Genomic DNA, 57671 nt, shown 5'->3' with positions numbered 1-57671 from the left:
GCTGTTCCCCCAGTCTTCTTTTCAGCCAGAACTTACCTCCGCCGATCGGAACATGATTTTTTCGATAAAAGTTCATCGAAAACTGTGCATCTTTATGGGCGATGACGTAATCCGTTGCCAGAGCTAAACTTAAACCAATGCCGAAACACGAACCATGAATGGCCGAAACGATGAATTTCGGCATTAGGTAAAGTTGTTTGATCACTTTTTCAAGCTGATCAAATAAGTTACGTTTGCTGTCCCTTTCCCCCTTTAAAATGGATAATGTGCCTCCGGAACAAAATCCTTTTCCTGACCCGGAAAGAATGATGATGTTTTGATTTTCCTTTTCAAGTTCTTCGACGCGTTCTACCAGTTCATCAATCATGTCATCAGTCAGTGAATTAGTGCAGTTAGGGTAATTGAGCAAAACATGAATGAAACCCTTTTCCTTGTTTACTTCAATATGTCCCATATTCCTCTCCCCCATCAATTGATCAAGACCATTCTTAATCTAACCTGCTGAAACATAACGAAACTCCGGTGCTCAGACCCCTCGGATCAAATTGTCCCCCCTGGTAATCTTCCGGAGTTGCCCAGAAGCCCCCGGGCCTAAAGAGGCGCAGCAGGTTTTCTGCATTATTGAATACATTTCTCGACAAAATTTTGAACTCCTGCCTCTAAAATAAAAAAACTACCGTGATGGCAGTTTTTTTATCATGGGTATGCTGTTTCAAATTATTAACACTTGCTTGCTCAATCAGGGGCCAATCATCATTCTCTGTACAATTCTTCTAACGGCTTCGTAATAATCTGACTAATATCATTGATTAACGTGTTCACCCGCTGTTCCTGCTCCATTAATTTGGAAATTGCCGGGTGCTGCTGAACGAGCTCCACCATTTTTTGGGCTTTTTCTACTTCTTCCTCTGTAATTTGTTGCCCCTGCATCTGTTTTTGTTGTAAATCCAGCTGGGTTTCACGGAAATCATCAAACATGCGTCTAGCTGATTCATCATTCATGACTGCATGATAAGCCTGTTTCAGTCCCTGATATTCATCACTTTCCCTTAACCCTTTTTCCAAATCATGGGCGTAATCGTAAACATTTGCCACAAAGAAAACCTCCTGTACATTTATCCTATTCCCTTCCCACTTTATCAAACATTCATTCACTTGTATAGGCAATCAGCTGATCAGGATGACCACCATCCCCTGAACGAAACCAATAATTCCGCCGATTAGGGCACCTAAATAGGTAATCATTTTAAACTCTCTTCGGGAGATATCCAGAACCATTTGTTCCAGACGAGCCATATCAAAATGTTCCACTTCATTCTGAACAATATCATGGATATGAAGGTTTTTCATAATCTGATCCATCTTATTCGTTATATATGCAACAAACATAGAAATCATATCCGGAATCACCTGATTTTCCAGAATTCCCTGATAAGGTTTGACCACTTGGCGGATTGGAGTATGCAGCCATGTTTTGTACGGAATCTCGTTCACTATTCCTTTCATAATCCGTCGGGATGCATCGGTGATATCAATCCATTCTGCAGTGTCTTTCACTTTTCGGTTTAACAGTTTATCCCATTCCGTTTTGAGAAGACGGCAGACCAGGTTTTGGGCTTTTTCAGACCGCAAATAACCGGAAATAGCCGGCTGAATTTTCTCGGAAAGCCCCTCCTTCCCGAGAAAAGAAGATACCATATTCCCTAAAAAACCCTGACTTGCTAAAAACTCTTCAGCAACTGCACCAATGGCTTCTCTACCTTCATAACTTTTCAGATAAACATCCAGTTGGTGCAATAGATGATGGCTGATCTGCGGTATCATGTTTTCAACTTTATTACTTATTTCTGTCGGAAGTACATCACCCAGTTTTTGTTCCTGAATCACGCGAAAAATGTTTTGCCATTTTCTTTCGAGATAAATCAGACTTTTGTTCTTCAATTTTTCTTCATCAAGGCCCACTTGAAATCGATGGAAAACATCCTGTAAAGTCACACTGGACTGAAGTATTCTGTTCATCTCCCGGACTGTCCAGGATTCCAGCTGTTTCCGAAATGGATGATTTTGAATTTTTCTTTTTACTCCTTCCGGCGTAAGCAGATGATTGACCACTGTCCTTCCTAATTGGCGTGCAAGTTCTTTTTGCCTTTTTGGAATAAGCCCTGGTGTGAATGGCAGGCGAAAACGCCCGATATAGATGACGCGATGCGGGCGAAACAGCATTTTAATCGCCAGTGAATTGGTTAATCCTCCAATAATCGCTCCTATGATCATCATGAAAAACATTAACCCTATTTTCTCCATCGACCTCTACCTTCCTTGTTCCATATGTTTTCCCTGTATTATCATTTCGTTTGACTGCATGATTTTATGTTCGATAAGTCGTATTTAGTATACAACAATCTTACTGTTGAACAAATATCTCCAATTTTACATCATTTCCCTGGCGTAATATGGCGCAACCCCTTTTGAATGGTTCAGATCAAAGAGTGATAACCTAAAGATATATCATGCAAAAAAGGAGGTTAACGATGAGCGACAAAAAAGGACATGAAGAGATGAAGGATTCCAGAGATCAGGCTGAAATTGATGTGGAGCGTATGATCAGTGAAGGGCTTGCGGGAGGAACCGTTAAGCCATCAAACAACCGTGTGCAGATCGAAGAAGCCCGCGACCTGCCAGATCAAGATGAGCCGTTTCCATCTGGAGAAGAAACAAGAAAAGAAAAGTAAACATGCTTCCAAATTATCGGAAAGCTGTCGTTGTTCTTAAAAGACCCAGTCCCCGTGCACCAGTTGACATAGACATAACGGATTAACTGGCATCATTTAGGCGAAAACAAAGGTTTTCCCCATCACGATTTCTGTTTCAGTCAGCATGCCGTACGGTTGAACATCACAAAAAAACATAGCGTCCAGCCGATATCCGTAGATATGGGGACACTTACCCTCACGCTATTCCATAGTGCCCGGGGCTGGACGCTTAATCTGAAAGCCGTGTTTGTCGCTTCTGTTTCAGCCAGACAAAAACACCCTTGCCTTCATTGAGCAAAGGTGATAAACACAATTCTATCTGCTTTTTATAATCATCTGAACCGCTTCTTGAATTAACTCTTCTGCAGAATCCCCTGCTTTATCCTCATTTCGGATACAGGTTTCCAAATTCTTGGCAACGATATATCCGATAGAACGATCGATAGCTGATCGAACAGCGGACAATTGTGTGATCACATCTTTGCATCCCTTTTCTTCTTCCATCATTTTTAAAACGCCCCGAATTTGTCCTTCAATCCGCTTCAGGCGATTTTTGATTTCCGGTGTGTATTGATTCATTTCAAATTCCATCATTTTCACCCCTTCCTGATTATATAAAAACCTTTCCAGAATGACAGTACCCCCATAAGTATATTATACTCCAACTAATGTCTTAAAAAAAGTCGCAGGATGCTATTTTTTGTCATATCTTGTTATAATAGTACATATCAATAAACATTGGGGGTGACCTGGATAATGGTTGTACAAGAACTTAAACATATGTATCCGGACTTAAAAATCCTTTCTTCAAAAGAACAGGTGGATTACGAACAATTCGCCTGGTACAGAACCAACGATGGTGTCATTTTTGGTATACCGAAAGAAGAGCTGTCGGCAAACGAAGAAAGACTGCTGGATGCACTTTTAACCCGTTATGAGATTCAGCGGCCCTTCTTATCTGATCGAGAGAGAGACTGGCATGATTTTATTCATTATGGCCAGCTGCCCCCTTTTGACCATATATTACGATATCGTTTTATATTTTTTCAAATCAAAAAAAATATGGAGCATCATTTTTTCAATGAAGCAGTTCTTGCGTTATTTCCCCAACCAATGCCTGTATTATGGATGTCGGATCATGAAGGAGTCATCATTGAAGAAGTGACAGAGGATTCCCAGGAAATCGCTCGTGTATCAGATGTGATCAACACCTTTATGAGTGATACATATACAGATGTCCGCTTTTATGTCAGTGAGTTTTTTTACGAAATTCAGCATGCTCCTGAATATTTTAAATGGGCAGGACGGGTAGCAGAAAAAGCATTTCGTTCTTCGCAGGAAGCTGTCATTCATTACGTCGATGGGTTTCTCTATCTATTTCTCGATTCCCTGACCAAAGAGGATTGCCGTCAAATGGTAGCTTCTCTATTTGACCATATTAAAGACGACCCCGAACTTTTGCACACCGTTAAGGTCTTTTTAGCATCCAGCTCCAATGCGACCCTTGCTTCGAAAAAACTGTATATGCACCGGAACAGCCTGCAATATCGCATTGAAAAGTTTATTGACAAAACCGGAATTGATATTAAACGTTTTCACGGTGCCCTGGTCACTTATTTAGTCTTGCTGCTTCAAGAGTATTGCAAAGATTAGCACGTGTATTTTATGCACAAAGAACAATAAAAACTTTGTGCATTTATTCCATTTACCTCATTTTATCCGTCCGTTACACTTATAACAAGAATAAAACGCTTACATAGGAGGAAAAATTGATGGCTGAATTGCGTCTTGAGAATATTTATAAAGTGTATGATAAAGATGTGACTGCTGTAAAAGATTTTAACCTGCATATTAAAGATAAAGAGTTTATTGTATTTGTCGGTCCTTCCGGTTGCGGAAAATCCACGACATTAAGGATGATAGCAGGCCTTGAGGAAATCACAAAAGGGGATTTATACATTGACGATCAACGCATGAATGATGTTCCTCCAAAAGACAGGGATATTGCGATGGTTTTCCAGAATTACGCTCTCTACCCCCATATGAATGTCTATGACAACATGGCATTTGGCCTAAAACTTCGTAAGTTTGACAAGGCAGAAATTGACAGACGGGTAAAAGAAGCAGCTAAAATATTAGGTCTTGAAGGATACCTGGACCGCAAGCCAAAGGCCCTTTCCGGAGGTCAGCGCCAGCGTGTCGCACTGGGCCGTGCCATTGTACGGGATGCCAAAGTATTTTTGATGGATGAACCGTTATCTAACCTGGATGCCAAACTCCGTGTACAAATGCGTGCTGAGATCCAGAAGCTTCACCAGCGTCTGAAAACCACAACCATCTATGTCACCCACGATCAGACTGAAGCCATGACCATGGCTACCCGTCTTGTGGTTATGAAAGATGGGATCATCCAGCAAGTTGGTGCGCCAAAAGAGGTGTATGACAAACCGAATAATGTGTTTGTAGGCGGATTTATTGGATCTCCGGCTATGAACTTCCTGAATGGTGTATTGCGTGATGGACATATTGAGATCGGGCAGATCAAAATCAACATTCCAGAAGGAAAAATGAAAACATTGCGGGAAAATGGCTATGTCAACAAAGAAGTCATTCTTGGCATTCGCCCGGAAGACATTCATGATGAACCTGTTTTTCTGGAGTCCAGTGAAGGATCAAAGATCACCGCTAAAATCGAAGTTGCTGAGCTGATGGGATCTGAATCATTCCTGTACTCCACCCTGGAAGGACAGGAATTCATAGCCCGTGTAGACTCCCGATCAGATGTTCAAGGCGGCCAGACGATAGAATTAGCCTTTGATATGAATAAATGCCATTTCTTCGACAAAGACACCGAAGAAAGAATTCAATAAATCCTCCCCTGTGAACCTGTTTGAGGTCATCTCCCCCATTGCCTCAAACAGGTTTTTTTAAAGTTTAGGGGTATGATGATGGTGTCCCGTTTCATAATGTTCTCCTACATATACATCCCCTCCATTATACCGGGTGCCTCTCCTCCTCCAATGAGCGAAATTCCCCTTTCGCCTGTATCGCCAGATCTTATACGTATAAAGGAAAAGAATTCGATTCCCCCATTTCCTCAAAATACGACCTGAGTCTTATATAAAAATATATCTCCGGTTCATTACCTTTACCCCCAGGAACAACTATGATGGAGTCAGAAAGGAGGTCAAGAAAATGAAAAATCTACTTACACTTCTTGTCGTCATTGTCCTGATTCTGGTCACCCTGGCATCAATTGGTCCCATGATTGGTCTGGCTTTAAGCCTGGTATTGATTTATTACGCCACCAGGGAATTTATTAAAACAAGTTCCTTCGGGATGAAAATTTTCTGGGCCATTTTAGGATTCATCGGTCTTGCGATTGCGGCTTCAAACATCCCTGCCCTGGCCGGAATAGCCGCCATTTACATTCTTTACCGAATCTATACAAGCTGGAAAAAGGAAAAGAAAGAGGCCGATGATGCATTTGTCAATTTTGAAAAAGAATGGAATAACTTATAAATCAATTCGAAAGGGGTTTTTCATATGAGTTCTTTGTTGCAAAGAGTAAAAGATACCATTTTAGCCGATTTTCATGAAATACTTGACCAAAAGGAAAAGGAAAATCCAATTGCCCATCTCAATCAATACATCCGGAATTGCGAGAATGAGGCAAAAAAAATTGCCAAACTGGTAGACCGGCACCGGATGTTAAAAAATGAATTTTACCGGGACTGGAAACATGCCGAGCATATGGCCAAAAAACGAAAAGAACAGAGTGACATCGCCAGACAGGCAGAAGAATTTACGCTCCACGAACTTGCAGAAAAAGAACAGCGCCAATATGAAGAACGGGTTGCCCACTTAAAAACAGCTTATGAAAACACAATGAAACAGCTTCAAGAATTAGAAGAGAAATACCATGACATGAAATTAAAATTAAAAGACATACACACCCGCCGACTGGAATTGATGGGGAAAGAAAATGCTGTCAGAATTAAAAATAAAATATCCAGGATTCTGGATGATTCCTACGGTGGAGACACTGACCTCCGTTTTAAAGATATGGAACAGTATATTGAAAATCTAGACGCACACATTTCCAATGCCTATGACCGAAACACACTGGATCAGCGTATTGAACAACTGAAAGCAAACATCAAACAGTAAAAACATACAACAAATGAAAAGAAATAGTGGTAAAATAAGAAAAAACAGCCCGGGGAACCATCCTCCTCCGTACACTGCCCAGGGACTTCATGCGGCAGCAGTGCCTGACTGGTAACGGGATCCTCGGGCGGGACATGTAAGAAGCAACTCTTATCCCAGAGACCACTGAATCCTTCTCGATCGTTTGAAAGTTGGAAGGTTTTAGGGGTTCCTGGTTTCAAAAAAATTTCACAACCGTTAAGGTTGTTGCAGTTTCAAAATTTTACGGTACAACATGTTTGACAGAAACATGTAAAAAATCCGGAACATCTCCCTATTCCTTGTGGGGAGATGTTCTGGATTGCCTGTCTTCCTGTTTTAGGAGGTACAACATGATTAAATGGTTAACAGAACATGCTCAGATCATTGTCGTCATTTTAGGAATAAGCCTTGCCTTTGAAATTCTTTTGAATACCGATTTAATTGTCATGGCTTTGATGGCGGGGTTTTTCCTTTATTATGGCTTAAAAAAGAGAGGGGGAACGACAGGGACAATCCTGTTCATCATAGGGGTGTTTATGTCCTTTGCCACTCTCCTTCACTCTTTTACCCTTCGCATTTTTGCATTTATATTAGTGATCGCTTTCTTCGTCAATTATTCAAGCAGAGATAAAGAAAACGCTGGAGACAGTCAGGGCACCGTTGAAACGGCCGATGAAGCAAAGCAGACAAACGTTCAGACCGCCAGGTTCCAGAACCGAATATTCGGAAATCAGACCTATGACCAGGAAATATTTGATATGGAAGATATAAATATTCAATATGGGTTTGGAGATACCACAATAGACCTGAGTCTTACCATTATTCCACCGGGTGAAACGATTATCATGCTCAGAGGAATAGCAGGGAATATAAAGATATATCTCCCATTTGAAGCGCAATTTTCCATTCACCATTCAGTGGTGGCAGGAAATGTTCATATTCTGGGTGAAGAAAAATCCTGTTTGAATGAAAGCATCCTATATCAGACACCTCATTACGATAATGCCGGAAGAAAAGTAAAAATTCTTACCTCTGCCATTATCGGAAATTTAGAGGTGAGAAACGTATGAGCATAAAGCGTTATTTTATGATTATAATGATCGTATTTACCCTGACACTGATCAGTTTCATGCTGATCACCGTATCATTTTTGTTCGACGAGTTTTCATGGCGCATTCTTTATCAGCAAAAAATTCTTTCCATCCCATCAGGTATCTTTTTAATGATCGTCTCCCTGCTCCTTGCCGTAATAACTGGAGCATTTATGGGTATTACGCTTGTCCAGCAGCTCGAAAAAATCCATTTTACCATCAAAAAAATGGTCAGTGGTCTTCCTGCAGATGATAACGAACAGACCATCATAACCTTTCAAGAGCTGCAGCGAATGAACATTCAGTTAAAGCAACTTCGTAAAACAATCAAGCGACAGGCAGAAAAGGCCCAGCAAATGACTAATCTTAGTCGGGAACAGGAAGAAAAAATTCAGAAGGCAACCCTGATAAAGGAACGAAACCGCCTGGCACGGGAGCTTCATGATTCTGTCAGCCAGCAGCTTTTTGCGGCTTCGATGATGCTTTCAGCCGTAAATGAAAACAAAACCTATTCAGCGGAACAGGCCAGACAGCTACAATTGATCGAAGAAATGGTTGTTCAGGCCCAATCAGAAATGCGTGGTCTATTGCTCCAGCTGCGTCCTGTCCAGCTAAAAGGAATGAAGCTGGTTGAAGGAGTCGAAAATCTTCTGGCAGAACTCTCAGCAAAACAGCCTTTAAATATTTTTTGGAAGATTGATGATATTTCATTAAAAAAAGGGGTGGAACATCACTTATTTCGAATTATTCAGGAATCGATATCAAATACACTCAGACATGCAAGGGCTTCCAGTCTTGAAGTATATCTTCTGAAAAAAGATGGACTTGTTTTTTTAAAAATCATTGATGATGGTGTAGGGTTTCAAATGAATGAAGAAAGATTCGGTTCTTATGGGTTAAAAAGTATAAAAGAACGGGTTGACGAAATTGGCGGTCATCTTAAAATCATCAGTTTTCCAAACAGAGGAACAAGTATTGAAGTGAAAGTTCCAATTCTAGACGAAGGAGTTTGAAGTTCATGATTAGAGTGTTGCTTGTTGATGATCACGAAATGGTTCGTATTGGAGTTGCCGCCTACTTATCCAGTCAAAAAGATATAACCATAGTCGGTGAAGCTGATGATGGCGAAACCGGTGTGGAGAAAGCCCTGTCTCTGAAGCCGGACATTATTCTGATGGATCTTGTCATGAAAGATATGGACGGAATAGAGGCAACGAGACAAATTCTGAAAAAATGGCCCGCTGCCAAAATCATTATAGTCACCAGTTTCCTGGATGATGACAAAGTCTATCCGGCACTGGAAGCCGGTGCGGTAAGTTATCTTTTAAAGACATCAAGGGCAAAGGACATTGCAAAAGCGATCCGGTCAACATATGATGGTCAATCAGTTCTAGAACCCCGCGTAGCATCAAAAATGATGAACAAAATGAGACAGGGAGCAAAACCCCATGAACAGTTAACCACAAGGGAAAAAGAAGTTCTTCTCCTGATTGCAAAGGGAAAAACAAATCAGGAAATTGCGGATGAATTATTTATATCATTAAAGACGGTAAAGGTTCATGTAAGCAATATATTAAGCAAGCTTGAGGTGGAAGACCGGACCAACGCAGCCATTTATGCCTATCAGAATGGAATCATTAAAAAGTCAAAGGACTGAACAGTCATCAATCTTTTTTACCATTTTCCTTTCCGCTCCTGAATCGCAATCTGGATGTCATAGTCACACTGCGGGCAGTGAAACAAGTGTATGCATAAATGACGCCTGGCTGAATCGGCCACACCATCCAACCATTTCATACCTTCATCTTCCATGTACGGACTGTAATCATCAAAAAAATCAATGACCCTTCCCTGATCAGACATTTGCCCCTGACATGAAGGACAAGTTTTTTCAATTGTTTTCATCCCATTACAAAGCGGACAAAGGTACATGACATTTTCCTCCTGAAAATTTTTCCTTATATTAGGCAACTATGTAATTAAAAGGAGGAATCACAAAGATTCCTCCTGAGAAGCCATCACGTATTTTATTGTTACTGTCTAGGCTGCTGTTGTGGCTGACCACTCATTTGCTGCTGTGCCATAGACACAAGACGTTTAGTGATTTCACCACCAACAGAACCATTCGCTCTTGAAGTTGTTTCAGCACCAAGCTGAACGCCAAATTCCTGTGCAATTTCGTACTTCATTTGATCAATTGCCTGTTCTACACCAGGTACTAGCAATTGATTCGTGTTACGTTCTGCCATGTCATATCACCTCCTGTGTAAGCATAGTTTGAGCAGGAGGAAGGAAAGATATAAGATATTTTATATGGTAATTTCAAGAACCGAAGACAATCCTTGACCGCTATATTAGCCTGAACTAGAGGATTTAGATCAAAAAAGGCAAAGCTGAATAAATGCTTTGCCTTTTTTGATCCGTTACTTTTTAGCATTCGGTTTTGTCATTTCTTCAGGTTTGATATATTCCTCAAACTGTTCCTCTGTCAAAAGCCCTGTTTCAAGCGCGGCTTCTTTTAAGGTTATATTTTTCTCATAAGCATATTTGGCGATTTTTGCTGCATTCTCATAGCCAATATGCGGGTTCAATGCGGTAACAAGCATTAATGAATCATTTAAGTATTCGCTGATCTTGTCTTCATTTGGTTCAATACCTACTGCACAGCGATCATTGAAAGAAATCATGCTGTCTGCTAAAAGCTGACAGGACTGCAGGAAATTATAGGCAATGACCGGTTTAAATACATTTAGTTCAAAATTACCCTGGCTCGCAGCAAATCCAATCGTCGCATCATTTCCCATGACCTGGGCGGCCACCATTGTCACAGCTTCACTTTGTGTAGGATTGACTTTTCCAGGCATAATGGAGCTTCCCGGTTCATTAGCCGGGATGGTGATTTCTCCAATGCCGCAGCGCGGACCGCTTGCCAGCCAGCGCACGTCATTGGCAATTTTCATCAGGTCAGCAGCAAGAGCTTTTAAAGCCCCATGGACATGAACCAATTCATCATGACTGGTCAACGCATGAAATTTGTTTGGTGCGGAAATAAATGCTTTACCTGTATACTCGTTAATCTTTTCCACAACTTTTTCAGAAAAGTCAGGGTGGGCATTGAGGCCTGTACCGACTGCTGTTCCTCCAATGGCTAGTTCACGAACGTAATTCAAACTTTCCTTGATCATGGACTCCGTTTTTTCCAGCATGCGATGCCAGCCGCTGATTTCCTGGCCGAGGGTCAGCGGTGTTGCGTCCTGAAGATGGGTACGACCAATTTTGACAATGTTATCATACTCATCTGATTTATCTTTTAATGTCCGCTTTAACATCTGCAAAGACGGAAGTACATGATCTTCCACTTTTAGCAGCGATGCAATATGCATGGCTGTTGGAAACGTATCATTGGAACTCTGTGATTTGTTGACATCATCATTCGGATGCAGACGTACAGAGCTTCCCTTTTCCTCCAGATATTGATTTCCCACAAAGGCGATGACCTCGTTCACATTCATGTTGGACTGGGTTCCGCTTCCTGTTTGCCATACAACAAGAGGAAAATGCTCGTCCAGTTTACCTTCAGTAATTTGATCGGCCGCATATGCAATCGCTTCTGCCTTCTCTTCTTCAAGAAGTCCCAATTCCTGATTGGCTTTTGCTGCACTTTTTTTCAAAATAGCAAATGCTTTCACGATTTCTTTTGGCATTTTTTCATTACCAATTGGAAAATTTTGTTTACTCCGCTGAGTCTGTGCCCCCCAGTACTTATCCGCTGGAACTTTCATTTCTCCTAAAGTATCTTTTTCCATACGATAATCCATCTGAATTCCTCCCTTTCCTATCTCAGCAACCTAGCATAAAATATTCCCTTTTTACAATATCAAATATTTTTTTAAATGCCTACTAAAACAGCAAAAAAATGAGTAAGCATTAGCATTTTAATTCGTGATTGAACCGCGTTATTCTTTGGGCGATCTCATCCCTTACCTGGGTGGTTGTGCTCCGGGTTTGGCTGGTTGCGCTTTGGGTTTGGGCGGTTGTGCCCCGATCTAGGCGATTGTGGCCGGATCTTGAGCGGTTAAGTTTCGGTTTGGGCAGTTGACCCAGTGGATTTGTATATGATTTGCCAATTTCCAGCGGAAAACACAACTTTCTGACTATTTACATTTTTCTGATTTTCAGTTATAGTAGGATTATCCCGACAGCACATCATTTTTAGAGGTATGCAACTCTGTCATTCCTCTATCGCTTGACCAAAGGTGTTTGTGAGAAAAGTGGAAGACAAAGGAGCCCTGATTATTGGGCTCTTTTGTTTTTGCGGAAATAAATCCCCCTTTATAACGAATCATTCCAAAGAAGGCATGCTTTGTCCTATTCAATGTTCATCATCTTGTCTTGATTTTGACAAAAAACGTTTACATAGTGCTATGCTGTGTACAGCTCAAATTATTTATAATTTATAATGAGAAGATACAAGCCTGTAAAAAGGGGGTAAAAGACGATGCCAAATATTTGGACACACATTTTATTCTGTGAAGAAATAATGGATGTCATGGACAATAAAGAGGAATACCTGCGGATGGATGGATATTTAAAATTAGGTTCCCAGGGGCCTGATCCATTTTTTTATCATAACTTCTGGCCATGGAAAAAGGATGATCGAGTCAATCAAATAGGTAGCTCCATTCATACAGAGCACTGCGGTCCATTTTTAATGGATATGATTGAGTCCGGGTCCCGGCTATCTTCAAAAGGAAAAGCCTATATTCTTGGATTTGTCACCCATCATATTTTGGACCGGAACACCCATCCTTACATTCATTATCGCGCAGGCTATGAAGGAAACAAACATCAGGAACTGGAAGTCATTATTGACACCCTTATGATGGAACGGAATCGAAACATGAACACGTGGAAGGTACCGGCTTATAAAGAAATAAATGTCGGACGTTTTCTGGACAGGGAGATCGAACAATTGCTGTACCGGCACATTCAAACTTATTTCCCTGAAAAAACAGCTGCATTGCCCGATGACTTTATCCAGCAATCCTATCGGGATATGAGGATGGCGCTCAAAATATTGTTTGATCCCTACCGCTGGAAAAATGTATTGCTGTCATCTACGATTTCTTCCTTTTCCCATCAGCCCGTCCGCAAAAACAAAGATTACTTAAATGAAGGGCATCATACGTGGCACCATCCCGCTACAAATGAACCGGATACTAGAAGTTTCCTTGATCTTTATGAACAGTCTAAAAATGAAGGAATGAAAATCATTTCTGCCATAATTGACCACTGGAAACATCCCGATCAGCGCAGCATTCAGTCCATTGAATCCATGGTTGATAACATTTCATATGATACAGGGAAGCCCCTTGTACAGAAACTAAAAAATATTTATAGCAGCCCTATTGTATAGAATTTGCTTCTTTTTCTCCTTTCTCAATATTTACAAATTGAAGAAGGACCATACCTGCGATAAAGAAAAAGATCAATGAAAAGATTCCCAGTCGGCTTGAACCTGATAATTGCCCCACAAGAGCAAATATAAACGGGCCAAATATGGCAGAAAATTTAGATGAAATACCGTAAAAACCATAAAATTCTGCGTGCCTGTTTCGCGGAATCATACGTCCGTAAATCGAGCGGCTTAACGCCTGCGCTCCTCCCTGAACAGCTCCCACACATAAAGCAAGGAAATAAAAATGGAGTGCAGTTGACATGAAATAACCTAGAATAACAATCCCTGTATAGATGATGAGAGTGGCTGTGAGCAGACGTTTCGCATGAATTTTTCCTGACAGCCAGCCGAACAGAAAGGTACATGGAATTCCGACAAACTGGGTGATGAGCAGTGCAGCAATTAAATCATTGGATCCTATTCCTATTTCACTTCCATAAATCGTTGCCATTTTGATAATGGTGGAAATTCCGTCATTATACATCCAGAACGCCAGCAGAAAAATGAGCAGCTGTTTGTACTGCCCCAGGGATCTAAACGTGTTGCCCACCCGTTTGAACCCTATTTGAATATAAGATTCATTCCTATTTACCTGAATATTCTTTTCCTCTTTCATTTTTAGAAACAGCGGTAGAGAAAAGATAAACCACCAGAGTCCAACTGTAACAAAAGCGGTTCGGGTAGCTGATGTCTCATCTGGAAAGCCAAACCAGTCGTATTTGACAATCATCAGAAGGTTAACGGCCAACAATATTCCCCCGCCGATATAACCGAAAGCAAACCCGTATGCCGATACACGGTCCATCTCTTTTCTGTCAGCGATTTCCGGCAAAAAGGCATCATAAAATACATTTCCTCCTGAAAAGCCAATCGTACCGATGATCATTAGCAAGGAAACAAATATGTAATCCCCTTCTCCTACAAAAGCAAGGAGTATACTTGCTGTCATTCCCATATACGCAAAAAAACGCAAAAACTTTTTCTTGGACGAGGAATAATCACTAATTGCTCCCAGCACTGGTGCGAGGATAGCAACAATGAGGACAGCAATGGACTGAGAATACCCCCAGTAACTGGTTGCCAGATGACTGTCCAAACCTTTTGCGGCCACTTCGGAATAGTAAATCGGAAGTACAGCAGCCATAATCGTGGTGGCAAAGGCAGAGTTTCCCCAGTCATACAAAACCCAGCTTCTCACGAGTTTCTTGTCCACTCATAACCCTTCCTTCTCCTTTTATTAATTAGAGCATACCAGAAAATTTAGAACAATGGGGCTATTTTACACAAATTTTATGAATGTTTATTTTTTTATCAAATGATCCGTTGTAACATCCTTCACGTTATAAGCTTTACTGTCCTGCACTGATTCAGAAAAATCATGTGAAAAAGACCTTTTGTCTGTCAACTAGAATTTCGACGTTTGCTCACTTTAGCCATGGCAAAAAGTAAAAAGAAGAGGTTTCTGAATGTCATCATTCAGAAACCTCTTCTTCCGGGAGTAAACCAAAAAATTCCTCCATAGTAACTTGATTGTTATACATTTCCGTCGCCAATTCTTTTCCTGTAAAGCGCAGATGCCAGGGTTCATAAGCATATCCGGTGATTTCACTCTTTCCTTCTGGATACCGGATGATAAACCCGAACTCATGGGCATGATCATTTAACCATTTTCCTTCAGGCGTCTCCCCAAAGCTCTGGATCAGGTGGAAGGATACCGTAGCTGAAGAAACATCCATTGCCAGGCCAGTCTGGTGTTCGCTATGACCGGGACGGGCTGAAAATTGATTGGCATGTTCCTCTCCATTAGCATTTACGTTATTGTTATAGATGATCTGCTGCCGTTCAAAGGAGCGAAAACCGCTGACGGCCACAAGATGCAAACCTTCTTTTTCCGCTGCCTGAAACAGCTGCTCCAGTGCACGTGCTGCTGGTTCCCGAAGCTGTTTCTTTTCATTCCATCCGTCAAATGAAAATGGCACATCAGGTACAACCAGGTCATCGGGCTTATAATTTTCCGGCAGTTTCCGCTGCTTATTGACGACTACTTCAACCGACTCCGGATCGGTTACAGTGATGATTCCGTCTCCATCGGATTCATCTTCACCTATTTCATTTCCTGTTTCATCTTTCGACACTTCATTTGCCTCATCTTCAGGGTAAAATGTTTGGACAGGCTTTCGTTTCTTTTCAAGATCCATGATGTTTTGTGGGATTGAACTTGCTGTCACATCCAGCTGCGTACTTCCCTGGCAGGCACCCAATACAGACAGAAGAACAAGCCCCCCAGCTGCCAATAAATTTTTCCGCATCTTTGAAGTCCCTTTCTGTTGAGTATGCTACTACCACTATATCACGGTATTCTTTAACTTATCAAAAAATTTTACTTGCGATTCTGTCTGAACTTGGACGCTTCTTTGCCGCTATTGACCAGTTCATTTACCACTTGTTTTGTTTTTTGAATGGATTGTATCAGCTGTTCATGTTTTTGATAATGATCCGATACAATTTTCTGCATCTGTTCCATTGTTGCGGACATCTCCTCAATCAAGGCAGCGAGATCATTCACCGCTTGATCTATTCCCTCTGCTGAATCCTGAATCACCTTAGATTCCACGCCGAATTTCTGGAACTCCTGAACAAACAACTGAATTTTTCTTTCAATATCATGAAAATAGCTCATCGCTCTGTTGGTGATCGTCAGCGTTTCTCTCAATTCCGTTTCACTTTTATTGACATAGCCTTCTGTATCACTGGCGCTTGTCTCAATATCACGTAAATTTTCACTGATTCGGCTGGCCGCTTGATTGGTCATCTCTGCCAATTTCCTGACCTCTTCTGCAACAACGGCAAAACCGGCTCCTGCTTCCCCGGCACGTGCAGCCTCAATGCTTGCGTTTAAGGCCAGCAGATTTGTCTGTTCCGCAATATCCTGTATCTGATTGGTAAAGCCCGTTGATTCACTGATTTTTACTGTCAAAGTGGTTATTTGATCCTTTATCGTTTGAAAAGAATGCTGAAATCCCTTCATTTTTTTCAACACGGCTTGAATCGCTTGTTCCCCTTCACTTGTGGCTGTCTTCGTTTCCCGGCTTGATTCTGTTAAAGCCTCCAGTGAGCCGATCATATTTTTGACCCGTTCACTCGCGTCACTGGTTAGAGCAGTTATTTTCGTAATGGATTGCACCTGTGATTCTGCAGCACTTCCCACTTCATTAAAGGATTCACTCATCTCCTGCATGATGTTCGACTGAATATGGATATGCTTGCTGAATTTGTTAATGGATTCATCTACAATTTTTGCTGTTTGATTCATTTTTTTGTTCTGATTTTCTTGAATGCTGTGTAAATGTGCTGTCTCCTTTAATGTTTCCTGTACATCCGTAAACAACTTGCGTGACATCCTTACCTGAATGATTAGCACAGCATAGACAAGCACAAAAAATACCATGGTCATAACTACAGACCGTGAATCAAATCCGGCATGTTGCCCTTTTTCTATGACAAAATATGCCAGGATGCCTATGCCTAATACACCTCCTGTTGTTAATACAGCGAATGATAAAGAAATGGCAGCTACTCCGAGAAGAAAAAAGGCAAATAAAATATTGGTAAAATAGTCTGAACTGTGAATAATGACGATGGCAACAACCGCCATGCCTGTAACCGCTATGTATGGAATCCAGTGGGGGTTGAAACGTTTAACATACAGAAGTGTGTTGATCCCCAGGAATAGAGACCCCAACCCGCCGAGAGAAACCATATTAATCAAGGGAGCACCTACCACTAACTCTGCACCGAGACCCAGAACGATACCAAACAGCAAAATTTTTAGTAACATCAGATTTTGTCTTTGCAACAGTTCACCTTGAGTGTCCATAAACGTTCCCCCCGAACGAAAAATGTAATTTTTTTAATATTTCGCCAATTCATGCCAGAATTCCTCTAAAAAAAGAAAAAGGCTGATTCGGTTACAGTCGAATCAGCCTTTTAAACAATATATTCCAATCTTCACTATAGGATCAGTTGTGTGGTTATTCCCATGTATATGGTGCATAATACTCTCCATACTTTTTGAAATCATCCAGATTCTCTTCATCTATTGCGTGATTGATTTTGTCTTCCAGATACGATTTATTCCAGTTAAAAGTAAGCTCATCTAAAAACAGCCTGGCTGCCAGCTTAATTTCAAAAGGGATTTCCTTGCGTGCTTTAAATGGGCCATTTCCCTTGTGATCATAGCGAACGAGCTGATAGTAAGTTTTTTGTTTTTTCACGGAACTTACCCCCTTGTTCCCCTTTTTCCCATTATCTTAAAAATTCGTGATTATTGCAACAATTTTCTGAAATTTAACCTTTAGTAATTTATACCCCAATTCCTAAAATCCAAACATCTTTCTAATCATTTCAAAATAATTTGCCGAAACAAGAAAGCGGGCTGATCGTTAAAAAGATCAACCCGCTTTCAAAAATATGGGAGAGAGAAATATATGTGAAAACTCCATTCAGGAGTTAGAAACGTATATGTTTAGTTTCCTGGATTCCCGTTTTTCCCTTTACGTTCATCCTTATTTTTCCCTTTTCCCTTTCCATGATTCACTTCATGTTTCTTTTCTTTTTTGTGTTCTTTATGTTCGTTTATGTTTTCCTTAATCTTATTCCCTTTACCTGTATGATCCTCTTTCAGTCTGTCAGGAAGAACGGTTAAATCTTGAACTTCCAGCTGAACGTTTTCTTCCACTTCTGTTTCTACATTCAGACTATCGTTATTTTCTTCTGGTGGTTCCTGTTCAGATGGTTCCTGAGACTCTTCCTTCTCTTCTTCCAGATTTTCTTCTTCATTTACTTGATCTTCATTTAGTTTTTCGGCAATTTCTTTAATCATCCCTACTTGATGTTCAAGCGCTTCTAAATCTCCATACTCTTCTTCTAATGCCTGAATTTTTTCTTCAAGCTCATCCAGATTGCCATATTTCGCTTCAAATTTCATCAGTGCTTTTTCAATATTTCTTTGTAAAGCAGCTCTGGCATTGGGGTTTTTAACTTTTTCCATGTTGCGATGCAAAGCAATAATATTTTGCCCAATTTTAACTTCTAATAATAATGTTAATTCTTCACTGTTTTCATCGGTTTGATCATCTGCCGATTCCTCTTCTGTCTCGTCTGCTTCTTCCGAGTCTCTTTCTTCAGATTCTTCTTGGTCTTCAGTAGACTCGTCGTTTTCGGCTATTTCATCGGCTTTTTGGACCATAAGAGTTACTTTCGTCAATAGTTCAGTTGCTTCCTCTTCCTTACCTTCTTCAAGCAGTTCTTCAGCTTTTCCAACCAGAACTTCACTTAGCTCCATCAGTGATTCAGCTTTTTCATAGTCATTCAGCGCAAGAGCCATTTTTAACTGTTCATTCATCACCTTCATGTAAAAAAGCAAGCTGTTTTCTATTGATAACGTTTCTTCTCCCTGGTCATTTTCTGAAGTTTGATCTTCTCCATTTTCTGTACCATCGTTACGGTTTTCCGTTTCAGAATTTTTTTCCGTTTCGGCCTCAATTTTTACATGATCATCTGTTAAGTCCAACTCTGCTTCCGTTTCCATCTCCACTGTTGGGGTTTCATGATCTTCTGCAAATGCTAATACTGGTGGAGCAGCCACACTGAAAGCCAATGCTGTTGCAGAAAGGATTTTTAATCGTTTTTTCTGTTTCAACCTTCTCACCTCTCGTCTGTTTCGTTCGTTATACTTTACGAGAAGGTGTTCGATCTTTTTGGGGGCTTTTAAAAATTAGCCGAAAAAGACTATACAGGAGTTGCAAATAGGTCTGATTGATCATGCTTTTACCTGGGAAATGAAATTTCTTTTTCAAATCCCCTCCTCCCGTACGTATCGGATAATGACATTGGGCGATTCTCACCTACTATGGACAATCGCATTACAACTCCGGGAGGGTTACCCTCTTCTGTGAATCATTTCCCGACTTCGGTCTGTCTCCCAAAAAAAGAGGTCCCCTTTTTATAGGGCACCTCTTGAAATAGATCTGACTTATTGCAGACTTTCTCATTTAGTTTGAAATGATTTTTTTCGTAATTTCCACTGTCCGCCTGGCCTGATGTTTGACTGCGGCTTCTACATCTTCAACCATATTTCCTTCCTGATCTACTGTTACACTGGTACCATATGGATTGCCTCCACCTGCAAATATGGATGGATCAGAGTATCCGGGTGCAGCAATGATCGCTCCCCAGTGGAACATAGTGGTGTAGAGCGATAAAATGGTCTGTTCCTGACCACCGTGGGAATTCTGTGCAGATGACATGGCACTGACTACTTTATTGACTAATTTTCCTTTCGCCCATAGCCCTCCGGTTGTATCTAAAAATTGTTTGACCTGTGAAGGTACATTTCCAAAACGGGTAGGAACACTAAAAATGATTCCATCCGCCCATTCAAGATCCTCTGGACTGGCAACAGGGACGTCTTTTGTTGCTTCTAAATGATTCTTCCACGCTTCATTTTGTGCAATTGCTGATTCTGGCGCTGTTTCGGCTACTCTAAGCAGTTTTACTTCTGCCCCTGCTCCTTCAGCCCCTTCAGCTGCCCATTTTGCCATTTGATAATTCGTTCCTGTAGAACTGTAATAAATAACTGCCAATTTAACCTGGCTCATTTCCATTCTCCTTTCTTTTTTATAAACAGGTTTTACCTTTATGGACACTGCTTATACTATAAGCAGCACATGATTATCATAAACTAAATTAAAGATATTTTAAAACAAAATGCTTGAATTCGAGATTTATATGGATGATGATCCCCATTTTATCCTGGTGAAAAAAGTTTTGCTCCCGGCAATGAATATGAAACAAGCAATCTTTTTTTCTCTAGACTCAAAAAGATTTTGTCTGGTACGCTAAATGGGCAATCATTTGTACGGAGGACATATCATGAATCATAACGATCGGCTGAAGCAGGGTGAAAAAGGAGCCTATCTCAGCATTTCTGCCTATCTCCTGCTATCCCTATCCAAAATTATCATTGCTCAGATCGGAAACTCTGAAGCTTTAAAAGCGGATGGATTAAATAACATAACGGATGTAATGGCTTCTATAGCAGTTCTCATTGGATTGAAAATTTCGAGAAAACCTCCCGACCAGGATCATCATTATGGTCATTCGCGGGCTGAATCCATTGCTTCGCTTGTGGCTGCGTTTATTATGATTACCGTTGGACTTGATGTCATATGGAATACAATGACCAAGCTGGCGCAGGGGGAATCAGCCACTCCGGATATGATAACCGCTTACACAGCTCTAATTAGCGCAGCGATCATGTTTGGGGTGTATCGATATAATATATATCTTTCTAGAAAAATTGAGAGCAGTTCTCTTCATGCACAGGCTCAGGATAATCTTTCCGATACCCTGGTCAGCCTTGGCGCTTTCACCGGAATTCTAGGGGCACAGTTTGGATTAAAATGGCTCGATCCCCTTGCCGGTGTAGTTGTTGGAGTCATTATCTGCAAAACAGCGATCGATGTTTTTCGAGACGCCGCCCACACGTTAACGGACGGTTTTGATGAAGAAGAACTTCATGAAATAAAAAAAAGCATCAGCCGTGTTCCAGGAGTAAGCAGCACGAATGATATCAAAGCCCGAAAACATGGAAATCAAATTTTAATGGAAGTGACCATTGAAGTCAATCCAAACCTGAATGTTGAAGAGAGTCACAAGATTACGGAGAAAGTGGAAGAACATCTGGAACGGCATTACGGCGTAACGCACGCGCATATTCACATTGAACCCCATAGTGAAAAGAAGTGACATACTCCACCACCTACGTTCACGCATAGAGGGGGACTTCTCGGGTAATCCTATTAAACCCACCATGCGCACAGGTCCGGTTATATTCAAAAAACGGTTTTCAGGGGAGGAGCCGTTTCGTTCATAACTGAATGGATCCTCCCCTGAATGATTTTCCAGAGAAACCATTGCCATACACATAGACCTTCACAGCTTAAGGAGGATGTGATGTTAATGAAATTCGTTTAATAAATCGTCTATGTGATCCCATCCGTAGGCTGTTTCTTCATAGGTTCCAGAACCGATTGTAATGTGATCTGCATCAACCGGCTGCGCACCAAAATATTCGTAAAATTTACTGGAGGGGTTGCTGGTTAGCACCCATACAAGAACGGACTGATAGCCGTTCTCTTTTAAGGTGATGGCAAAGGTGTTCAGAAGCATTCCCCCTAATCCTTTTCCCTGATGTTCCTGTAAAATGTAGATCGCATAAATTTCCCCGTCATAAGGAAACTTTTTCGAACGTTCCTTTCCTCCACTAATAAAGCCGACAATCTCACCATCTTCTGTTTCAGCAACATAGATAAACCGGGATATCGTGCGGGATTTCAGTATTCCTTCCCATTGTGCCTTTCTCCGTTCATAGGAAATGACCTGCTTTAGATCTTCATGCTTAATAATGTTTCCATATGTAGTGAGCCAGCTTTTCACATGTACGCTGGCAATCGCCCCTGCATCCTCCAGTTTTGCTTCGCGAACTCGATACATCATCATACCCCCTTGAAAACAGTCAGGCTGCTGTACATGTTAAATTACAGCAGCCTGTTTTTTTACAGACACTGAAAAGTCAATACCTGACGGGCATCGAATCCCGTATATGTCCAGCGTCTGATTCGGCTATTCCACCGATAACCGGCTACCGAGTATCTCCCGATAAAGATCGGGTAAAACCAGAATCTTCTCCCATTTACCAGTTGCACAAACGTTAAACGGTATAAACACCCGTAAAAAGAACCGGGATCAACAGCCTGCACGGACAGATCTCCAGCTGCTTCCGGGAACTGAACAGGTGGTGGCGGCAAGTTTTCAAGAAACGAGTCTGGTCCCTGTGGAGGGGCTGTTCCCGGAAATCCCCCTGGAACAGACGGTGGAGGTATCTGCTGAAACATATCAGATATATCAAAAAACATCGGGTTATAGGAATTCGGGGTTAACTGTCTATTGGTCATCATCATTCTCCTTCTGGCAAAATAACTTCATTATAAAATATGCAAAGATTGGATAAAGGTGATGAATAGACCTATTGCTCTAGAAAAAATGGAAGATTTCATATGTGTTAAGTAGATAGACAGCTCCTATGGCCCCCAGTACAGCAAAAATAACATTGACCCCTAAAAGAGATATGATTACAGCGACGGCTCCCCCGAATAGGCCTATCCAGGGCTTTCCGGGAATGACATCCATAATCTTCGGAAAAATCAATGCCCCTAAAGCAGCATAGGGAATCGCATTTAACCAGCGGTTCATCCAGTCAGGAAACTGGATTTTATTCACGATAAATGCAGGGATCAGTCTCGGTACCATAGTGACTAACGACATCCCGATAATGATCGCTAAAATCATGCTGCACCTTCCTCTCTGAGCAAAAATATCCCGAAAAAGGAAGCGATGACGGTTGCAAACACAACGGACCATCCTTCACTTACCCCATTGAGAATAAATACATAATTGATCAACATGCTAATGATGGCAATAACCCCGATACGCCATTCCTTTTTTACGGATGGGACAAGAAGGCCAATAAACATGGCATATAATGCAATGCCCATACTTAGACTGAGGCGGTCTGGTATAATCTCTCCAAGCACCCCGCCTAAAAAGGAGCCGCCGACCCAGGAAAAGTACGATACAAGGATTAATGAACCATAAAACAAAGCCCCATGTGGCATTTTTGCTTCCTTCGGATGAAGAGAAGAGACGGTAAACGTTTCATCGGTCAGTCCGAGGGATAATGCCAGTTTGGGTTTTAATGCAAGGGGTTTCAGTCGGTTCATAAAGGAGAGACTCATCACAAAATGACGAAAATTCAATACAAAGGTAGCAACCACAATTTCCAGCAGTGCTGACCCTCCCATAATCATTTGGGCACCCATAAACTGGCTTGCCCCCGCAAATACGAGAACACTCATCATCGTCAGTTCAAAAATAGACAGTCCCGCCTGAGATGCAAGCACCCCATATGTAATGGCAATGGGAAGATAGCCTAGAAAAATAGGAAAGCCGGCAATCGCACCGGCGCGTATCATGTGAATACGTGATGATGTAGTATTATACTGCTGTTCAGCTGTTTTAACTTCCATGGCATCCTCTATCCCTTCCCAGTTTTATGAAATTTCATAATATTATATATGAATTTCCAATACAAGAAAAGCCATTTGAACTGGAAAATTTGATTTTTCTTTTCCATCTTTCACAAAAAAACATCTGCCGGCTTTGCCCCTGCAGATGCTATTTTCCCAGTAAAGGATCTGTTCCATTATATGGGGGATACTTCCCCGGATGCAATAGCGATGCTAATTTATTCAAACCCTGCAGCACCCTTGGAGAAGGGCGGCAATATAATGACTCCTCTAATACAAAAATTTGATTTCGTCGAACCGCTTTCATATCCCCCCACCCTGGACGTTTGATTACAAGTTCCGGCCGCATTTTTTCGGTTTTGACTCCAACCCATACCATACAGATATAATCCGGATCCCTGGAAAGCACTTCATCCCATGTCGTCTGTACGTTTGCTGTTTCCTCCGTGGCAAAGCTGTTTTGTCCTCCTGCCAGCTCACTGACCTCCGTAAGCCAGTTGGTGTTTCCGGGAGTAAAAACCGGTTTGGGCCACCATTCCCAGTACAAGGAAGGTTTATGGGCTATTGTCTGATTAATGGTGTGATAACGTTCCAGGGTTGCCATGTATTGCTCATACAATTGGTTTGCCATTTTTTCATATCCAGTATGCTTCCCGATTGTTAACAAATCCTGTGCAATGTCCTCTAATGACTGAGGATTTAAAACAATGTGGGGGATGTTCCTCTTTTTTAGTTCCTCAATATTTTTCTCCATTCCCGGAACACTTAAGGAGGCTAGCACCAGATCCGGCTGAAGTTTTTCCACCTCATCCATACGGATGTTTAAATCTGGCCCCAGCCGGGGGAGATTTCTTACTTGTTCAGGCCAGTCGGAGAAATCATCCACTCCTGTGAGAAACTCTGTCAATCCTAAATACGCAAGCATTTCTGTATTACTCGGACAAATGGATACTAACCGCATAATGAAGCCTCCAATTTTTTATACATATAAAAAAACTGCTTTGAGGGCAAAGCAGTAATCAAACGATTGTTGTTTTCATAAAAGAATCAAAATCATAGCAATCATCCCGACGATTAAAAAAGAAAGATTCATCATCCCATAATTCTTTTTCTCTTTTTTCCATTCTGATAAGGATGAATGGGCTCTACATGTTTTGTGATCGGATTCCATCCCTCTGACACCTCATCATGTAATCGTTTTCAGTTCCATTTTATCAAAATGAAATGGACATCTCAATGGAACTCAACTGATTAGGCTCAAGGTAACATTTAGGAGCACAGTCAAAATCACAACTAGCCATGCAGGCTGTCTCCAGAAATATAATAGAGAAAACGAAATTAAAATAACCGCAAAGTCTTTAGTCGAGTGAACGGCACTTGTCCAGATCGGGTCATATAAAGCTGCCAGCAAAAGGCCAACAACTGCAGCATTCACACCCGTTAGCGCTGCCCGTATGGAATGTTTTGTGCGAAGATCATTCCAGAAAGGCAATACGCCCATCAACAGCAAAAAGGATGGAAGAAACATCGCTAAGACCGCTACGATTCCTCCACCAAAACCTGAAATTACCATCCCAAGATAGCTGGAAAATGTAAACAACGGTCCCGGTACGGCCTGGGCTGCACCGTATCCAGCTAAAAACAGCTCCTCACTTATCAGGCCATTCGGCACAACTTCCTTTTCCAACAACGGCAAAACAACATGGCCCCCGCCAAATACAATGGAGCCTACACGGTAAAAAATGTCTACGATTTGCACATAAATGCCCGAAACCATCTGATTGATCAGGGGCAAAACAGCCAGAAAACCGAAAAACAGAAACAACGAAATAACTCCTGTTCTTTTTTTAAAAGGAAAATGAATATCATTTCCTTCTGGCAGCTCCATCTTTCTGAACAACATAAATCCTAGAATTCCTGCCAGTATAATCACTGCGATTTGGATCAACGCACTCTGGGAAAACAGGATGATTATCGCCGATACTATAGCCAGGAAGATCCGCGGGCGGTCCGGTGTCAGATTTTTCCCCATATTTAAAATAGCATGGGCCACAACAGCAACAGCGACTAGTTTTAGCCCCTGGAACCAGGCGGAAGTTCCTACATCAGCCTGAAGAACAAAATAGGCAAACAGCATCAGGGCGATCACAGAAGGGAGAGTAAATCCAATCCATGCAAGAATACCGCCAGGCAATCCCCCCCGAACCATTCCAATCGATATACCTACCTGACTGCTAGCAGGACCGGGAAGAAATTGACACAGGGCAATCAAGTCTGCATAGGTACGGTCATCGAGCCATTTTCGTCTCTTCACATATTCCTCCTGAAAAAATCCTAAATGTGCGACAGGCCCGCCAAACGATGTCAGACCAAGGCGAGTAGCTACCACAAAGATTTCCAGATAATGTTTAAACGAGTATGCCTTCATCACTGATCTCCTTTATATCTATGATTACAAATCAACTAAAAAATATCATGCGTGTTCGATGAATTCAACACATTTTTACAGATCCTCAATATTACAGAAGACATATAAACCGATAGAATGAATACCGATTTCCTGAAAGACGGGAAAGTTGACTCATGGTTCTCAAAAAGTGTAGCGGAGGGATTGCAACCCCTTTCACTTCAGGGTAACCAGGGGGAAAAGTTAGACTTCAAAGGGGAAGAAAATAAATCCTGGACAAATCTTTCGTCGCCATCAAGGAGGCTGACGGACAATTTTTATGCTTATATGTGACCCTTTGTCTTTCATGTCGGCGATGACGGACACGTTCATCAAGCCCTGTAACCTTTTTGTTCTTCATACCACTGATCACGGACACTTCCATAAATTTTGTATCTATTTTGTCCTTCACTCTTCCATTGACGGACAATCATCTAACTGTTTTGTTCTGTTTTGTCCTTCACCAAGCTGATGACGGACGTTCAGATGAAGTAACCGATCCAATTGGTCCATAAAAACCTGGTAATCAGATCATGAGCAGTTGTTTGATTCATAATTCATTCAAATACAATCATCATTCCTCTTCGGGGATAACCAGAGAGATTCAGCCAGGTCAAACATGTCAATATCCCAGAAAGCATAATTTTCTTTCTTTATTTTCGTTATTAAACAATAATGCACAAATGAGATGACGGTGACATACTCCTACACCTACGCTGACGCTAAGAGGTGAGGAACTTTTCGGGTAAAGTGATAGTTCGTCTACGCCTAAGAAATTCATCTTTCACTTTCACTTCGTTGAGAAGTGGGAGACTTTTTTCGGTGGTAAGTTAAACACGAGGCTGGAACAAAACCGGAAAAGGTGTGAAATATCCAATGATCTTCAATTGTCACATGAATAAGTTCGGTTATGTTTTATGATCGTCAACATGATTCACCTTCTGCGGGCGCGGCCACAGGTTTTCTTAAACCGTCATTTTCTGTCTTCAGGGATTTCCGTCTCGTACTGTTCCCGCGACGCACAGGACGTGCTCGTGGAGACGTTAGCCATAGGATGTGGCCGGTTTTAGTCGACCTGGAGTCTTCGTCTGTTGACTGCGCAAATGTTTTTCAGGTAATTACCGCTAAATCTTTTATTGTCCCAGCCCATGTTGAATAAGTTCCACCAGAGGTTTTATCCATTTATGTCCAGTGCAATTTTCCCGAACTGTTCAGCCCTATTCATGTAATGAAAAGCCTCCAGAGCGCTGGACAGCGGGAATACTCTGTCAAGCACCGGCTTCATGTTATGCCTTTGTACAAAATCCACCATGTCTTCAAACTCTTCATGGCTACCCATTGTGGAACCGAGCAAGTTATACTGGCCATAGAAAAATTCCCGAATATTGAGATGGACTACGTCACCGGCAGAAGCCCCAAATGTGACCATCGTCCCACCAGGACGCAGTACATTCAAGGAACGATTGAAGGTAGCAGCTCCCACACTTTCAATAACAATATCAATCATTTCTCCTTTGAGTTCCTGATCCCATTCACGGTTTGTGTGAATAACCCGGTCAGCCCCCAACCGACGGGCGGCTTCCAGTTTCATCTCACTTCTCGATGTGACAATCACGTATGCTCCAGCTGCCTTTGCAAATTGTAGCAAATATGTGGCTACCCCGCTTCCGATGCCGGGAATCAAAACGGTATCTCCCATTTTCACCTTTGCTCTTGTAAATAATGCACGGTAAGCTGTCAGCGCGGAAAGGGGAAGAACTGCCGCTTCCTCCCAGGAATAATGGCCGGGCTTTTTTACAACACTTTCAGCCGGAACGACGACTGATTCTGCAAACGTCCCATGACTCGGAAACCCGAGGATTTCAAATCCTTCAGGAGGGGCATCACTGTTTTTTTTCCATCCCAGTCCCGGATTGATCATCACCTCATCACCGACTTGAATACCCGTTACTCCCTCTCCCACTACTTCAATAACGCCTGCTCCATCAGAACCGAGAATTACCGGTGGGTCCCCATCATTACGCCGATTCGGAACCAGTAAATCCCGATGATTAAGCCCTGCCGCCTTCAAGCGTACCTTTACTTCGCCGGGTCGGGGTTCCACTTCACTCATATGTGTGAATGTTACCCCATCGAGCCCTTTTTTTCCTTCATGAACAATCGCTTTCATGTTTATTCTCCTTCCCTAATTCATTTCGTCATATATGTGGAAAAGGTTTTTAACTTTTCAAAATCTGTAATATCTTCTTCAAACAGGGGTACTTCGATGAGCGTTCTGTCTGAAAAAACCTCCCTAATTTGCTTCAGATAACTTCTCTCCAGTTCCCTGCGTTTGGCTAAAAATTCACCGTCTGCTTTTTCAGGCAAAATCTTATTGACGATCAGATGATCTACATGCAAGTGGTGTTGATCCATAGTTTTTAAGGCATTTTTTGTTTCAATGATCGGCAGCCGTTCAGGAATCAAAACAAAAAGATAACCGGTCCGTTTATGATCGAGTAAAATGTCTCTCACTTTTGCGAACTTTTCTTTTCGGGCCTGAAGCACTTCATATACAGGATCCTCGACGGGATCGCCGTCATTTAATAATTGCGTATAATGTTCATTTGTTTTTCTCCGCCGTTCCAGCATGCCGTCAATCCAGACGCCCATTAACTCCGGAAGGGTAAGGAGACGAATCGTATGGCCAGTCGGTGCTGTATCAAACACGATTAGGTCAAAGTCACTGATTTCATCGAGAACAATGGATACCAGCCGATCAAACAGGGCAGCTTCCGAAGCTCCTGGCGATGCCCCGGCAGTATCAATTTGTCGGTTTACTTCATCAATCATGTCTGAACGGACCATTCCCTTTAAATGGTCTTTTACCGTTTGCAAATACTTCTTCGTTTCCGTTTCTGAATCAATCTCAAGAGCAAATAGATTTTCCGTGATTTTGGTCATGTCTCCCCCCACATCCGTCTGAAAAATATCTCCTATGTTATGGGCGGGGTCTGTAGATACGAGCAAAGTTTTCTGTTTTGCATGAGCCGATGCCATTGCCAGGGCAGCGGATGAGGTGGATTTTCCGACACCCCCTTTTCCGCCGACAAATAATACATTTTTTCTCAACAGATCATTCATTCGCTTCACCTTTCTAGTTTAAAATTAGCAGCAGCGAATTCCGCTCAGCGGGGATTTTTCCATCCCCATGCGCAAATGCCAGTCATGAAATTTCTCAAGCATAACCGGATATAATTCAAGGGTATAGTAAAAGACCGGATTGGGAATGCCCAGCATTTCAGAAAATAACAAAAGCATAAACAAATCATCTTCATCGCGCAATTCCCTGGCAATTTCTGTGCGATGGGGCTGGCTGATGATCTGATCGTATAGTTCAATGATTCGTTTGAGTGACCATTTTTCATTCCCCATGCTCTCACACCTTTTCTGTTTAGAAGTAAGACATACGATTGTTTTCAAGATCGACTCCGTTTCCATCTCCCGGGTCTGTCCTGCAAAATGGCCATTGACAAATACTGCCCCGTCTTTAATAGAGGTCAGTATGGTTCTCAATGCCGGGATCAAAGGGATATGCATATGTTTTACTTGTTTCAAAAAATAATAAATAATCGTGAAATGATTTCGGGGGTCTACGAAATAAATGGAAGAACCCGGGATTTCTTTTTCAATTGTATGATATATCCGGCCAATTTTCACGCGATTCTCATCATAACAGGAAAACGTCTCTTTCATGCTGATGAACCCGTCATCAGATAATCCCCCGCATCACCCGCCTCCGATTTCCGGTGCCATCCGAATAATTAAAAACTCATGATTCATCCATATCTCCCCCCTCTGATTATCAAAAAAGAACAAGGGATCTGGCCGGGCAGATCCCTGAAAGTGTTTGCACGGATTAATTGGTCGTTAGCTGGTTATCTTTTTTCAAAAATAATATGACAGCTTCAATTAAAATCCATAAGGCAAAAAGCCATATAATAGAACCGAATGTAAACAAGAGTCCATTAGGGTCAGAACCGTTAAAAACATTCCATTCCCCAAACACTTGCTGGGTCATGGCATAGAGTGTCATAAACAGCAGAAAGATCATTGGAATGATCGTAGGTGCATAGTTTCTACCCTGTTTTCGGAGCCAGAACGTAATCAGCAATAATGTAATTCCTGCCAGCAGCTGATTTGAGGTTCCAAATAATGGCCAGAGCAAATATCCTCCCGATCCGAATCCTCTTGGTCCCTCTGGAATAAGAACGAGAGCGGCACTGGAAGCTACTGCAATCGTGGTTGCCACATGTTTTTTGCCTAAGGATGGAACATGATACTCGTTTCCAATTTCTGAAATAATGTAACGCATCAGACGAACGGACGTGTCCAGGGTGGTTGCTGCAAAGCTTACAACAATGACGGACACAATGGTTGATGCCACTTCAGCCGGGATGAATAATCCCGTTGCCAGCTCAGCCGCTCCCTTAATAAACACGCCTAATCCTTCAGCGTTTGCATTATCAAAGCTTGAATAAACAGCTGTAAAATCAGCTGATGTGCCAAAGAACGTGACAGTTGCGATTATGGCAATCAAGGCCAGGGCACCTTCACCAACGGCTCCCAGATAGCCGACAAATCGTGCGTCTGTTTCTTTATCCAGCTGTTTGGAAGATGTCCCTGATGAAACCAGACCATGGAATCCTGATATGGCACCACAGGCAATGGTAATAAACAGCAGCGGAAACCAGGACTGATCGGCACTGGTATTTGTAACTGGTGCAGTCACCTCCGGATTGGTGAAAAGGAGTCCCAGGTATAAAATGAATAGACCGACAACGAGCTGGTGGGAATTGATGTAATCTCTCGGCTGCAACAGTTTCCAAACAGGAAGTGTAGATGCAATATATACATAGACCATTAAAATCATAATCCAGATAAAGAAAGACATGGATGTTGCCGTCATTCCCAGCACTGTACTGCCTTCCCCACCGAAGTATCTCAACAGATCAATTTGCAGGGCAGGGACATAACTGGCCACAATTGCTGCCAGATACATGACTGCCAGGGCAGCGAGTGATGGAAGCAACATATTTCCCTGTTTTTTATAAACCCAGTAACCAATCCAGATTGCAAGCGGAATCTGAATAAATACAGATAACACGCTGGCCGGGAATAAAATAAACAGATTGGCAATGACCCAGGCAAATACCGCATTAACCATAAGTACTAACAATAAAATAATAAATAAGAACAACAGTTTTGCTCTTCTGCCAATTAACCTGTGGGCAATGGTACCGACTGACTGCCCCTTATTACGAACAGACAGAACAAGGGCTCCAAAATCGTGGACTCCAGCAGCGAAAATGGTGCCAAGCACGACCCATAAAAAGGCCGGAAGCCATCCCCAGTACACTGCAATTGCCGGCCCGACAATAGGTGCTGCACCGGCTACTGACGTAAAATGGTGCCCCCACAGTACAAATTTGTTCGTAGGCACAAAGTCAACCCCATCTTTATACCTGTGGGCAGGAGTCTGATACGAAGGGTCCAGTCGATAAATTTTTTCGGCAATAAATTTTGAATAATAACGATAACCGATTGCAAATACAAGCATACCTGCAACAGCCAACACAATACCACTCATGAAATTTCATACCCTCCTCTGTATAAATGATCATTACTATGGTACAAAAGAAGGGAAATACTGTCAATTGAATGTTCTGAATTTTAAAATAATATTTATCGCCAATTTTAGTCACAGTTTTTATTTTATCGGTTTGTGCCCTCACCTATTCAACCGTTAAACAATATAGATATAAGGACAACATCATTGACAGGAGGGGATTGCTATGAACAAGTTACCGGATGACCCTTTTCAACATTTGGGAAGGATCATGAATCAAGTTGATCGTTTTTTTCATGACGTATCAAAAGAGATGGGAACCCTTTTACATGAAAACCATATAGAGATGGAGGAGAGGGAAAAGGAGTATATCATCACATGTTCCTTGCCTCACATGATCCAGAAGGACCATGTTCAGCTTCATATCGAAAATCACGTACTATTTATATCTGCTCATCTGAACCAATCCTCTGAATTAAAAAATGAAAACATGTTGAAGAAAAGTTCATATGCCAGTCAATTCCGCCGAATGATACCTTTGCCACCAGATGCCTTAACAGAAGAGGTTCATGCTACATTAAATAAAGGGGTGCTGACGGTCCGAATCCCCAAATCAGGTAAAGACACATCGAAGGTAATCGATATAGATCTAGAATAAAATCTTACCAATGAGGCAGGGGCAAAACTAGAAAAAGTAATGAAATATCCGTTCGATGTTCAATTGTCAACATGAATAAGTTCGGATATTGTTTTACTCTGTCAAAATGCTTCCTTTTCCGCTGGCCATTCATAATTGTTTTGTCCCCGCCTCTTTTTCTCTGTCACCCATCAATGACTATCGTTTGTTCTTCAACAGGTACACCGCTTCTTTGTAATAGCGAATTAATTTTATTTAGATGACTCCAAAAATGGTCTTGAAACGGAAAAGAGATTTCCCTCCCATCACTCGTGACAAAGATCAATTCTTTCAGCCGGGTCGTTCCTTTTTCTTTTTCACTTACTTGAATCATTTTTTCAAAATCATCCCACCCGTAATGGGATTCTTTTATCGAAAATAGGTGATTGTAGTACAGTCCCTTTTCATTAAAATAATAATAGTTAAACACACTGATGATCATCAGAGTCAACGATATAAATAGAGATATGGTAAAACTGACCCATGCCAGAGCCTTTCCCTGTCGTTTTTTAACCGATAAAAACAAAAATAATCCTATGGAAATAAACAATATCCCCATCATCAAAAGAATGTAGGCGGCAAAGGGCGACTCAAAGATCCAGTATGTATCCGGCCGAAAAAAACTATCACGGGTGATGTACAAAATGATGAACGGAAAAATGAAACTGCAGATAAACAGAATGAGAGCTGTTGCAACAATTAAAGCAGAAAAATCCCTTTTCGTATCTGGAAACATAAACATCCCCGCTTTCGAATCAATTTTATATATAAATACGTTTTCAAACAGGAAACAGTTTCAATTTTTGGAATCCATAAGCAGCATTTGAAAAACGCGCCTAATGTCCTGTTTTAGTAAAATATGTCTATTTTTCTTGTATGATGCTATTGCAAATCTTAAAAAATATATTATGATAATTTTATTGAAAATAAAGAAAGGGTTTGATACAAGTGTTTAAAAAGAGGCTATTAATCACGTTGATCACAGCTATGACTCTAGTACTAGCAGCCTGTGGTCAGCCACCAGAGGAAAAATTAACGAACGGTTTTGACACCCTACTGAATGCCAAACAGCTAGAATCTAATTCTACGATCAGCATGAACCTTGAATTTGAAGGATTGAGCCCGGAAGAAGAACAGGAAATGCAGATGTTTCTCGATGCATTGAAAAATGCAGAAATAAACATGCACGCCGTAAAGGACAATGAAGCGGAAAAAGCAGAAGCAACGATCAGTTTACATGCCGAAATGGCTCCATTGTCATTTGATATTGAGCTTCCGTATCATATTGATTTAAAAAATCAAGTCATGTACCTAAATGCTGATAGTTTAATTGAAAACTTTGCTTTAATGATGCCTGAATTGGCTATGTTTTCTGATCAGATCCAGGGCAAATTAATTAAAATGGACCTTAATGATCCAGAACTTGCAAGTGATTTTGATAATCTGCCAGAAGAAACCATGAATAAAATAAACGAAGTATTCATGGCATCCATCGAAAACCTTGGAGAAGATGATATTAAGGAAGAAGAAGATACCCTGACCATTTCGTTTGGAAACGAAGAAATCAAAGACATTGCCAAAGAGGTTCTAACTCTTATAAATAATGAAATGGAAGAAAGCGACCAAATATCTGAAGAAGAACTAAACGAACAACTCGAAATCATCTTTGAAACCATAACCGTCAATGACTTGACAATTGAAAGCACTTTTGATGGTGACACAATTCAATCCCAAAAAATCAATATTGATGTTACTTTAGAAGAAGCAGGCGAAACCATGAAGTTCAATTTTGTAATCGACACCACATACGATAAAATCAATGAGGAAGTGACCTTTACGATCGATCCAGAATCAGCTGAATCCATTTCAATTGAAGAATTATTGTTTTTCGATGAACAGTTAGGCTATTAACGGTTTATAAATTCAGGTGGCAATTCCAGAACGGAATTGCCACTTTTTTTGTTTTAGAAACAGTGCTGAAAGTCAATACTATAAATGGAACATTATTTTTCTCATCTGAAGTTAAGAAGAAGGAGGTTCCCGTTTTGAAATATACACACGAATTTGAAAAGCTGGCAGACGGTGTGATTGACTATTTCAGCAGGAATCATGGAGAACTGAGTGCTAAAAGCAAGGAAGTGATCTTGAAAGCCATTCAAGAATCTTATGACACCGGTTATGAACATGGACTAATGGATGGCAAAGAAATTTCCGATAAACCGCTTTCCGGTTAAAGCTGTTTAATAATGGAACAGCTCTTTTTTCATGATACGGAAATTGTTTTCTTCCTTGAATAATCTCTTGACGGAAGGATCCGAAGTAATCAAAAACGGCAGACTTCCTCTTTCTTTCTTTTACCCATTAAAAACATCGTTTGAATTCAAAACGAAGGGGCTGCCCATCCAGCGGAAAGGAAGCCCTGATTTTATCAGATACTCAGTCTACAACGATATAGCCGATCATCGGTCCATTTGATTGGATATCTGGATGGGTCAGACAAATCAGCCTGTAAACCCCCTCCTTATTAAAGCGGAGATTAAGGACGGTCTCCTCTCCTTTTTTAACGGTCCCTTTAATATCTGTTCCTTCGATCATAAAGGGATGTTCATCACCGTTAACCCCATAAATCCTCAACTGGACTTGTTCCCCCTCAGGGACAAAAATGGTTCCTGGATCCCAGCGGTATGCCTCGATTTCTTCCCCATCTTCGGTTTCTGTTTTAAATTCACCGGTAACCATATGAATTACATAAGAATGTTCATTATGTGCTGATTCACCACTGTCCGTAAAACTGAAAATGAACCATGCCAGAATCAACACAATAAAAATACCAGCAAAAATCACCCATTTCTTATTGACAGATATCGCTTTGAGCATAGAAACCCTCCCTTTAAACTGTTTGTACCATTGTATGTGACCAGGGAGGGTAAACTTGTCTAAATCGTTTGAGTTTTTTTGGATAAAACTAATGCTTCCTTCTCTGATTTTGAGAGCTGTTTGATTTGATTTTCTCTCTTCATCGCTTCACCTTTCGTTTCATATTCTTCCACATACACGAGCTGAACTGGCCTTCTCCCTTTTGTATATTTTGCCCCTTTTCCAGCCTGATGCTGGGATATACGGTATTCCAGCCGATTCGTATAGCCCGTATAAAGAGAACCGTCACTGCACCGTAACATATATGTATAATACAACGCCTCTCACCTTTTCCTTTTTGTTTCAAATTATTATAACTGAGTTCTTGGTTAATCCTCAAGCTAACCAAAAGAACGGGGCACTCCCTATGGCCTCGTTCTCATTTCAGTCTGTCAACAAAGCTGCTCAGGAGTAATTTTTGAGACAGTCATGCAAAAAAAGCTGCCATGACAGGCAGCCTTTAAAATTTATTTTTGAATAAACATCTGTGTCCAGTAATGTCCATTTTGATTATACCCCACGCCAATATGGGTAAAATTAGGATTTAAAATATTTTCCCGATGTCCCTCACTGTTCATCCAACCGTTTACCACCTCTTCGGCAGAACGCTGACCGTGAGCAATGTTCTCACCGGCTGCGCGGTACGATATTCCAAAATCCCTCATCATGTCAAAAGGAGACCCATAGGTTGGACTGGTGTGGGAAAAATAATGATTTTGCTGCATATCGTTCGATTTCTCCCTCGCAACCCTGCTTAATTGCGGATCTGCCTTTAAATCAGGCAACCCTCTCTCTCTTCTTTGATAGTTCGTTAATTCAATTACTTTGGCTTCAATTTCACTAATTTCTTGTGCTTCGTTCCTGTTTGGTTGCTGATTTTGTTGTGTTCCTCGGTTATCTCTGTTTCCCTCGTTTTGGTCAGGTGCCTGCCGCGCTTCATCATTCGGGGCTTGATTCCCATCAGGGGCAGCATTACGGTTTTGTCCAGGATGTTCTCCCGGTCGTGCTTCGTGTCGCTGACCTGGCGTGAAAATATCCGGTTGTCTGAAACGGGTGCTTCTCGGTTCTTCATTTTCGTCCACTCTTCTAAATTCGTATCTGGCATGTTCAATCGGAACTGCCTTCGTATGTGGGTAATCTTCACTGGTCATATCCGTACTCATGCTTGACAAGTTGTCATCTTCATTCATTCCATTCTGATTGCCGTCCAGGGCTCCATCATCTATGTTGCATCCTGTCAGGACTACAAAAAACAAGACTGCAGTCCAAAATAAGGTCCTTTTCATCTCTATGCCTCCATTGATCATTTTTTTATATTTTCTGTGGCCATCGGTAAAATATAAATGGCAATATACGGAATCAGATGTGTAAACGACTGAGGGCTTGGGGCAGTTATGCTCCGGGTTTGGGCGGTTACAGCCGGCGCGCCTGGGCGGTTACGACCGGCGTTTCGGCGGTTACGGCCATCGCTTGGGTGGTTACGACCGTGCTTGGGCGATGGCTTATTTTCGATGTTCAAATTAAAGCCAAATACCCGGTTACTTCTTCACTTCCCTTCTCCAGCAGGGGCTCACCCCCGTCTATAAAACCCTCCATTTTCCTATGCCTCTAATTTTTATAAATATTCATTTAATTATGGGTATTTTGTATATTCTGAATTATTGGCATGTTATATACAGACGGACAACTGTCTGTTACAATCGGACATGTACAACACAGAAGGGGGAAACAGCAATGAATAATTATACAAATTCAGAAAAAGGAAAGCGTTTGCAATTTTACGGGGGGAAATTTACAGCAACCTTTCCGCTTGTATTCTTTATAATCTGGGCGATTTCTCTCAGTGTTACGGGTCTGGTAACCGAACAAGCCCTTATACTCGGAATGGTTATTGGGCTTGGTATCGGACTGTTCTTTACAAAATCAAAATGGAGTCTTTATGCAGAAACACTGTTTAAAGGAATGTCACAGCCCATTGGAGTAATCTCGATCATAGCCTGGTTCTGGGCAGGAATGTTTGCAAAGCTTTTATCATCTGGGGGCCTCGTGGAGGGACTTATCTGGACAGGGTTTCAGCTGAACCTGGAAGGCGGCTGGTTTGTCGGGCTGACCTTTATTTTATCGGCATTATTTGCGACGGCTGTCGGTACCGGTTATGGAACTGTTGCTGCCTTCGGGATTTTTATGTATCCGGCAGGACTTGTCCTCGGTGCCGATCCGGTCATGATGCTGGCTGCGATTTTAAGTGGTGCCGTGTTTGGAGACAATCTTGCTCCCGTATCTGACACGACCATTGTATCTGCTACTACTCAGGAAGCAGATGTTCCCGGGGTGGTCCGTTCCCGGTTTAAATATTCCATTGCCGCTGCGATTCCTGCACTTATTTTATTTATCATTTTCGGCGGTGGAAAGGCTGCCGGAAGTCCGGAAATTCTCCAGCAGTTAGAAAGTCAGGTATCTCCGAAGGGACTGCTGCTATTCATCCCATTCGCTCTAGTTATAGTACTGGCCCTCATGGGTCACCATTTGCTCACTTCCCTGACATGGGGAATTGTCGCATCCATTGTCATGATGTTTTTCATGAGCATACCAATGTCTGATGTGATTGCCATTGGAATGGATGATTCCGGTTCACCATATGTGGAAGGTGCATTGATGGCCGGGTTAAGCGGCTACTTTAATATGGCGATTTTAATCTTACTCATTCTCTCCGGTGCACATTTGATGGAAGAAGCAGGTACGATGGAAGCCATCAAAAGAGCCTTTTTGAAATGGATCAAAGGGGCCGTTCGCCGGGCAGAAATGGCCATTTACGGTATCGTAGCATTTTTGAACGTATTTATTACGATTAACACTGCTGCTGAAATTGCAGCTGCTCCATTTGTTCGTCATATCGGAAAAGAGTTTAACATTCACCCGTATCGCCGGGCAAACTTCCTTGATACGGTTTCCTCTTCCCTGGGATATATCTTCCCATGGAGCGGTGGGGTGCTCTTAGCATGGACAACTATAAAAGGGTTGACAGAACAGTATTCATTTATTGAAGTTGTATCCCCAACTCAGGTTTTCCCATTTGTGTTTCAAGGATGGGGCTTGATGATTGTCATGCTGATTGCCGCACTGACAGGCTGGGGACTCCGATATCGAGGAAAAAATGGTGAAGAAGTACACCCTGATGAATATCAAGGATAACAAAAACCCGCCAGCACGAGCTGGCGGGTTCTTTTTTGACATAAGAGCTGTCGGGTTTTCTATACACGGATAAAGATCATTCACCTTTATGCGACCAAACATCAATGCGCAGACAAAACAGTTTTCTATACACGGATAAAGATCATTCACCCGTTAGCGAGGTTGTATGGTGCTCCTGTATAGATTTGTTCCATCGGAATGAGTGGTCCTCTTACCATTCATCAGAAAATTTGATGCCTGCCATATTTAGGTTAACAGATTACTGAAATAGCTCACAATACACATGCCAGCACAACAGCCCCACATAGATCATAAACAAAATTACAGGTATTGGTATTCGCCTCATATGTCTCTCCTATCCCGTTCGGATCCTCTTTTCTCACTCATATGCATGGGGACGGGCTGTCATTCCTTATAATTGGTGTCATTTACAGGACATGATATGTTTAAAAACATCAATAGTTTTAAAAAAGGTTTCGTTATAGTTACCGTTCTCCTGAACTGTCCAGGCAGTTGCGAGGACCGAATGGGCAAATCCCCACAGAGCGATTTTTCGACTGTCAAGGTTCAATCTTTCCGAAAAAATCTCGATTCTTTTTCGGATAGTAAGCGTTTTATGATTCTCAGGCAATTGATTCAGCAAAAACTGAATAACATCATACTCCCTGTCTCCTATCAATCCTTTGGGATCAATGGCTATCCACTGTTCTTCACCTGCTTTTAACATATTGTAATGATGCAGGTCGCCATGAAGCAAATAGGGATTTCCCATGATTTGATTCATGGATTTAAAAACATCCAGGGCTTCCTCAAGGGTTTGGCCATTTATAGGGCCGATGCCATCCGGATAGTTTCTGTATAGATCAGCTAAACTTTTTTCCCTTTTCTTCGTTGTTGGGAGATCACATGTTTTTGAAGCCGGCTTCCATAACCTTCTCATCAGGTCAGCAGCAATTTGTGTGGCCTCCATATCATCCTCCAGCAAGGCAAGTGGAGTTCCCGGTGTGATGCGTTCCATCAGGATCATTCCCTCATTCGGATCACCATCAATGACCTGAACCATCCCATTTCCTTTGAAAAGGGACAGCGCCTTTACACTGGTTTTAAAATCTTCATCGGGGAATCCCAGTTTGAGAACATACTCATTTCCATCCGTTCCCTTTGCTGGAGCAACAAAGTTGTAGGACAATTCAAAAGGGTCCATTACTTTTAGCTGCCAGCGTTTTTCACATTCGCGAATCCGTTCAGGAAGCCGCTTCAGCCACCTTTTCCCTTCCTCTTTATGTACATGTTCAATGTTTTGAATCCATTGATCCGGCAATTGTATCATGTATTTGTTCTCCTGACTTGCTGGTTTGTCGGCATTTTTCTCTGATTTTGGGGACCTTTAAACAGGTAGCGGATCCCCTTTCCTGCCAGGGGCTCATCCTCATACCTTGGAATCACATGAAAGTGAGCATGGAAAATATGCTGCCCGGCGATCTCACCACAGTTCCAGCCCAGGTTATAGCCCTGCGGCAAATATGTTTCATCGATATATTTTTTAACTTCTTGAAGCAATGTATAGGTTGCCTGCCATTCTTCAGAGGTCAGATCAAAAGGAGTTTCCCGGTGCTTTTTCGGAACAATCACCCCGGCTCCTTCCAGCTGGGTTCCTTTTACCTGTGCCGACTTCAGCTGCAAAAACATACAATGGTCATTGCTTATGATCACTTTCTGATCTGCTTCCAGTTCTGGATGACAAAACACACAATCGTTCATCGTTTTACTCCCTCTCTACCTTTATTTGCTTTTGATAACAGCCATGAAAAAGAAGGTTATGATAGCACCTGCTGTATCCATGTTACCTGATGATCTTTCCAAGCTGATTCCTGGATAACAGTCAGTGTCACGGTATAAAATAGCCTTTGCTCAAAATCGGTTCGCTTGAATGATTGGCCGTGAAACCTTTTTCGATAAAGCACGTCAAATACAACAAAGGAGGGAACTCACGTGAATTCACATCTGCTCAAAAACAAAACCTTTATACGTGTTCTTACTTTACTCACTTTTTCTTATGTATTTTTCTTTGTCGATGTTTCATCCAGCTATGCCTGTTCATGCATCCCGCCTGGTTCAGTAGCGGAAGAGCTTGAAAAAAGTGCTGCGGTGTTCAGAGGCAAAGTATTGCAAAAAGAAGTTCAAAACCAGAACGATTCCACTCCTGTTGCCGTTCAGCTAGAGGTAAAAGAATCCTGGAAAGGGACCAATCAAGCGAATGTTGTCGTTTATACTGCCCTTCACTCAGCTGCATGCGGGTATGAATTTGAAGTCAATAAAGAGTATATCATATACGCATATGAACAAAACGGTAAATGGCATGTGACACTCTGCTCAAGAACAGCACCCGTCGAATCTGCAGCAGAAGATATCAAAAAATTAAATGAATACATGTCAAAAAACGATCCCACGGGTAAGGATATTGCCGATCAGCGTCCTCTGGATCAAAAGGAATCTGATTCCCCGCTATGGCTTTTTGCCGGACTGACAACCCTTGCAGGAACAGCTTTCTTTTTCACTATGCGTTTGAAACAATGAAGAGAAGAGGCCGGGACAACACTGCAATTGTTGGCCAACTGGGTCAACACGACTAAAAATAGTTTGGGTATGTCTTTTTGAATCGTGACAACCCTCACTTCTTTTTCTGAAAGATTCCAGGATTATTTATGAAAAAATGGCCTGATTCTTTTCTGCGAAATCTGCTGACCGTCATCATACTCCCTTTATGAAAGCCAATCATCAAAAAGGCAGCAAGCGCCTGATCCCAGCGGGGAGGCAAAATAAAACTATCCAGATCAGCCATGCTCATTCCCGGCGATATGCAGTATTCAAAATTGCTCATGGATACCATCGATTGGACAGGGGTAAAAAGGGCATCAGCGAGAAGAAATGTACAGGCGGGTATGAGTGCCATCATACTTCCCATCTTATATTTCTTCCACTTTTCCACCGAAAGGGTCTTTTGACATAGTGGCCGCCACCAGTCCAGGGCCAGGCCAAACATGATCAGATACAACGTGTTCGGAGAGAGGTTGAGTATCTGGAGTACGGCTATCCCCGCTGGAAGGTGAATCATGGTAAATAACAGGGTAAACATCACCAGGGAGTATGCGGAGGTCCGGCGCATAAATGACGACAAAAAGGAAGCTTTCACACCCGAAAGACCGAACAGGATCAGCGGAGGAATTATAAAAAATAGAAAACTTAGATCCAGCATGTGAAACGTATAAAAAAATGGATACCATTCGGCTAAAGGAAAAGTGAGCTGGAAATAAATCAGAAGCGATCCGATCAGTAAAAAAACGGTCCGGAACCCCATCGTCTTTTGATCCCTGGACTTCCAGACCAACACCAAAAACAGGAGCCAGTTTGCGCTCATCATTCGTAAAATGTGAAAACGCCGCTGCAATGCGCTCACCTTTTTCAAGATGTTATACATACTCGATTGTATGACAGATACATCCACAGGATTCCTGACAGCCAGTACTGGTTTTAGAAAAAAGAAATGGTCTCTCTTACTCCTCCTCCGATTGTATTTGTCCTGTCATGGACTGTATCCCTGTATCCTTCCCGAGAACCCACTCCTGAAAATTCATTTTCAGCACGTCTTTGCTCTGAGCGACAGCTGTATAAATAGCTGCCTGATCAAATACGTACATGAATGTATGCAGCGTCCCAAACAATTCATCATAATCAGTAAAAAAGAATGGCGAAGATTGATCCTTAAAAAGATGAAAAGCTTTTTCGGGTGACATCGGTTGTTTTTTAATGTCGGACAAAATGTTTTCCCGTTTTAATGATCCCTCAATCATCGGACGGTTTTTCTTTTGCATAGATGGGTCCCGGAAGTGATTAACACATGAGAGAAAAGAAGGATCCTGATGCACGGTGATTTCTTCTGGGCTCGCCTCCACAACAACGAGATTTCCCTTCTCATCAGCCAGAGAAAAATTATAGCAGGCAGCATGCGGGATTTCCTTCAGCAATTGAACGGCATCATCAACTGTTGAACAACAATCAAGCACCATTCGGACCGCTGTCCAGGAAGAGACACCTGGCCTGTATCCTTCTAAACTGACAAAATGCAGGCCGGCAGTCAGTCCCTTTTCATTGACACCATCATGCCTTCCCAGTACCTGCAGGCTGTAGCCGGCCGTAGCCAGTGCCTGTCTGGACTGATGCAACACGAATAATCCGTCATAAAACTCAGGAGAAAAATCATAGTTTCGCACATAATACCGATCCGTCATCAGCGCCGTACATCCAAGGGCTTTCAATTTCGGTACATCATAACCGCTGAACAAGGCTGCTGCCCGGGAATAAGGAATTTGCAGTTCTTCAGCGATTCCCTTCATTTCATCGATCAAGTGTGGGGCAACAGAAGAAAGCATCTTTTCCATTTCTTCTGTGTCAATCTGTGGCCTGGTCATTGTTTCGAGCAATTGCAGCACGTCATGATTCTTTACGATTGCTCCAATTGCACGTCCCGCTTCAAAGGAATTCTTACGCCTTACCTGTACAACATCCACTTTAAAATTTGACACGATATCAATCACTTCCTTTATAGTTAAACGGAAATCTTTCACAATTAGCTTCTTCCCGAATCTCTAATTAGTTGGATAATGAACCCCACAATGGAACAGCCAATCAGCAATAAGACAAATAGAAGATGGAAATGGCCATATGCCGGATCAAAATAAGAAGCACCTGCCGGCCAGCCATTGATGATCACTGTCATCAGTATTGCAAGCAATGCGGAAAACAGCACTGGATACTGCGGTTTACTGAACCCCGAAACTTCTTTTAAAAGAACGTAACCGGCGATCCAGACCATGGCTGTGGAAAGAATCACACTGACAGCAAACAGGATTTCAGGAAAATAAAGTTTGGGTGTCAGCTTGAAATGCATTGCCCAGAACCAGCTAACCAAAAACATCGCTAGAATGAGGATGTTTCCAAAAAACCACATGAACTTTCTCAAAGCTAAAAATAGAAACGGGCTTAAGATCATCGTGAAAAACGTCAGCAAATAAATGCCATTCTCTAACATCAGCATCACCCCAACAGGATTCTTTTCCGTTCTTTGTAACACCTCAGCAGTGCGATGACTTTACCCCTGTTTCACATTACCTATCATACTGAGTCGGTTGTTCCATTATCTCGGCCCTTGAAGATGGGTTTGTGTCTGAACGCCATACTTTGTCATTTTTGTTTTCATTCCCTCCATTTCATTTACACCTTTCTATACGATATTCGATTGAACCCATCTTTTTCCTGCCTCTTTAAAAGGCATTTCATCCAGTATTCAAAACGACTTATTTTAACCCGGGAAGTTTCCATGCTAATATAAACCATGACACCTATAAATTAGACGGAATCATTTTGGAAAAAGTTTCAAATGACCATCATGCATCATCTGTCCATACTAGATCAAACCTGCAGCACAAAAGGAGAGTGTCAGACCATTGAACCTTTATCATTCATTGCCAGAAGAAATCCAATCCCTCATTGATCGACATAAAAACCAGTCCCGAACCGATTTTGAAGACCGAATCGGTAAGCCCGGTTACATTCCGAATCAACCAGATGTCATCATAGATGTCATCGCAGCCCTTGCCCACGGCAAAAATGTGCTGTTAAAAGGTCCAACAGGAGCAGGGAAAACAAAACTTGCCGAAACCCTGTCCTATTTGTTCCACCAGCCTCTGTTCAGCGTCAACTGTTCCGTTGATTTAGATGCGGAAAGTTTTCTCGGGTTCAAAACCCTCGATTATCAAGAGGGGAAACAGGTGATTGACTTTGTGCCGGGTCCCCTCGTTCAGGCGATGAAATATGGGCATTTTCTATATATTGATGAAATCAATATGGCTAAACCCGAAACCCTTCCCCTGATCAATGGTGTGCTTGACTACCGCCGGACCATTACCAATCCCCTGACGAATGAGGTCATCCAGGCGAAAGAGGGATTTAATGTCATTGCAGCCATTAACGAAGGGTATATCGGCACAACCCGTTTAAATGAAGCACTAAAAAATCGCTTCATCGTCTTTGAGCTCTCTTATATCCAGGGGGAACAGCTGAAAACGCTCATTCAAAACACCACGAGCCTTAACGATGTAAAACAGATCAATGCCTTTGTTCAGCTGTCCGCTGACCTGGTAGAAGCAGCCAGACAGGGAAAAGTGGCAGAAGAGGCAGCCAGTATCCGGGCCCTGCTGGATGCCTGTGATTTAAGTTCGATAATCCCGCCCAAACGGGCCATCCTTCGCTCCATCATCGATAAACTGGAAGAAGACCGGGAAAAAGAAGTCGTTCGAAACCTTGCCGAAACCTTGTTCTAAGGGGGGAATGTGGTGAAATTTAAAGATACAGTTGTGGATTCCAGACTTTTTTTGGCTCTGGAAGACCTCGTTGTCATCCTGTCCCGGCAGGCAGACCTGCGTTTTGATTTTCAGTATGGTTCATTTATTGATATGAAGAAACGTACAGTAACAGCCAGCAGTTTCTGGCATCACTACCCAGAACACATCCGGAAAGCCGGATATCAATCGGATGTGATTCTAAGAATTCTCGGAACCCTTCATCATACATCCCTGAAGGAATGGTTCGATTTTAAACAGACCGTCAACCGGTCACCTTTGAAAAATTTTCTAATCCAGCTATTTACCATGTTTGAAGATATGCGGATCGAAGAACACATAAAAAAAGAACGTCCGGGTTCCCGTAAATGGTTTGACATACGAAGGCAAACATTCATCCGCTATTTTGAAACCCAGCTGAAAACGAACGTCACCCGGGGATACAAAACCGATGAACTTTTTTGTCTGATTTACTTAGCCGTAACGTCCACATCCCCGCTTCTGACCTTTCCAGGAGCCAGCACCGGGCAAATAGAGACGCTGAAAAGGCTTCAGCCATTGCTGCAGCTATTTTTCGATGCCCGCTCAACAGGCGATGTGGCGGACATTTGCCTGAGCATCGGTTCAAGATTAGGCGATGTGTATCCCGATTCCATGAATCGTTATTTTGTATTTCCAATTTTAATGGAAGACACGATCAGTCATGAAACCCTGATAGACGAACTCACTAGAGCCGATGCACTGGAACAGGATGATCAGGAAAACATAGATGAGGGTGAGGGATTTGAGGAAAAACTCCCTGCTTATCACAGAGAAAATGAACATGGAGAAGGAAAACAAAGTTTTTTGCGATATGAACTGGACAGGGGAATCCGTACGAACCTTATAGGTGACGGTGCAAGGGAAACCGAGGATGGAGATCAGGCCATGGCCAGTGTTCAGGGCAGCTCAGGGAAAAGTAATGAAACGGATTATACCAGCCTGGAAACCCTGGAGGAAAAGAAAAATGATTCCCCATCCGCTCCAAGCGCCAGATACGGAACTCAAAATATTCATGCGCATGCTCTGGAACATGAGGTTCAATCTCCTTCTTCTGAAGACCGCACGGCATATGACGAGTGCTTATCACGCATCCACCTGGAAAAACAAAGACTGTCCCGCACGATTGACAAAGCACTGGAACACAAACAAAACGCAACCCGGGAACATCTCCTGATGGGAAGATTATCAAAGAAACGCCTTCTTCCCCTTATTATTGAAAACGAATCCAGGATTTTTTATAAAAAGGACCTCGAAAGCAAAGAAATGGATGCCGTTTTTTCGCTACTGATTGACTGCTCCGCTTCTATGGCAGATAAGATGGAGGAAACCAAAAAAGCTGCCATTTTGTTTCACGAGGTACTAAAGGAGCTCGACATTCCCCATTCCGTTACAGGATTCTGGGAAGATGGCTTTGATGCAACTGAAAAGTACCAGCCCAACTACTTTCAACGGTTAATTCCCTTTGAACGGAGTCTGGAACGAAAAAAAGGACCGGAGATCATGCAGCTCGAACCCCGGGAAGATAATCGGGATGGATTCAGTATCCGGGTCACAGCCGAACAATTGATGCATCGTGACGAAAACCAAAAATTCCTGCTTGTATTTACCGACGGCGAACCCTCAGCTTTCAACTACCAGGATAACGGGATGATGGACACCAGAGAAGCCGTCCTCGCCGCACGAAAACAGGGAATTGAAGTAATCGGAATTTTTTTATCCGATGCGCCAATTGAGGAATACGAAGCTCAATTAATGGAGAACATTTATGGGAAACAGCATCTCCTGGTCCCTGACCTCTCCGAACTTCCAGATCGGTTTTCATCGGTTTTAAAAAGACTCCTTTTGAAGATGATTGAAGAAACACTCGAGGCGTCCCGGTGATTTCTTGAAAATCATCCAGGAGGCTTGCCTGACCGGCAGGGGGGGCGGGGCAGCTTGAATGACCGGGCACGGATGATGGACCATAAAGCCCTCCCTTTTAAAGACCTACATTTAATTAATGCTTTCTTACCTCAAAAAAGTGGCCGACTCAGCCACTTTTTTGATTAAGGAAAAAACGCTGAATATCAGGGGATGTCCATCAGCTTTCCTTTTACGTATCCTGTACCAGGAAGTTCCCCACTATTCTTCCTGTAAAAACCTGATCAATTCTTCAAAATCATACGATCTGAAGACTTCTTTTTCTGTATCAAAAACCAAAAAGGCAGGTGCTTTCTGAACATTTAACGCTGAATCATCTCTATTGAATAATTCCAGTGAATGTTCGTTAATGATGGTCGTAACCCTTTTATTTATATCGTAATTTTCCAGCGCTTGAAAATCTATGCTCTGCTCATGTCCGACGATCACTAAACTATAGGAGCCTTCTTCTTTTGATAAAAAGCGACTATAAGGTTCTTGCTGAAGAGTAGAACATCCCGTGATGATCAACATCATGGATAACAGCAACAAGATTCCTTTTTTTATTTACATCACCCCCTGATAAGATCATTCATCCTTTATTTTATTATAATGAACTAACATGCCAGATACCACAATCAAAGACAGGTCCATTGATGAGGTTCGGGTTCTTCTAATCTGCTATTTTGTTCGTCTTCTGCTAAAATCAAAACATGTCCAACTGAACGATAATCGCTATCAAAAGTTTTCATCATAATTTACAAACAAAATGTAATCTTGATTTCATTCAGATTCTATATAGAGTGGATCTATTAAAGGTAAAATCATTTTTCTGAATGATTTACTGATAGTTCTTTTAAACCCACATTCCACCCTACATGTATCATATACCCGTTTTTGTAAAAACATTAAAAAAGTTGTTAAAATATGTTATTATCAAGTAGATAAATTCATCTTCTCGTTTTATGACTAGACTGGTCTACATTAGAAACCTTTGCTTGATTCTTCTCTATCATCAAATTCAAAGAATAAGTCGATAAGATCTGTAAAATTAGATACGACAGGGTTAGGGATGATGTCTAAGAGAGTAATCTTCCTGATAACGATTTTCTCTATGAAAGGCTGTATGGAACAACCAGAGGTGATCGGCTTGCAAATTTTTAGTGTTATGCGTACATTGTGGAGAGTGGTTAGCCGTAATATTTTGTTCTGGGTTACGTTTGTTGTGTTATTGATTTATAATTCACTGGGATTTCTATATTCTGCATCAGCAGAAAACTATATGCCAGGATACGCGCTTACGGGTAACAGTTACTCGGTGCAGGGCGGAATATTGGCTTTTTTGTTTTTGGGAATTTTGTTTGTAAGGATTGAAGAAAAACACAGCCTTCATGAACTTTACGTTTCGATGCAACGGGGGCTGTTCTATCAGATCGCCGGCAAGTTGGCATTTGCTGTGTTATTCATTATTGTGGTGTTTACATCGGTATACATCATGTATGCCATCATATTTATACAGAGCGGATTAACCGATTTCCGTTTCTATATGGATGCCTATTTTTATATGTTGCTGTATTGGGGATTAACGTTTTTTATTAGTCTGTTATTGGGTATTTTGCTGGCAACCATATTTAAAGGAAAAATCGTCTACCCAATCCTATTCTTGATTTGGCCGCTGATTGGACCGATTAATAAAATGGTTTTCCTGCAAATTGGTTTAGACCCATTTTTGGATTCTAGTATGCTTGCCGCCGCTTTAAACCTAGGCGAATTTAACCCAAATTCACCTTTCAATGCTTTATATGGTTTCTCTCTGGAACCTTACCACTGGGTGAAAAGATGGATCTGGATCGCTGCTGTGTCTTCATTGATTTTGCTGGTTCTCGCCATAAAACATTACATTAAATGGTTAATAGGATCGGGGATCATGGCCGTCTCCATCATACCTGCCTATCTGTTTTTAAACAGTTCTCCATTTGTCATGGCAAATAACGGTACCTTTTATGACCGTTCTGCTTATGAAACCAGCTACTATCAGAACCATGAAGAATATGACGTATTCCAGCAACATATACGGTTAGAAAACTACGATATTTTACTAGATATCGATCAGAAACTTCAGGCAGATGTAACAGTTGAACTTTTAAATAAAGGGGAACAACCATTACATCAAGCTAATTTAACACTTTATCGGCAATTTCGTATAAACGACATTCGAGCTGACGGAAAATCCCTTGATTTTAGGCAGCGAGGAGATCAGGTAAACATTCAGTTCCCTAAAAAACTTTTATCAAACGAAAAGATGACGATAACCTTTCGTTATGAAGGTGTATCTTCTCCGTTGTTTTTTGCCAATCGTCAGGCCATCTATCTGCCCTACTATTTTGCCTGGCTTCCAGGTACACACCAGGCACCTGCAATGGCGGACGTACGAAATGGAATCCATCGCATCACGCACCATAATGACAATCAAACAACATACAAATTACGATTCAATTCATCAGGTGAGCTATATACAAACTTGAATCAAACAGATGAGGGTATCTGGGAAAAGGAAACGAATGGAGTTACACTCATATCCGGTCAAATAAAACAGGCCCGGATCGGTGATATGAAAGTCGTTTATCCAGTAACCTGGGAACGGGCGGCACAGGGGGTGCCGGCTTTCATACAATCCCTCAAGCAGCTCACAGAAAATATTCAACAAGACTTAGGCCTGGATGGAATAGACTTACCTTCAGAGTTTGTTTATGTACCTGTCTTATCTATCAGTGATGTATATACAAGTGAATATATGTGGATGGGACATGATCATTTGATTTTAAATGAATTACCCTATTTGACGCCTTCAGAAAATTTATTACTGAGAAAGTTTCCGCCACTAACGACAAAGGTCATTTCTGCGTTGACATGGAAGCAAAAACAGATTAAACCTGAAAATTTCGATTTTGTCCATGCATTTGATTTAGTATACACACATGCTTATCATCAAAAACACCGTTTAGAGAGCAGTCGCGGGACGTTAGGGTTATTACAGCAAATGATGAAAGAGAGTCCAAAAGATTCGGAGCAGTATAAAGCTCTTCGCACGATTGATTTAGGGATAAGAAAGCATGACAACCCACAATCTATTATTGATTTTACAAAAGAATGGTATCAGTTCATTGATCGTGAAGATTTCGACTGGAACCAGTTAAATACCCTGGCAGAAGATTATTTTGCAATGGAGGACCCGAGATGAGTGTCATTTCAATAGAACATTTAACAAAACAATTTAAGAAACATACAGCCTTACATGATTTATCTTTAACGATCAGGGGCACCTTTGGACTTTTGGGACCCAATGGAGCTGGAAAAACCACGCTCATGAAGATTTTAGCTACGATTCTAAAACCGACTTCCGGAAGAATTACGTATGAAGGTTTGGATTGGTCGTTGCATGAAATGAAGGTGAAACAGCTGATTGGTTATTTACCCCAGCATTTCTCAGCCTATCGTTCCTTAAACGTAAACGAATGTTTAGACCACATTGCGGTATTGAAAGGGATTAAAGATAAAAAGGAACGTCAATCTGTCATCCAGGATATTTTAAGCCAGGTGAACCTGTCCGAGCAATCTGCCGTCAAAATAAAACATTTATCAGGAGGTATGATGAGAAGGCTGGGAATTGCCCAGGCCCTGTTAGGAGACCCTAAAATCTTAATCGTCGATGAGCCAACAGCCGGGCTAGATGTAGAAGAACGGGCAAGATTTCGGCGAGTTTTAAAACGGCTTTCAAAAGATCGTATCATTATTCTGTCTACCCATATCGTCGAAGATATTGAAACGGTTTGTACGAATGCAGGTATCATAAATCATGGCAAATTCATTCAGCAGGGTTCTTTAAAAGATCTGATTCAATTGGCTGAAAATAAGGTATGGAAAAAGGTAATGAACGACAGCGAATTAGATACATTGGAAGAAAAACATATCATATCCATAAATATTCAAGAAGGGGAGCAGGTTGTCCGCTTTTTATCAGACGATCCTCCTGAACATTCGGAACCGTGTACACCTACACTGGAAGATGCATATCTTTATTTGATAAGGAATGATAAGCATTGAAACAGAACGTAAATATCCCATTGGAAATCAAGTCCATGAAAGGTGCATTTTTTCTTCCTATAGGCTTATTTCTTGTGATCATCATTCCGGTGCTTTTAGCAGAAAATTTTCAACCGTATCAGCTGCAGTTCTTTGAATTCTTATTTATACCGGCCGCTTGCTGGTGGCCCATATTCTTATTCTATGAGTATTATGAAGAAGGAAATCGTGACCTGTTATTTACATATCCTGTCCCATCTATATATCATGGTTTGCAACGTGTCTCTGTCTTTTTTGTGCTGTACCTGATATTGCTGCTGATCCTGATCATCGTGATGTTTATAAAGCTAAAGGAAGCTTCTTTTATAGCATTGCTAATACCATATGCTACTGAAGCAGTGTTTTTTGCCGGTTTAGGATTTTCTTTGACAACATTAACTAAAAATATCATCCTTCCCTTTATTTTCATTGGATTCTATGTATCTGGTGAATATTTTGCTAAGTCCCAACTGCCCTGGTACCATGCAATGTATTTTAACACCACCGTACCTACTTTGAACGACGTTCTCATAAAAAGCCTTTCGAATCTGGTTATAGGCATCATTCTATTTTACTCAGGCCAATATTTCTTAAACAGAAAGCAAACATGAATGGAATTTACCATTTTGACTTTTAATTAAATAGTATAAATCAGATACACTCGAACATAATATGACAAATAATAGTAAAACAAAGTGTCAGAGAGCTTCCCCGGCAGATCTTCGCCTGGAGCGGTATTCCACAGTCCGCCCTTGAACCTCGACGGCATCATGAACGATTCTCTGCTCTGTTGTTTCTTAATAGACTGTTTATTGAGCCAGTCCCAGTATTCATCCCTGTTTAGATATCTCTCACCTGATACCCATCCCTTCAATGTCCATGAGGACGGCACCCACCAGTCGGAAAACTGAATCCCGTTTGGAAACATGTGAATCACCCGTTTACAACGATATCCTGGTTGGGACCCACTACTGTGTTCGTTGTACGCAACCGGGAAGACAAACACGTTCCATCTTCATTTTTGATTTTTTCCTTTTTTGGAAAAAAGAAGGGGATGTAATTGATTAACCGGTATTTTTTCAACAAACAATGAAAATATCACTAGAAAACCCGGGGGGAGAAACCATGATCTTAAACGTTGAACGTATCAATAAATCATATGGAAAGGAGAATATACTTCAAAACATTACCTTTCAAATAGAAGAACCGACAATCATGGCTATAGTCGGTCCGAATGGTTCGGGTAAGACAACGCTGCTAAATATTATTACTAACCTTATTGAAGCTGACGATGGCGAAATAAGAATCCTAAATAAAAGCCATAAAGATCCGAATATTTTTCGCGAAATTTCCTACATGCAAGATTATTCCGTTCTCTATAACTATTTAACGGGGTACGATCATCTGCAATTTATCGGTGATATTCAAGGAATATCTAAACAACAAATTCTTTCAACTGCCCAGAGTATTGGAATTAAAAGTTATCTCAACAAAAAGGTTGGCAAGTATTCTTTGGGTATGAATCAGCATTTATTATTAACTATGGCTATTTTAAATAGACCTAAACTCTTAATATTAGATGAGCCATTCAATGGACTCGATCCAACAAGTGCTATCCGATTAAGGAATCTCCTTTTAGAACTTCATGACAAAGGTACGACGATTTTATTGTCTTCTCATAACTTATCAGAAATCGATCGAATCACGACTCACATTTTATTTTTAAAAGACGGACGATTCATTCAGGATGATTTATCTCAGTATGAAAATGATTGTTACATCCTGAAAACGGATCAACTCGAACAGGCTCAAGAAGTTTTGAAACAAATGGGCGTAACATTCCATCATATTGAAGATCATCAAATCTATTTCTTTCATCATCATATTCCAATACAAACTATTCTATTTGAGCTATTAAACCAACAAATAACGATCATTGATTTCGATAAAAAAATAATGGGTTCTGAATACCGTTATCAGGAGATTTTTGGACAAAAGGATGTCAGAGACAATGAAACTGGTTAAATTTGAGTTCAAAAAGATATGGAAGCAGAAAAAAATACTGTGGCTAATGCTCATTGTTTTTTTATCTACAACTTATTTATATTCTCATAATGTATCACAACAAGATGATATGGCCCATCGATTGTATGAAGCGACGGAACCATTACTTTTTCAGGTCAATCAAAAGGATAAAGAATTAGATGAAAAAAAAATCAATCATCAATTAGATGAAATAGGCTCAGAACAGTCAACCTATATTAAAAACATGAAAAATGCACTTTTTCAATGGAGGAGTGCGATCCATGCAGAAGAGTTTCATGATGTCCCTAATTTTGAACAAGAATTTCTAGAAAACCTAAAAGAATATATAAATACTGGTGGAGAATTTCAAGTATTAGACGGAATTGATTTAGAATATGCATTCATTAAAAATCAATGGATGATTAAACACGACTTAGCTATAGAAAACGAAGAAAATCCGATTTCACCACATTTATTTTTAAAAGATGTTAGCGATTGGTTATTCGGGATATCTGGAATTGTTTTGTTATTACTTATTTTTGGGAATATTTTATCCTCTGAAAGAGAACAAGAAACGTGGCGTACTTTGAAAACACAACCAATCTCTCAATCACAGATGATTCTAAGTAAATTTTCCGTTTTACTTTTTGTTTTATTTTTTTACATCATCATTGTTTTAGCAATTGGGGTTCTGTTGCCAATTTTGTTCAACGATCATCCATTTGAGTTTATCTATCCTCAAATGATGTTGTCAGAAGATGAAGTATTTGCTATATCAACGTTACATTATATCTTGTTCAAAATATTATTGTTTGTAGGAACAGGATTCATTTCATTCAGTCTCCTATTTCTATTTAGCACTTTGTTTAAACAAACCTTTAACAGTTTAATCGTTAGTCTTTTCACACTATTAATTGGCTATTATACGACTCATTTAGTATCAGCGATACAAACCCCATTGAATTTATTTCAACATTTACGATTCAACCAAACCATAATAGAAATCAATCAATCGCACGGGTGGACTTATCCTCTATTTGCATCTTTATGGACTTTGATTTTTTTAACAACAACACTGCTAATACCAGAAAGGAAAACCAAACCAATAAAAACGGAATCTAATATTAAGCCTTTTAATTCTGGCGATACGAATTCAAAAAGAGGAATTCTTTTAAATGTCATTATATTTGTTTAATGCAAAATAAAAGTACATAGTTTTGCAAGAAAAAAATACATAACCCTGCAATGATCATTTGGGTATAAAAAAAAGACTTGCCAGCCCCCTAAAATATCCTCTACTGTATTTGGTGTCGAATAACAATTCAGTGGAGGTAGAAAGGGATGCTGACAATGTCTGAAATTAATTCTATCAAATTTATTCGGAATCATAAATCATTTTCGATTAATAAAATTGCAAATACCTTTGGCATTAATTGGCGTACTGCAAAAAAGTACGCTGATAAAGATGAGATTCCTCGACAGAAAAAAATAATGAAGAAAGGAATGATGTATCAAGAAAAGTGGGGAGAAATCGTGTCCGATTGGTTAATGGAAGATCAAAAACTCCGCCGAAAACAAAGGCGAACCAAAAAGAAGATCTATGAGGATTTAAAAGCGATGGGATTCCCAGGGTCCTATCGGACCGTATGTTACTTTATTGAAGAATGGAAAGAGGGGAAGATAGCTGACGAAGAGACAAGCAGTAAAAATTATGAACGATTGCAGCACCCACCTGGGGAAGCACAGGTCGATTTTGGAAAAACGGAAGCTGTAAAAGACGGAAAGTATATCGATTCACACTGCTTAGTCATGACGTTACCATATAGCAATGCTGCCTTTTGTGTGGCACTGCCAGGTGAAAATCAGGAATGTTTCTTATACGGATTAAAGACATTATTTCATCAGTTGGGGGGAGTGCCTAGAAAGCTACGAATTGACAACTTAACGGCAGCTGTTATCCAAGCCAGGAGTCAATCGGGAGAGGCTCAATTTACACAAGAATTTCTGCAATTTGCGAACTTCTATGGATTTGAGGTTCAACCGTGCAATCCAAAAAGTGGTCATGAAAAGGGCAATGTGGAAAATAAAGTCGTGTATATCCGGTACAACTTTGTAACACCAGCACCTGTGGTGAAAAGCTACGAGCATTTAACAGAAATTTTGTCAGCAAAACTAACAAAGGATCGTGAACGAAAACATTATCAGAAACAGGTGCCTATTCAAGAATTGCTTCAGGAGGAGGAAAAGCATCTACTAGCTTTGCCTGAGGAAAATTATCCGGTATTCAAGGAGAAAATCGTAAAAGCCAATAAGTACGGAGAAATCACTTTAGATAAAACAAAAGTGTACATTCCAAGAGGATATAACTACGGACAACTGCATTTAGTACTGTATTGGAATCGATTCAAGGTTGTTTCTCCTAACGTAGAAATCCTGTACGAGGACGAACGTCCATATATGCACAGTAAACGCAATATTCCCTGGAAGTCTATTTTAAAAGACTGGGCTAGGAAGCCGAGATGTGTGACCTATTCAAGATACGCTCCTTATTTGCCTGGCCGTGTTTATCAATATATCAGTATCGAAAACTACCAACTGCGGAAAGATCGAATCAAGTGGTTGATTAGTTTATTGGCTAGCTACGATATGGAAGAGATCAATGAAAGGTTTTATGAACTGATTCAGGAACGGGAGTTCCAGCAGGTAGAGGATCACCCCTATGATGTGAACTGGGAGATATATGATCAACTTAATCACATAACAAAGGGGGAAGATTCTCTTGAGTGAGACAAATTTAAAGAAAATGTGTAAGTCGTTGCGTCTCGCCAATGTAGCTGAAATCTATGAAACCATTCCTTTTGAAAATACTACTCAATACCTTGAGGCCTTATTTCAGAAGGAGATTGAGCTTCGAGAGAAGGCGAAAGCCGAACGTTTAATTAAAAAGGCACGCTTTCTTTCTAAAAATGATCTAGACTCATTCCAATGGGGAGAGAAGATTCATTTTCCTCCCCACACCGATCCGAAGGACTTATGTGAACTGAACTTTATCTCACGCCGTAAAAATGTGATTTTATCCGGTTCTCCCGGAACCGGCAAGACTCACTTAGCAACTGGCTTAGGAAAAGAAGCCTGCCGAAAAGGCTATGAGGTGCGTTTCTATAGAGTTTGTGATTTAATCGATCAATTAGAGAAGGTATGGAAAGAAGGAAAACTACAAGCTTTTAGAAGCCGTTTTAAGAAGGTGGATGTAATCATACTAGACGAAATGGGATATATTCCATTTAGCAAGGAGGGGGCTGAGTTACTGTTTCAACTGATTTCAGACTGGTATGAGCAAAAGAGCCTCATTATTACATCCAATCTGGAGTTTAGCCAATGGAACAAGATATTCGTCGATCCTAGATTAACGGCAGCATTGGTAGATCGTGTCATTCATCATGCCCATGTATTAAGCTTTACGGGTGACAGTTACCGTGTGACACACGCATTATCTAAATCACAATAGAGTAAATATGGGCTGGCAAAGTTGTGTATTTTTCTTTGCAATTTTATGTACTTTTCTATTGCAAAATACAGAGTTGTTACTTCCCTTGAAAGTTTATACTCTTGTACAGTCAAATTATAAAAATATCGTGTATAGTTTCCTATTCCTACTTATATTATTTTTCGGAGTACTTGTTTTATTTACATGATCATGAAACTTCTGCCTTGAAAATTCGTTGATTCCAGCACGAAGTACTTCCGTTATATGAAATAAAGTGGACCCCATCGTCAAGACAACTTTTTTATAAATTTAAGGTGCATTGAGTTTTGCTCCTTCCCATCTTGCCAACCAAGCCTTTCATGTGGCAGGTTCTGTCAAGGGCGTATTCTCCCTTGACAGGTTCTGTCGCATGAAAGATAATTTCTCAAAGATGGGAAGGGCAATGACGAACCTGTTTAATTAAAATAAACTGATGATGGTGTTTTATAATCTAGCGATTGATGAGGGCGATTGTAATTATAAAAATCAATGTAATCTCTTATATTTATTCTAGCCTCCCTTGGACTTTCATAATCTTTTAGATATACTTCTTCGTACTTTATGTTGCGCCAAAAACGTTCTATGATAATATTGTCCAAAGCACGTCCTTTACTGTCCATGCTGATTTGAACTTCCTTAGAGTTTAGTAGATTGATATATTTGGGACTGGTAAAATGGCTGCCTTGATCACTATTAAAGATAACAGGTTTAGCTATAGAGAAGGCCCTTTGAACGGCATCTAGGATAAATCCAATGTCTAGGGATTGATCCAGCTCCCAGCTAATGACATAGCGGGAATACCAGTCAATAACCGCTGCTAAGTACATCCAGCTTCGTTGGAGTCGAATGTAGGTAATGTCAATGCTCCAAACGTGATTTGGATAGTTAATGTTCACTCCTTTCAGTAAATATGGATAAATTCGATGTTGTAGATTCCGTTTACTTAAATTTGGACCCGGATAAACAGCTTGAATCCCCATTTCTCGCATGTGACGTTGTACTCTTTTGCGATTGATATTCACTCCTTCTTGGTTTAGCAGTGCTGTTATCCTACGAGACCCATAAAATGGGTATTTTGTATAAATTTTGGCTCTCCCCAATGAAGTGTGCTGAAAATTGAAAAATGCAGAATCTTCCTCTATTGTTAATAGTAACCCAAACCAAAACCAATAGAAAGGAA

General features: G+C 41.1%; 58 protein-coding genes (1 of these 58 running past the window's edge). 24 read left to right on the top strand and 34 right to left on the bottom strand.

What is annotated here, in order from left to right:
• The 3 genes from EDD68_RS06495 to EDD68_RS06485 form a co-directional block, all read right to left on the bottom strand.
• Positions 1–454 carry the 5' portion of an enoyl-CoA hydratase-related protein gene (locus tag EDD68_RS06495; RefSeq protein ID WP_165902083.1) on the bottom strand. The gene continues 245 nt to the left of window position 1, outside the view, so only the first 454 of its 699 coding nucleotides appear in the window; the start codon lies at positions 452–454; the stop codon falls past the left edge of the window.
• A 299-nt stretch (positions 455–753) separates the two neighbouring features.
• Complete coding sequence (locus EDD68_RS06490; RefSeq protein ID WP_132371440.1) at positions 754–1095, bottom strand: YlbF/YmcA family competence regulator; 342 nt, start codon at positions 1093–1095, stop codon at positions 754–756.
• Between the two features lie 72 nt (positions 1096–1167).
• The gene (locus EDD68_RS06485) at positions 1168–2304 is read right to left on the bottom strand and encodes a DUF445 domain-containing protein (RefSeq protein WP_132371439.1); all 1137 of its coding nucleotides are present in this window, start codon (positions 2302–2304) and stop codon (positions 1168–1170) included.
• 227 nt (positions 2305–2531) lie between these two features.
• Here EDD68_RS06485 and EDD68_RS06480 point away from each other — a divergent pair, with 227 nt between their 5' ends.
• Positions 2532–2732, top strand: coding sequence for a hypothetical protein (locus EDD68_RS06480; protein ID WP_132371438.1), 201 nt, complete (start codon positions 2532–2534; stop codon positions 2730–2732).
• Positions 2733–3068: 336 nt separating this feature from the next.
• Here the strand turns inward: EDD68_RS06480 and EDD68_RS06475 are convergent, their stop codons facing one another.
• The gene (locus EDD68_RS06475; protein ID WP_243646775.1) at positions 3069–3344 is read right to left on the bottom strand and encodes a metal-sensitive transcriptional regulator; all 276 of its coding nucleotides are present in this window, start codon (positions 3342–3344) and stop codon (positions 3069–3071) included.
• A 165-nt stretch (positions 3345–3509) separates the two neighbouring features.
• On the opposite strand from EDD68_RS06475, the gene EDD68_RS06470 reads away from it, so the two are divergent.
• The 7 genes from EDD68_RS06470 to EDD68_RS06440 all read left to right on the top strand — a co-directional run bounded on the left by EDD68_RS06470 (position 3510) and on the right by EDD68_RS06440 (position 9692).
• Positions 3510–4406, top strand: coding sequence for a PucR family transcriptional regulator (locus EDD68_RS06470; protein WP_132371437.1), 897 nt, complete (start codon positions 3510–3512; stop codon positions 4404–4406).
• A 119-nt stretch (positions 4407–4525) separates the two neighbouring features.
• Positions 4526–5623: an ABC transporter ATP-binding protein gene (locus EDD68_RS06465; RefSeq protein WP_132371436.1), complete on the top strand. Its 1098-nt coding sequence runs from the start codon at positions 4526–4528 to the stop codon at positions 5621–5623.
• Between the two features lie 325 nt (positions 5624–5948).
• Complete coding sequence (locus EDD68_RS06460; protein WP_132371435.1) at positions 5949–6275, top strand: lmo0954 family membrane protein; 327 nt, start codon at positions 5949–5951, stop codon at positions 6273–6275.
• Positions 6276–6299: 24 nt separating this feature from the next.
• Positions 6300–6923: a PspA/IM30 family protein gene (locus tag EDD68_RS06455; RefSeq protein WP_132371434.1), complete on the top strand. Its 624-nt coding sequence runs from the start codon at positions 6300–6302 to the stop codon at positions 6921–6923.
• 371 nt (positions 6924–7294) lie between these two features.
• On the top strand, positions 7295–8014 hold the full coding sequence (liaF, locus tag EDD68_RS06450) for a cell wall-active antibiotics response protein LiaF (protein WP_132371433.1): 720 nt from the start codon (positions 7295–7297) through the stop codon (positions 8012–8014).
• Positions 8011–9048 carry a sensor histidine kinase gene (locus EDD68_RS06445; RefSeq protein WP_243646774.1) on the top strand — a complete coding sequence of 346 codons (1038 nt, stop codon included), beginning with the start codon at positions 8011–8013 and terminating at the stop codon, positions 9046–9048. The genes liaF and EDD68_RS06445 overlap by 4 nt, the downstream gene beginning before the upstream one ends.
• Before the next feature lie 5 nt (positions 9049–9053).
• Positions 9054–9692 carry a response regulator gene (locus tag EDD68_RS06440; protein ID WP_132371432.1) on the top strand — a complete coding sequence of 213 codons (639 nt, stop codon included), beginning with the start codon at positions 9054–9056 and terminating at the stop codon, positions 9690–9692.
• A 17-nt stretch (positions 9693–9709) separates the two neighbouring features.
• Here the strand turns inward: EDD68_RS06440 and EDD68_RS06435 are convergent, their stop codons facing one another.
• The 3 genes from EDD68_RS06435 to fumC form a co-directional block, all read right to left on the bottom strand.
• A complete protein-coding gene (locus EDD68_RS06435) occupies positions 9710–9898 on the bottom strand; it encodes a hypothetical protein (RefSeq protein ID WP_341540268.1) in 189 nt (62 codons plus the stop codon).
• Positions 9899–10068: 170 nt separating this feature from the next.
• The gene (locus tag EDD68_RS06430; RefSeq protein ID WP_132371430.1) at positions 10069–10284 is read right to left on the bottom strand and encodes an alpha/beta-type small acid-soluble spore protein; all 216 of its coding nucleotides are present in this window, start codon (positions 10282–10284) and stop codon (positions 10069–10071) included.
• A 174-nt stretch (positions 10285–10458) separates the two neighbouring features.
• Complete coding sequence (gene fumC, locus EDD68_RS06425; RefSeq protein WP_132371429.1) at positions 10459–11853, bottom strand: class II fumarate hydratase; 1395 nt, start codon at positions 11851–11853, stop codon at positions 10459–10461.
• Between the two features lie 680 nt (positions 11854–12533).
• Between fumC and EDD68_RS06420 the strand changes: the two genes are divergently transcribed.
• A complete protein-coding gene (locus EDD68_RS06420) occupies positions 12534–13451 on the top strand; it encodes a zinc dependent phospholipase C family protein (RefSeq protein WP_132371428.1) in 918 nt (305 codons plus the stop codon).
• Here the strand turns inward: EDD68_RS06420 and EDD68_RS06415 are convergent.
• The 6 genes from EDD68_RS06415 to wrbA all read right to left on the bottom strand — a co-directional run bounded on the left by EDD68_RS06415 (position 13441) and on the right by wrbA (position 20152).
• The gene (locus tag EDD68_RS06415; RefSeq protein ID WP_132371427.1) at positions 13441–14706 is read right to left on the bottom strand and encodes an MFS transporter; all 1266 of its coding nucleotides are present in this window, start codon (positions 14704–14706) and stop codon (positions 13441–13443) included. The genes EDD68_RS06420 and EDD68_RS06415 overlap by 11 nt on opposite strands.
• A 259-nt stretch (positions 14707–14965) precedes the next feature.
• Positions 14966–15802 carry a M15 family metallopeptidase gene (locus EDD68_RS06410; protein ID WP_132371426.1) on the bottom strand — a complete coding sequence of 279 codons (837 nt, stop codon included), beginning with the start codon at positions 15800–15802 and terminating at the stop codon, positions 14966–14968.
• 71 nt (positions 15803–15873) lie between these two features.
• The gene (locus tag EDD68_RS06405; protein WP_132371425.1) at positions 15874–17370 is read right to left on the bottom strand and encodes a methyl-accepting chemotaxis protein; all 1497 of its coding nucleotides are present in this window, start codon (positions 17368–17370) and stop codon (positions 15874–15876) included.
• Positions 17371–17524: 154 nt separating this feature from the next.
• A complete protein-coding gene (locus EDD68_RS06400; RefSeq protein WP_132371424.1) occupies positions 17525–17767 on the bottom strand; it encodes a hypothetical protein in 243 nt (80 codons plus the stop codon).
• A gap of 251 nt (positions 17768–18018) precedes the next feature.
• The gene (locus tag EDD68_RS06395) at positions 18019–19194 is read right to left on the bottom strand and encodes a hypothetical protein (RefSeq protein ID WP_132371423.1); all 1176 of its coding nucleotides are present in this window, start codon (positions 19192–19194) and stop codon (positions 18019–18021) included.
• A 352-nt stretch (positions 19195–19546) separates the two neighbouring features.
• Positions 19547–20152: an NAD(P)H:quinone oxidoreductase gene (gene wrbA, locus EDD68_RS06390; protein WP_132371422.1), complete on the bottom strand. Its 606-nt coding sequence runs from the start codon at positions 20150–20152 to the stop codon at positions 19547–19549.
• 274 nt (positions 20153–20426) lie between these two features.
• Between wrbA and EDD68_RS06385 the strand changes: the two genes are divergently transcribed.
• The gene (locus EDD68_RS06385) at positions 20427–21302 is read left to right on the top strand and encodes a cation diffusion facilitator family transporter (protein WP_132371421.1); all 876 of its coding nucleotides are present in this window, start codon (positions 20427–20429) and stop codon (positions 21300–21302) included.
• 210 nt (positions 21303–21512) lie between these two features.
• Here the strand turns inward: EDD68_RS06385 and EDD68_RS06380 are convergent, their stop codons facing one another.
• From EDD68_RS06380 to EDD68_RS06330, 10 genes are all read right to left on the bottom strand, one after another.
• Positions 21513–22049 carry a GNAT family N-acetyltransferase gene (locus tag EDD68_RS06380; RefSeq protein ID WP_132371420.1) on the bottom strand — a complete coding sequence of 179 codons (537 nt, stop codon included), beginning with the start codon at positions 22047–22049 and terminating at the stop codon, positions 21513–21515.
• Positions 22050–22111: 62 nt separating this feature from the next.
• Entirely contained in the window at positions 22112–22510 is a 399-nt protein-coding gene (locus tag EDD68_RS06375; protein WP_243646773.1) for a transporter, read from the bottom strand.
• Positions 22511–22589: 79 nt separating this feature from the next.
• Positions 22590–22904, bottom strand: coding sequence for an AzlD domain-containing protein (locus EDD68_RS06370; protein WP_132371418.1), 315 nt, complete (start codon positions 22902–22904; stop codon positions 22590–22592).
• On the bottom strand, positions 22901–23641 hold the full coding sequence (locus EDD68_RS06365) for an AzlC family ABC transporter permease (RefSeq protein ID WP_132371417.1): 741 nt from the start codon (positions 23639–23641) through the stop codon (positions 22901–22903). Before EDD68_RS06365 ends, EDD68_RS06370 begins: the two co-directional genes overlap by 4 nt.
• 148 nt (positions 23642–23789) lie before the next feature.
• Entirely contained in the window at positions 23790–24602 is an 813-nt protein-coding gene (locus EDD68_RS06360) for a cobalamin-binding protein (protein WP_132371416.1), read from the bottom strand.
• 282 nt (positions 24603–24884) lie between these two features.
• Entirely contained in the window at positions 24885–26069 is a 1185-nt protein-coding gene (locus EDD68_RS06355) for a chromate transporter (protein ID WP_132371415.1), read from the bottom strand.
• Positions 26070–27261: 1192 nt separating this feature from the next.
• A complete protein-coding gene (locus EDD68_RS06345) occupies positions 27262–28257 on the bottom strand; it encodes a zinc-binding dehydrogenase (RefSeq protein WP_132371413.1) in 996 nt (331 codons plus the stop codon).
• A gap of 20 nt (positions 28258–28277) precedes the next feature.
• On the bottom strand, positions 28278–29210 hold the full coding sequence (locus EDD68_RS06340) for an ArsA family ATPase (RefSeq protein WP_132371412.1): 933 nt from the start codon (positions 29208–29210) through the stop codon (positions 28278–28280).
• 24 nt (positions 29211–29234) lie between these two features.
• Positions 29235–29501, bottom strand: a complete 267-nt coding sequence (locus tag EDD68_RS06335; RefSeq protein WP_132371485.1) for a cory-CC-star protein — start codon at positions 29499–29501, stop codon at positions 29235–29237.
• Positions 29502–29985: 484 nt separating this feature from the next.
• Positions 29986–31716 (bottom strand): carbon starvation CstA family protein, encoded by a 1731-nt coding sequence (locus EDD68_RS06330; protein ID WP_132371411.1) that lies wholly within the window; start codon positions 31714–31716, stop codon positions 29986–29988.
• Between the two features lie 205 nt (positions 31717–31921).
• Between EDD68_RS06330 and EDD68_RS06325 the strand changes: the two genes are divergently transcribed.
• Positions 31922–32353, top strand: coding sequence for an Hsp20/alpha crystallin family protein (locus EDD68_RS06325; protein ID WP_132371410.1), 432 nt, complete (start codon positions 31922–31924; stop codon positions 32351–32353).
• 163 nt (positions 32354–32516) lie between these two features.
• Here the strand turns inward: EDD68_RS06325 and EDD68_RS06320 are convergent, their stop codons facing one another.
• Complete coding sequence (locus EDD68_RS06320) at positions 32517–33113, bottom strand: hypothetical protein (protein WP_132371409.1); 597 nt, start codon at positions 33111–33113, stop codon at positions 32517–32519.
• 245 nt (positions 33114–33358) lie between these two features.
• Here EDD68_RS06320 and EDD68_RS06315 point away from each other — a divergent pair, with 245 nt between their 5' ends.
• The gene (locus EDD68_RS06315; protein WP_132371408.1) at positions 33359–34282 is read left to right on the top strand and encodes a hypothetical protein; all 924 of its coding nucleotides are present in this window, start codon (positions 33359–33361) and stop codon (positions 34280–34282) included.
• A 134-nt stretch (positions 34283–34416) separates the two neighbouring features.
• A complete protein-coding gene (locus EDD68_RS06310) occupies positions 34417–34605 on the top strand; it encodes a hypothetical protein (RefSeq protein WP_132371407.1) in 189 nt (62 codons plus the stop codon).
• A gap of 202 nt (positions 34606–34807) precedes the next feature.
• Here EDD68_RS06310 and EDD68_RS06305 read toward each other — a convergent pair whose 3' ends face one another.
• The 3 genes from EDD68_RS06305 to EDD68_RS06295 all read right to left on the bottom strand — a co-directional run bounded on the left by EDD68_RS06305 (position 34808) and on the right by EDD68_RS06295 (position 36573).
• Positions 34808–35248: a cupredoxin domain-containing protein gene (locus EDD68_RS06305; protein WP_132371406.1), complete on the bottom strand. Its 441-nt coding sequence runs from the start codon at positions 35246–35248 to the stop codon at positions 34808–34810.
• A 59-nt stretch (positions 35249–35307) separates the two neighbouring features.
• Positions 35308–35550, bottom strand: coding sequence for a GIY-YIG nuclease family protein (locus EDD68_RS06300; protein ID WP_207902548.1), 243 nt, complete (start codon positions 35548–35550; stop codon positions 35308–35310).
• A gap of 204 nt (positions 35551–35754) precedes the next feature.
• Positions 35755–36573 (bottom strand): CAP domain-containing protein, encoded by an 819-nt coding sequence (locus tag EDD68_RS06295; protein ID WP_243646772.1) that lies wholly within the window; start codon positions 36571–36573, stop codon positions 35755–35757.
• A gap of 448 nt (positions 36574–37021) precedes the next feature.
• Between EDD68_RS06295 and EDD68_RS06290 the strand changes: the two genes are divergently transcribed.
• Positions 37022–38479: a Na+/H+ antiporter NhaC family protein gene (locus EDD68_RS06290; RefSeq protein WP_132371404.1), complete on the top strand. Its 1458-nt coding sequence runs from the start codon at positions 37022–37024 to the stop codon at positions 38477–38479.
• A gap of 424 nt (positions 38480–38903) precedes the next feature.
• Here the strand turns inward: EDD68_RS06290 and EDD68_RS06285 are convergent, their stop codons facing one another.
• Entirely contained in the window at positions 38904–39809 is a 906-nt protein-coding gene (locus EDD68_RS06285) for an aminoglycoside phosphotransferase family protein (RefSeq protein WP_132371403.1), read from the bottom strand.
• Positions 39806–40240 carry an HIT family protein gene (locus EDD68_RS06280; RefSeq protein WP_132371402.1) on the bottom strand — a complete coding sequence of 145 codons (435 nt, stop codon included), beginning with the start codon at positions 40238–40240 and terminating at the stop codon, positions 39806–39808. Before EDD68_RS06280 ends, EDD68_RS06285 begins: the two co-directional genes overlap by 4 nt.
• A gap of 231 nt (positions 40241–40471) precedes the next feature.
• Here EDD68_RS06280 and EDD68_RS06275 point away from each other — a divergent pair, with 231 nt between their 5' ends.
• Positions 40472–41056, top strand: coding sequence for a hypothetical protein (locus EDD68_RS06275; RefSeq protein ID WP_132371401.1), 585 nt, complete (start codon positions 40472–40474; stop codon positions 41054–41056).
• Positions 41057–41150: 94 nt separating this feature from the next.
• Here the strand turns inward: EDD68_RS06275 and EDD68_RS06270 are convergent, their stop codons facing one another.
• From EDD68_RS06270 to EDD68_RS06260, 3 genes are all read right to left on the bottom strand, one after another.
• Positions 41151–41945 (bottom strand): cytochrome c oxidase assembly protein, encoded by a 795-nt coding sequence (locus tag EDD68_RS06270; protein WP_165902082.1) that lies wholly within the window; start codon positions 41943–41945, stop codon positions 41151–41153.
• A gap of 88 nt (positions 41946–42033) precedes the next feature.
• Positions 42034–43104, bottom strand: coding sequence for a C45 family autoproteolytic acyltransferase/hydrolase (locus tag EDD68_RS06265; protein ID WP_243646771.1), 1071 nt, complete (start codon positions 43102–43104; stop codon positions 42034–42036).
• A gap of 2 nt (positions 43105–43106) precedes the next feature.
• Entirely contained in the window at positions 43107–43568 is a 462-nt protein-coding gene (locus EDD68_RS06260; RefSeq protein ID WP_207902547.1) for a hypothetical protein, read from the bottom strand.
• 415 nt (positions 43569–43983) lie between these two features.
• On the opposite strand from EDD68_RS06260, the gene EDD68_RS06255 reads away from it, so the two are divergent.
• Together EDD68_RS06255 and EDD68_RS06250 are read left to right on the top strand one after the other, a co-directional pair.
• A complete protein-coding gene (locus EDD68_RS06255) occupies positions 43984–44859 on the top strand; it encodes an ATP-binding protein (protein ID WP_132371398.1) in 876 nt (291 codons plus the stop codon).
• A gap of 12 nt (positions 44860–44871) precedes the next feature.
• Positions 44872–46800: a vWA domain-containing protein gene (locus tag EDD68_RS06250; RefSeq protein WP_243646770.1), complete on the top strand. Its 1929-nt coding sequence runs from the start codon at positions 44872–44874 to the stop codon at positions 46798–46800.
• 240 nt (positions 46801–47040) lie between these two features.
• On the opposite strand, the gene EDD68_RS06245 is transcribed toward EDD68_RS06250, so the two are convergent.
• A complete protein-coding gene (locus EDD68_RS06245; RefSeq protein WP_132371396.1) occupies positions 47041–47352 on the bottom strand; it encodes a hypothetical protein in 312 nt (103 codons plus the stop codon).
• A gap of 541 nt (positions 47353–47893) precedes the next feature.
• On the opposite strand from EDD68_RS06245, the gene EDD68_RS06240 reads away from it, so the two are divergent.
• The 7 genes from EDD68_RS06240 to istB all read left to right on the top strand — a co-directional run bounded on the left by EDD68_RS06240 (position 47894) and on the right by istB (position 56473).
• On the top strand, positions 47894–50059 hold the full coding sequence (locus tag EDD68_RS06240) for a hypothetical protein (RefSeq protein ID WP_132371395.1): 2166 nt from the start codon (positions 47894–47896) through the stop codon (positions 50057–50059).
• Positions 50056–50922 (top strand): ABC transporter ATP-binding protein, encoded by an 867-nt coding sequence (locus tag EDD68_RS06235; RefSeq protein ID WP_132371394.1) that lies wholly within the window; start codon positions 50056–50058, stop codon positions 50920–50922. Before EDD68_RS06240 ends, EDD68_RS06235 begins: the two co-directional genes overlap by 4 nt.
• A 35-nt stretch (positions 50923–50957) precedes the next feature.
• Complete coding sequence (locus tag EDD68_RS06230) at positions 50958–51551, top strand: hypothetical protein (protein WP_165902081.1); 594 nt, start codon at positions 50958–50960, stop codon at positions 51549–51551.
• Between the two features lie 514 nt (positions 51552–52065).
• The gene (locus EDD68_RS06225) at positions 52066–52965 is read left to right on the top strand and encodes an ABC transporter ATP-binding protein (protein WP_132371392.1); all 900 of its coding nucleotides are present in this window, start codon (positions 52066–52068) and stop codon (positions 52963–52965) included.
• A complete protein-coding gene (locus EDD68_RS06220; protein WP_165902080.1) occupies positions 52952–54160 on the top strand; it encodes an ABC transporter permease in 1209 nt (402 codons plus the stop codon). The genes EDD68_RS06225 and EDD68_RS06220 overlap by 14 nt, the downstream gene beginning before the upstream one ends.
• A 146-nt stretch (positions 54161–54306) precedes the next feature.
• The gene (gene istA, locus EDD68_RS06215; RefSeq protein WP_132371390.1) at positions 54307–55752 is read left to right on the top strand and encodes an IS21 family transposase; all 1446 of its coding nucleotides are present in this window, start codon (positions 54307–54309) and stop codon (positions 55750–55752) included.
• A 16-nt stretch (positions 55753–55768) separates the two neighbouring features.
• Positions 55769–56473 carry an IS21-like element helper ATPase IstB gene (gene istB, locus EDD68_RS06210; RefSeq protein WP_132371482.1) on the top strand — a complete coding sequence of 235 codons (705 nt, stop codon included), beginning with the start codon at positions 55769–55771 and terminating at the stop codon, positions 56471–56473.
• A 434-nt stretch (positions 56474–56907) separates the two neighbouring features.
• Here the strand turns inward: istB and EDD68_RS06205 are convergent.
• Positions 56908–57671 (bottom strand): IS3 family transposase (locus tag EDD68_RS06205; RefSeq protein WP_132371389.1); only part of this gene is annotated, 764 nt, incomplete at its 5' end.

It is taken from the genome of Melghiribacillus thermohalophilus (assembly GCF_004342905.1).
Lineage (GTDB): Bacteria > Bacillota > Bacilli > Bacillales > Alkalibacillaceae > Melghiribacillus > Melghiribacillus thermohalophilus.
Note: the sequence above shows the minus strand (reverse complement) of the source record. Positions and strands in the feature narration are given on the sequence as shown.

Excerpts from the sequence above, each read along its gene's own strand:
- EDD68_RS06245 (WP_132371396.1), bottom strand. The coding sequence starts at position 47,352 with ATGTTGATCATCACGGGATGTTCTACTCTTCAGCAAGAACCTTATAGT.
- EDD68_RS06445 (WP_243646774.1), top strand. The coding sequence starts at position 8,011 with ATGAGCATAAAGCGTTATTTTATGATTATAATGATCGTATTTACCCTG.
- EDD68_RS06465 (WP_132371436.1), top strand. The coding sequence starts at position 4,526 with ATGGCTGAATTGCGTCTTGAGAATATTTATAAAGTGTATGATAAAGAT.
- EDD68_RS06335 (WP_132371485.1), bottom strand. The coding sequence starts at position 29,501 with ATGGGGAATGAAAAATGGTCACTCAAACGAATCATTGAACTATACGAT.
- EDD68_RS06300 (WP_207902548.1), bottom strand. The coding sequence starts at position 35,550 with ATGTTACGGTGCAGTGACGGTTCTCTTTATACGGGCTATACGAATCGG.
- EDD68_RS06345 (WP_132371413.1), bottom strand. The coding sequence starts at position 28,257 with ATGAAAGCGATTGTTCATGAAGGAAAAAAAGGGCTCGATGGGGTAACA.
- fumC (WP_132371429.1), bottom strand. The coding sequence starts at position 11,853 with ATGGATTATCGTATGGAAAAAGATACTTTAGGAGAAATGAAAGTTCCA.
- EDD68_RS06320 (WP_132371409.1), bottom strand. The coding sequence starts at position 33,113 with ATGTTTATGTTTCCAGATACGAAAAGGGATTTTTCTGCTTTAATTGTT.
- wrbA (WP_132371422.1), bottom strand. The coding sequence starts at position 20,152 with ATGAGCCAGGTTAAATTGGCAGTTATTTATTACAGTTCTACAGGAACG.
- EDD68_RS06440 (WP_132371432.1), top strand. The coding sequence starts at position 9,054 with ATGATTAGAGTGTTGCTTGTTGATGATCACGAAATGGTTCGTATTGGA.
- EDD68_RS06365 (WP_132371417.1), bottom strand. The coding sequence starts at position 23,641 with ATGGAAGTTAAAACAGCTGAACAGCAGTATAATACTACATCATCACGT.
- EDD68_RS06360 (WP_132371416.1), bottom strand. The coding sequence starts at position 24,602 with ATGCGGTTAGTATCCATTTGTCCGAGTAATACAGAAATGCTTGCGTAT.
- EDD68_RS06280 (WP_132371402.1), bottom strand. The coding sequence starts at position 40,240 with ATGAACGATTGTGTGTTTTGTCATCCAGAACTGGAAGCAGATCAGAAA.
- EDD68_RS06305 (WP_132371406.1), bottom strand. The coding sequence starts at position 35,248 with ATGCTCAAAGCGATATCTGTCAATAAGAAATGGGTGATTTTTGCTGGT.
- EDD68_RS06460 (WP_132371435.1), top strand. The coding sequence starts at position 5,949 with ATGAAAAATCTACTTACACTTCTTGTCGTCATTGTCCTGATTCTGGTC.
- EDD68_RS06355 (WP_132371415.1), bottom strand. The coding sequence starts at position 26,069 with ATGAAGGCATACTCGTTTAAACATTATCTGGAAATCTTTGTGGTAGCT.
- EDD68_RS06290 (WP_132371404.1), top strand. The coding sequence starts at position 37,022 with ATGAATAATTATACAAATTCAGAAAAAGGAAAGCGTTTGCAATTTTAC.
- EDD68_RS06260 (WP_207902547.1), bottom strand. The coding sequence starts at position 43,568 with ATGTTAGAGAATGGCATTTATTTGCTGACGTTTTTCACGATGATCTTA.
- EDD68_RS06475 (WP_243646775.1), bottom strand. The coding sequence starts at position 3,344 with ATGGAATTTGAAATGAATCAATACACACCGGAAATCAAAAATCGCCTG.
- EDD68_RS06420 (WP_132371428.1), top strand. The coding sequence starts at position 12,534 with ATGCCAAATATTTGGACACACATTTTATTCTGTGAAGAAATAATGGAT.
- EDD68_RS06340 (WP_132371412.1), bottom strand. The coding sequence starts at position 29,210 with ATGAATGATCTGTTGAGAAAAAATGTATTATTTGTCGGCGGAAAAGGG.
- EDD68_RS06225 (WP_132371392.1), top strand. The coding sequence starts at position 52,066 with ATGATCTTAAACGTTGAACGTATCAATAAATCATATGGAAAGGAGAAT.
- EDD68_RS06220 (WP_165902080.1), top strand. The coding sequence starts at position 52,952 with ATGAAACTGGTTAAATTTGAGTTCAAAAAGATATGGAAGCAGAAAAAA.
- EDD68_RS06230 (WP_165902081.1), top strand. The coding sequence starts at position 50,958 with ATGAAAGGTGCATTTTTTCTTCCTATAGGCTTATTTCTTGTGATCATC.
- EDD68_RS06470 (WP_132371437.1), top strand. The coding sequence starts at position 3,510 with ATGGTTGTACAAGAACTTAAACATATGTATCCGGACTTAAAAATCCTT.
- EDD68_RS06380 (WP_132371420.1), bottom strand. The coding sequence starts at position 22,049 with ATGTATCGAGTTCGCGAAGCAAAACTGGAGGATGCAGGGGCGATTGCC.
- EDD68_RS06405 (WP_132371425.1), bottom strand. The coding sequence starts at position 17,370 with ATGGACACTCAAGGTGAACTGTTGCAAAGACAAAATCTGATGTTACTA.
- EDD68_RS06435 (WP_341540268.1), bottom strand. The coding sequence starts at position 9,898 with ATGTCTGATCAGGGAAGGGTCATTGATTTTTTTGATGATTACAGTCCG.
- EDD68_RS06235 (WP_132371394.1), top strand. The coding sequence starts at position 50,056 with ATGAGTGTCATTTCAATAGAACATTTAACAAAACAATTTAAGAAACAT.
- EDD68_RS06375 (WP_243646773.1), bottom strand. The coding sequence starts at position 22,510 with ATGACCAATAGACAGTTAACCCCGAATTCCTATAACCCGATGTTTTTT.
- liaF (WP_132371433.1), top strand. The coding sequence starts at position 7,295 with ATGATTAAATGGTTAACAGAACATGCTCAGATCATTGTCGTCATTTTA.
- istA (WP_132371390.1), top strand. The coding sequence starts at position 54,307 with ATGCTGACAATGTCTGAAATTAATTCTATCAAATTTATTCGGAATCAT.
- EDD68_RS06455 (WP_132371434.1), top strand. The coding sequence starts at position 6,300 with ATGAGTTCTTTGTTGCAAAGAGTAAAAGATACCATTTTAGCCGATTTT.
- EDD68_RS06410 (WP_132371426.1), bottom strand. The coding sequence starts at position 15,802 with ATGCGGAAAAATTTATTGGCAGCTGGGGGGCTTGTTCTTCTGTCTGTA.
- EDD68_RS06315 (WP_132371408.1), top strand. The coding sequence starts at position 33,359 with ATGACTCTAGTACTAGCAGCCTGTGGTCAGCCACCAGAGGAAAAATTA.
- EDD68_RS06330 (WP_132371411.1), bottom strand. The coding sequence starts at position 31,716 with ATGAGTGGTATTGTGTTGGCTGTTGCAGGTATGCTTGTATTTGCAATC.
- EDD68_RS06285 (WP_132371403.1), bottom strand. The coding sequence starts at position 39,809 with ATGATACAATTGCCGGATCAATGGATTCAAAACATTGAACATGTACAT.
- EDD68_RS06370 (WP_132371418.1), bottom strand. The coding sequence starts at position 22,904 with ATGATTTTAGCGATCATTATCGGGATGTCGTTAGTCACTATGGTACCG.
- EDD68_RS06385 (WP_132371421.1), top strand. The coding sequence starts at position 20,427 with ATGAATCATAACGATCGGCTGAAGCAGGGTGAAAAAGGAGCCTATCTC.
- EDD68_RS06240 (WP_132371395.1), top strand. The coding sequence starts at position 47,894 with ATGTCTAAGAGAGTAATCTTCCTGATAACGATTTTCTCTATGAAAGGC.
- EDD68_RS06485 (WP_132371439.1), bottom strand. The coding sequence starts at position 2,304 with ATGGAGAAAATAGGGTTAATGTTTTTCATGATGATCATAGGAGCGATT.
- EDD68_RS06480 (WP_132371438.1), top strand. The coding sequence starts at position 2,532 with ATGAGCGACAAAAAAGGACATGAAGAGATGAAGGATTCCAGAGATCAG.
- istB (WP_132371482.1), top strand. The coding sequence starts at position 55,769 with ATGTGTAAGTCGTTGCGTCTCGCCAATGTAGCTGAAATCTATGAAACC.
- EDD68_RS06430 (WP_132371430.1), bottom strand. The coding sequence starts at position 10,284 with ATGGCAGAACGTAACACGAATCAATTGCTAGTACCTGGTGTAGAACAG.
- EDD68_RS06325 (WP_132371410.1), top strand. The coding sequence starts at position 31,922 with ATGAACAAGTTACCGGATGACCCTTTTCAACATTTGGGAAGGATCATG.
- EDD68_RS06295 (WP_243646772.1), bottom strand. The coding sequence starts at position 36,573 with ATGAAAAGGACCTTATTTTGGACTGCAGTCTTGTTTTTTGTAGTCCTG.